The sequence below is a fragment of the Streptomyces sp. NPDC059875 genome (genome assembly GCF_042731085.1).
Classification (GTDB): Bacteria; Actinomycetota; Actinomycetes; order Streptomycetales; family Streptomycetaceae; genus Streptomyces.
This window is the reverse complement of the sequence record NZ_JBHWJZ010000030.1, coordinates 57672-105447: the sequence shown is the minus strand read 5'-3', so window position 1 is coordinate 105447 and position 47776 is coordinate 57672. Positions and strand designations below refer to the sequence as shown.

The 47776-nt window shown below is 72.1% G+C and carries 27 protein-coding genes and 4 pseudogenes (1 of these 31 running past the window's edge); 15 read left to right on the top strand and 16 right to left on the bottom strand.

Annotated elements, in window-relative coordinates; all coding sequences use genetic code 11:
• Nucleotides 1-56: 56 nt before the first annotated feature.
• Nucleotides 57-881, bottom strand: coding sequence for a class I SAM-dependent methyltransferase (locus ACFV9D_RS30185; RefSeq protein ID WP_385153095.1), 825 nt, complete (start codon nt 879-881; stop codon nt 57-59).
• A gap of 204 nt (nt 882-1085) precedes the next feature.
• Between ACFV9D_RS30185 and ACFV9D_RS30180 the strand changes: the two genes are divergently transcribed.
• A complete protein-coding gene (locus ACFV9D_RS30180; RefSeq protein ID WP_385153092.1) occupies nt 1086-2498 on the top strand; it encodes a restriction endonuclease in 1413 nt (470 codons plus the stop codon).
• 158 nt (nt 2499-2656) lie between these two features.
• Nucleotides 2657-2997: pseudogene (locus tag ACFV9D_RS30175) on the top strand (transposase); the annotation flags it as partial.
• Here the strand turns inward: ACFV9D_RS30175 and ACFV9D_RS30170 are convergent.
• Nucleotides 2990-3484, bottom strand: a pseudogene (locus tag ACFV9D_RS30170) (transposase); the annotation flags it as partial. The pseudogenes ACFV9D_RS30175 and ACFV9D_RS30170 overlap by 8 nt on opposite strands.
• A gap of 106 nt (nt 3485-3590) precedes the next feature.
• On the opposite strand from ACFV9D_RS30170, the pseudogene ACFV9D_RS30165 reads away from it, so the two are divergent.
• Both ACFV9D_RS30165 and ACFV9D_RS30160 read left to right on the top strand, forming a co-directional pair.
• A pseudogene (locus ACFV9D_RS30165) lies at nt 3591-4556 on the top strand (IS481 family transposase); the annotation flags it as partial.
• Between the two features lie 29 nt (nt 4557-4585).
• The gene (locus tag ACFV9D_RS30160; RefSeq protein WP_385153089.1) at nt 4586-7459 is read left to right on the top strand and encodes a hypothetical protein; all 2874 of its coding nucleotides are present in this window, start codon (nt 4586-4588) and stop codon (nt 7457-7459) included.
• Nucleotides 7460-7832: 373 nt separating this feature from the next.
• Here ACFV9D_RS30160 and ACFV9D_RS30155 read toward each other — a convergent pair.
• Nucleotides 7833-9156: pseudogene (locus ACFV9D_RS30155) on the bottom strand (iron chelate uptake ABC transporter family permease subunit); the annotation flags it as partial.
• Between ACFV9D_RS30155 and ACFV9D_RS30150 the strand changes: the two are divergent.
• The 7 genes from ACFV9D_RS30150 (at nt 9125) to ACFV9D_RS30120 (ending at nt 16594) form a co-directional block, all read left to right on the top strand.
• Nucleotides 9125-10396, top strand: coding sequence for an MFS transporter (locus ACFV9D_RS30150; protein ID WP_385153119.1), 1272 nt, complete (start codon nt 9125-9127; stop codon nt 10394-10396). The pseudogene ACFV9D_RS30155 and the gene ACFV9D_RS30150 sit on opposite strands and share 32 nt — an antisense overlap.
• A 117-nt stretch (nt 10397-10513) precedes the next feature.
• A complete protein-coding gene (locus ACFV9D_RS30145; protein WP_385153086.1) occupies nt 10514-11236 on the top strand; it encodes a DUF2470 domain-containing protein in 723 nt (240 codons plus the stop codon).
• A gap of 161 nt (nt 11237-11397) precedes the next feature.
• Complete coding sequence (locus ACFV9D_RS30140) at nt 11398-12066, top strand: isochorismatase family protein (RefSeq protein WP_385153083.1); 669 nt, start codon at nt 11398-11400, stop codon at nt 12064-12066.
• 74 nt (nt 12067-12140) lie between these two features.
• Nucleotides 12141-13184: an N-acetyl-gamma-glutamyl-phosphate reductase gene (gene argC / locus ACFV9D_RS30135; protein ID WP_385153081.1), complete on the top strand. Its 1044-nt coding sequence runs from the start codon at nt 12141-12143 to the stop codon at nt 13182-13184.
• Nucleotides 13185-13302: 118 nt separating this feature from the next.
• Nucleotides 13303-14454 carry a bifunctional glutamate N-acetyltransferase/amino-acid acetyltransferase ArgJ gene (argJ, locus tag ACFV9D_RS30130; protein WP_385153078.1) on the top strand — a complete coding sequence of 384 codons (1152 nt, stop codon included), beginning with the start codon at nt 13303-13305 and terminating at the stop codon, nt 14452-14454.
• 20 nt (nt 14455-14474) lie between these two features.
• The gene (argB, locus tag ACFV9D_RS30125; protein ID WP_385153074.1) at nt 14475-15413 is read left to right on the top strand and encodes an acetylglutamate kinase; all 939 of its coding nucleotides are present in this window, start codon (nt 14475-14477) and stop codon (nt 15411-15413) included.
• The gene (locus ACFV9D_RS30120) at nt 15410-16594 is read left to right on the top strand and encodes an acetylornithine transaminase (RefSeq protein WP_385153071.1); all 1185 of its coding nucleotides are present in this window, start codon (nt 15410-15412) and stop codon (nt 16592-16594) included. The genes argB and ACFV9D_RS30120 overlap by 4 nt, the downstream gene beginning before the upstream one ends.
• A 117-nt stretch (nt 16595-16711) precedes the next feature.
• Here ACFV9D_RS30120 and ACFV9D_RS30115 read toward each other — a convergent pair whose 3' ends face one another.
• The 7 genes from ACFV9D_RS30115 to ACFV9D_RS30085 form a co-directional block, all read right to left on the bottom strand.
• The gene (locus tag ACFV9D_RS30115) at nt 16712-17170 is read right to left on the bottom strand and encodes a GNAT family N-acetyltransferase (RefSeq protein ID WP_385153116.1); all 459 of its coding nucleotides are present in this window, start codon (nt 17168-17170) and stop codon (nt 16712-16714) included.
• 270 nt (nt 17171-17440) lie between these two features.
• A complete protein-coding gene (locus tag ACFV9D_RS30110; RefSeq protein ID WP_385153068.1) occupies nt 17441-18058 on the bottom strand; it encodes a 4'-phosphopantetheinyl transferase family protein in 618 nt (205 codons plus the stop codon).
• A gap of 86 nt (nt 18059-18144) precedes the next feature.
• Nucleotides 18145-18372 (bottom strand): hypothetical protein, encoded by a 228-nt coding sequence (locus tag ACFV9D_RS30105; RefSeq protein ID WP_385153065.1) that lies wholly within the window; start codon nt 18370-18372, stop codon nt 18145-18147.
• Nucleotides 18369-19949, bottom strand: a complete 1581-nt coding sequence (locus tag ACFV9D_RS30100) for an amidohydrolase (protein ID WP_385153113.1) — start codon at nt 19947-19949, stop codon at nt 18369-18371. The genes ACFV9D_RS30105 and ACFV9D_RS30100 overlap by 4 nt, the downstream gene beginning before the upstream one ends.
• Before the next feature lie 25 nt (nt 19950-19974).
• Nucleotides 19975-20865, bottom strand: a complete 891-nt coding sequence (locus tag ACFV9D_RS30095; protein WP_385153063.1) for an ABC transporter ATP-binding protein — start codon at nt 20863-20865, stop codon at nt 19975-19977.
• A complete protein-coding gene (locus ACFV9D_RS30090) occupies nt 20862-21965 on the bottom strand; it encodes a FecCD family ABC transporter permease (protein ID WP_385153060.1) in 1104 nt (367 codons plus the stop codon). Before ACFV9D_RS30090 ends, ACFV9D_RS30095 begins: the two co-directional genes overlap by 4 nt.
• Complete coding sequence (locus ACFV9D_RS30085) at nt 21962-23038, bottom strand: FecCD family ABC transporter permease (RefSeq protein WP_385153057.1); 1077 nt, start codon at nt 23036-23038, stop codon at nt 21962-21964. Before ACFV9D_RS30085 ends, ACFV9D_RS30090 begins: the two co-directional genes overlap by 4 nt.
• Nucleotides 23039-23302: 264 nt before the next feature.
• Between ACFV9D_RS30085 and ACFV9D_RS30080 the strand changes: the two genes are divergently transcribed.
• Nucleotides 23303-25000, top strand: coding sequence for an ABC transporter ATP-binding protein (locus tag ACFV9D_RS30080; RefSeq protein ID WP_385153053.1), 1698 nt, complete (start codon nt 23303-23305; stop codon nt 24998-25000).
• Between the two features lie 86 nt (nt 25001-25086).
• A complete protein-coding gene (locus ACFV9D_RS30075; RefSeq protein ID WP_385153050.1) occupies nt 25087-26877 on the top strand; it encodes an ABC transporter ATP-binding protein in 1791 nt (596 codons plus the stop codon).
• 62 nt (nt 26878-26939) lie between these two features.
• Here ACFV9D_RS30075 and ACFV9D_RS30070 read toward each other — a convergent pair whose 3' ends face one another.
• Both ACFV9D_RS30070 and ACFV9D_RS30065 read right to left on the bottom strand, forming a co-directional pair.
• A complete protein-coding gene (locus ACFV9D_RS30070) occupies nt 26940-28130 on the bottom strand; it encodes a serine hydrolase domain-containing protein (protein WP_385153047.1) in 1191 nt (396 codons plus the stop codon).
• A 58-nt stretch (nt 28131-28188) separates the two neighbouring features.
• Complete coding sequence (locus ACFV9D_RS30065; protein WP_385153044.1) at nt 28189-29085, bottom strand: alpha/beta hydrolase; 897 nt, start codon at nt 29083-29085, stop codon at nt 28189-28191.
• 107 nt (nt 29086-29192) lie between these two features.
• Between ACFV9D_RS30065 and ACFV9D_RS30060 the strand changes: the two genes are divergently transcribed.
• Entirely contained in the window at nt 29193-30227 is a 1035-nt protein-coding gene (locus ACFV9D_RS30060) for a helix-turn-helix domain-containing protein (protein ID WP_385153041.1), read from the top strand.
• Nucleotides 30228-30304: 77 nt separating this feature from the next.
• Here ACFV9D_RS30060 and ACFV9D_RS30055 read toward each other — a convergent pair whose 3' ends face one another.
• The 4 genes from ACFV9D_RS30055 to ACFV9D_RS30040 all read right to left on the bottom strand — a co-directional run bounded on the left by ACFV9D_RS30055 (nt 30305) and on the right by ACFV9D_RS30040 (nt 47393).
• Nucleotides 30305-30514: an MbtH family protein gene (locus tag ACFV9D_RS30055; protein ID WP_385153038.1), complete on the bottom strand. Its 210-nt coding sequence runs from the start codon at nt 30512-30514 to the stop codon at nt 30305-30307.
• 5 nt (nt 30515-30519) lie between these two features.
• Nucleotides 30520-44778: an amino acid adenylation domain-containing protein gene (locus ACFV9D_RS30050; protein WP_385153035.1), complete on the bottom strand. Its 14259-nt coding sequence runs from the start codon at nt 44776-44778 to the stop codon at nt 30520-30522.
• 92 nt (nt 44779-44870) lie between these two features.
• The gene (locus ACFV9D_RS30045) at nt 44871-45917 is read right to left on the bottom strand and encodes an iron-siderophore ABC transporter substrate-binding protein (protein ID WP_385153032.1); all 1047 of its coding nucleotides are present in this window, start codon (nt 45915-45917) and stop codon (nt 44871-44873) included.
• 123 nt (nt 45918-46040) lie between these two features.
• Nucleotides 46041-47393 carry a lysine N(6)-hydroxylase/L-ornithine N(5)-oxygenase family protein gene (locus ACFV9D_RS30040; protein ID WP_385153029.1) on the bottom strand — a complete coding sequence of 451 codons (1353 nt, stop codon included), beginning with the start codon at nt 47391-47393 and terminating at the stop codon, nt 46041-46043.
• A 249-nt stretch (nt 47394-47642) separates the two neighbouring features.
• Here ACFV9D_RS30040 and ACFV9D_RS30035 point away from each other — a divergent pair, with 249 nt between their 5' ends.
• Nucleotides 47643-47776 carry the start of a methionyl-tRNA formyltransferase gene (locus tag ACFV9D_RS30035; protein WP_385153026.1) on the top strand. 814 nt of this gene lie beyond the right edge of the window, so only the first 134 of its 948 coding nucleotides appear in the window; the start codon lies at nt 47643-47645; the stop codon falls past the right edge of the window.

Sequence of the window (47776 nt, the reverse complement as noted above, 5' to 3'; positions counted from 1 at the left end):
CGCTCGACGCGGGGCGGGCGGTCCGGCGTCAGGGCCCTCCCCCTCGGGGGCTGGGCTCACGCCTGTGGGCGGGTGGCGGTGATGACGTAGTAGTCGAGGCTGCCCTCGCGGTAGGCGGTCAGGAAGTTGCGCGGCCAGGTGCCGGGCTTCCAGTGCTCCGACAGCCAGCGGTCCCAGCCCTCCCACACCTCCGGGCCGATGGAATCGGCCCGCGCGCCCGCCAGCCCGGCCCGGGTGAACGCCTCGGTCAGGCGGGTGACGGGGCGGGCGATGTCGAGGCCGTCGGCGTACGAGTCGAGGAGCGACGCGAGCCGCGCGCCGCGGCCGGGTTCGTCGTCCGGGGTGAAGAAACTCGCGACGGCCACCCGTCCGCCGGGCTTCAGGACGCGGGCCGTCTCGCGGGCGAAGGCGCTCAGGTCGTCGAAGTGCTGGGCGGCCTCGACGCTGTAGAGGCAGTCGAAGGCGGCGTCGCCGAACGGCATGTCCTCCGCCGCGCCGCGCGCGAACCGCAGCCTCGGCGCAGCGGTGTCCAGCAGTTCGGCGTTGGCGCGGCGGGCACGGTCCAGCTGCTGCGGGTGGATGTCCATGCCCGTGACGTGCGCAGGGTCGTACTCCCGGAGGGCCAGCGCACAGCCGACGCCGAGCCCGCAGCCGACCTCGAGGAGCCGCCGGCCCGCGAGCGAGCCGGCGCTGTCGAGCACATGCCGGTACATGTCCTGCTGGCTGCGGACACGATCGGGGACCGAGAGCGGCCCGGCGAGGTCGATAGCCCGCCAGTACCCGAAATTGATGAACCCTCCGGCGAACACCGGGACCGAACTGAGGTCGGCCGGCCCGTACGTGTTCCTGACCGTGTCGCGCATTTCCACCGATTCCGCCACCCGCGTCACCTCCGCGATCAGTGTGGCGGGGCCGGCCCGCCCGTGTCGATGGCGCCTGACTCCACTCGGCCCACCGGGGGCGGCCGGCGCACGACGTCCACGAGCACCGCGACTGCGAGCTCACGTGCCCAGACTGCATGAACGGGTGTCAGAACCGCCTCCTACACTCCTCGTGACGTGAAGATCTCTCGGAACGGAGCACAGTTGAGCCTCCCTCCGCTGACGGCCATCGGCATCAATGCCGGTTCCGGTGGGCTAGTCGTCGGCTTACGCAATGCCGGTTTCCGCAGTCTGGAGCTGGTCGAGCCCGACACGTACGCGGCCGAGACGCTCGCGGTGAACTCCCCCAATTCCCGGGTCGTGCGGTGCCGCGTGGCGGAGTACCTCCCCGCCGAGGACTACAGACCTTTTGAGCTCGATCTTCTCCACGCCCGTGCCGACCGCCCGCATCGCGAGACCGAACGCGACGACATTCCCCGCATCCTGGAGATGGTGGATGCGCTGAGACCCAAGGCGCTCCTGCTGGAGACACCTCCCGCTCTGCTCGACGCCCGGTTCGATGCCTACCGCGTCTTCGTGCGGGAGCGGCTGCAGCACGCCGGGTACGAACTCTGCGTCTGGACCGTGTACGACGCCCTCCAGTTCGGAGGACCCAGCCCGTGGAGCGTCGCCGTCCTGGTGGCCCTGCGCTCCGATACGGCACCGTTCTTCACACCACCCTCTCCTTTCTACGGAGTCGAGCCGCCGGACGTCTTCACACTCCTCGCGGCGAGCATGAAGCAGCGCTTCACCTCGGCCGCGCACCCGGACGCGGACTTCGCCTACCAGCGTTGGGCAGCCAGATCGGCGGGGGCTCCCGTACCCGTACTGGTGGACCTCCCCGAGGACACCGACGAGGACCGCTACCGCAACGACGTCTACGCGTGGCGCGCCTGCGGCATCGAGATCCGGCGCATCATGTCCGATCCGCAGGACGGTCTACGGGGGCCCGACGGCCCCTGCCTCACGGTGGACCAGGCCGCGCTCGTCCGCGGCTTTCCCAGCGACTGGACGTTCTACGGGCCTCAGCGGGAAGTGCGACGGCAGATCGCCACGGCGTCGTCCCCCCTGGTGGCGCGTGCGCTGGGCGATGCCATCGCCGAGGCGTTGCGGCGGGCACAGGAACCCGGCGCACCGATCGTGCGCACCCCGCCTCAACGGGTACCGGGCTGGTCGGCGGCCAGGATCGACGCCCTTCATCACGACGACTTCGAACAGTTCGTGGCCGGTCTCCTGATCCAGGACGGCTATCGGGTCGAGAAGGCCGGTGGAGGAAGTGGAGACGGTGGCATAGACGTCCTGGCGTACGACGCCCTGGGCTACCCGGTCATCGTGCAGTGCAAGCATTTCCGGGCCGGGATCAAGAAGGGCGTCTCCGTGCCCGTGGCCCGGGAGTTGTTCGGTGCCGCTCAGGCCATGCGCCCCCACGCCCGGGCTCTTCTGGTCACCAACGGACGCTTCACCGCCGACTGCCGCGTGTGGGCCACGGCGGAGGACCGCATCCGCCTCATCGACGGCTATGCGCTGCGGCAATGGGCGGCAGACGGAGCACAACTGAGCGATGTCGTCCGAGCCTGACGACGGGCCACCTCCTCGGCGATCTTTCGACATGGCTCCGGTCTCACCACCCCGGCAGCTCGCGTCGCATTCCGGAGACGTCGGCAGAGCCCTGAGCCCGCGGTACCCGGTGTCGAGGACGGCGGGCCCTGTCCATGCCCCTGGGGGTGCTGCCCTAGTCCAGAGCCGGTCTGACCAGCAAGATTCACCTGGCCTGTGACGGGCGGGGCCGTCCGCTGGCTTTCGTCGTGACGGGCGGCAACACCAACGACGGCACCCGGTTCACCACCGTGATGGAAGCGATTCGGGTCCCCCGGATCGGACCCGGGCGGCCCCGCACCCGGCCCGATCACGTCTTGGGCGACAAGGGCTACCGCTCGAAAGCGATCCGCACCTGGCTCCACCGCCGGGCATACCGCACACGATCCCCGAGCGTGCCGACCAGGTTCGCAACCGGGCCAGGCGCGGCAGCCGCGGAGGCCGCCCGCCGGCCGTCGATCTCGAGGCATACAGACGACGTTGCGGCGCCGGTAGGCGGCCTTGTCGAACCCGCAGGGCCGTTCACGGCGCCGTTTGCGGCCAGCGAGCTGGTCGATGCGTTCGGGGATCGTGGTCTTGATCCCGCGGTGGCGGAGATGGGCACGGAACGTGCGGGCGGAGTAGCCCTTGCACGCGGATGCGGCCGATCACGGCTTCGGCCTGGGTGCAGTCGTTGCGGTTGCCGCCGGTGACCAGGAAGGACAGCGGCCGGCCCTGGCCGTCGCAGGCCAGGTGGAGTTTGCTGGTCAGCCCGCCGCGGGAGAATCGTCCGTGGACGGTCTGCCAGGGGCCGAACCGCTCGATCAGGTCCCTCCTGGGCAGCCCGGTGCGGGGCTTGAACACGATGCCCTCAAGGACCTGACGGTGATCCACCGGCCACGAGCACGGCCCACAGGCGGCAGCGACGGCTCAATCACCGCCCACGCAGCCTCAGAAATCTCCCCATCCCTCACCACAGGACCAGCGATCCGATGATCGGAACGACACCCGCTAGGTATAAAACTGCCGGACGTTGTTGACACTTGGGGTCTCCGACCACTACGGAGATCTGTCATGCCCCCTTCGCTGTAACAGCAACAGGACCGCCAGGCCCAGCACCGCCTGGCGGTCCTGCGGCACGCCGAGGAAGTCACCGGGAACGTCTCGCTGACGTGCCGGTACTACGGGATCAGCCGCGCCTGCTTCTACAAGTGGCAGCGCCGCTATCAGGAAGAAGGCGTGGAGGGCCTGCGGGACCGTTCCAGCAAGCCGCACCACTGCCCCCACGCCACCGAGGCCGACGTCGTCAACAAGATCGTCTACCTGCGGCGGAACTACCACTTCGGCCCGATGAAGATCAAGATGTATCTCAAGCGGTACCACGACATCGACATCGCCGGCTCAGCGGTCTACCGCATCCTGAAGAAGCTCGGGATGAACCGGCTGCCCGCCTCCCAGCGCTACAAACGACACGACAAGCGTTACACCCGCTACGAGAAGCAGCTGCCTGGCAACCGGGTCCAGATCGACGTCAAGTTCATCGAACCGATTGGGCTCCCAGAGCAGGCCCCAGCTGCGGCGCCGGTAACCGGGACCCCTCCGAAGCGGCGGCGGCGAGCGAAGTACCACCAGTTCACCGCCATCGATGACTGCACCCGGCTGCGGGTGCTGCGGATCTACCCGCGGTGCGACCAGAAGACCGCCATCCAGTTCCTCGACTACGTCCTGGAGCGGCTGCCGTTCCGCGTCGAGGTGATCCAGACCGACAACGGCGCGGAGTTCCAGTCCGCCTTCCACTGGAACGTGCTCGACAAGGGCATCGCCCACACCTACATCAAGCCGGCATCGCCACACCTCAACGGCAAGGTCGAACGCTCCCACCGGATCGACGCCGAGGAGTTCTACCGCATGCTCGCCGGCGTCGTCATCGACGACACCGGCGTCTTCAACGACAAACTCCGCGAGTGGGAGGACTACTACAACTACCATCGCCCCCACGGCGCCCTGGGCGGCCAAACCCCCTACGAACGCCTCAAGCAGAAGACCCAGGCCCCGGTGTAACCAAGCTCCGGCAGATGCACACCTAGGGCGTGGCCCGTGAGGGGCTTCGTGATGCCTCGGCGTCGGCCCCGGTGATCGGGGACGACGAGCAGCGCGGAAATCCGGCCACTAGAATGAATGCGGCTCTCCGGAGAAGTCCGACCGGAGCAGGGTTGAGCATTTCCGTTACGGATCGTCCCGATGAAGGCGTTCGTATGCTCCCCCACGACTACCCATACATCCGCGATGTCGTGAAGATCAATCAACGGCTGCTGGCTTTCTGCAACAGGCCGGGGGACAGTCCCGTCTTTCTGCTGGGGCGGAGGGTCGAGCACGAACCCGGGGTCGATCTGCGGATCACGACCGGGAGGCCGCTGATCATCGTCGCCGACGTCTACGACGGCACGAACGGAAAGATCGACGCTCGCGGACTCGACGGTGTCGGCGGCGGAGCGCGCGGAGCGGACGGCGTCTATCCGTGGCCGGACTCCGAGCTCGACGCTTCGGGCGAAGACCTCCCGGTGGGACCGGGCGGCAGCGGGCAGCCCGGTGGCGACGGGGTCCCCGGCGCCAACGGCGGGTCGGTCACGGTGATGTGCCGACGGTCGGTCAACGCCCATGTCACCGTCGCCGGCGGCAACGGAACGGGAGGCGGCCCGGGCGGCAACGGCACGCAAGGGGTGAACGGGCACGTCGTTCTGGACCGTGTGGTCTTCGTCGAGGACGTGCCGGGTGCGATACCTCCGGTAGGACACGAAGAGACGATTCCCGGCAGGACGATCCTCGGAACTCCGGGCGGTCATGGCGGCTCGGGGGGCAACGGCGGCAACGGCGGCAATGGCGGCACCATCACGTTCATCAGCATCGTCGACGAGACGTGGCCCCTCCTGGAGGCCGGCGGCGGCTGGGGCCCGCCCGGCGGGCCGGGGGGAATCCCCGGCCCTGACGGCAATCTCAGCGAGGCAACGGCCTCCGAGGGGCCGCCCGGAACGGACGGCGCCCCGGGCGCCGACGGGCAGATCACCCACACCAACGTCCCCGAAGCCGACTACGTGGCCGGTCTGCGGCCGCTGCTCGACAGCACGGGGCCGTCCTACGCGAACCACTGGGCTCCGTTCCGGATCGTCACCGGCAACTACTACTACCACCGGTACAACCCGAACGTGCCGGACCGCGTCGAATTCGCCCGGCGCGCCGCCGTCGAGTTCGAGCGCGCGCTCGAACTCCAGCCCGACAACACGGAGGCACTCCGTCTCCAGCGGCAGCTCGTGGGCTTCCCGCCGAGCGCGGGCGAGGTGTGGGTGGCCGGGGGAAACAACGCGTTGGGGCTTCCGTACGACCTGGACGTGCTGCCCAGCTTCGACGAGTACATCCGCTCGTTCACGACCTTCAGCGCGCTGGTGCTCGATTTCCTCAAACTGGGCGTCGATCGGATCATGGAGAGCAAATCCATCGGCGATCTGGCCGAGGTCGTGGAACTGGAGCGCCAGGAGGCGGCCGCGGCCCGCGACAACAACGGCGACGACGTCGAGATCGCCAGGGCCGAGAAGAAACTGGCCGGTGACGAGGCCGAGTTCGCGAAGCTGCAGCTCGACCACACGACGAACGAGATCCGCAAGACCCTGCGGGAGATGGAGCTGGCGGCGATCGACCCCGGTGTCACCTTCGGCGACGTCTTCGGGCCGATCGCAGCGGTGGGAGTCGCGGTGTTGAGCGTCGCCGCGGCGATCCCGACCGCCGGCGCCAGCGTCGTGGCTCTGGCGCCCGCCATGGTGGCGCTGGCGAACACGGTCGTCGACAACATGGAGCCGATCGGCAAGGCCTTCTTCGCCGGTGGAGAGGCCGACATCAAGGCGGTGGAAGACGCCTACGAGAAGGTCGACAAGCGTGCGTCGGCGGTCGTCGGGGCCGGCAAGGCGATCGTCAACTTCATCGATCTGGTGCAGAAGCTCAACAGCGCCAGGACCACCGAGAACGCGCTGCCCCTCGCCCTGATCCAACGCGGTGTGGAACGCGCACACCAGCTGATGATCGCCCGGAACCGCGTCATGCTCCCCCAGCAACGGGTGGAAGCGATGGAAGCGCGCCTGGCCCGCGCGGAGGGCGTCGTAAGAGAGGCGGACCATCTGCGCGACGGGCTCATCATGTCCCACGAAGCCGTGAAGCGCGCGGGCCTGCTGGCGATCACCGCCGCGGAGGCGAAGGCCGGCGCCCTGATGGAATTCGCCTTCCGGGCCAAGCGATCGGCGGAGATCTACACGCTGGGCCGCGAGGAACGGCACCTCTTCCTCGACACCGGCCTGATCAGCCCCGATGACGCGCGTGACTACTTCGAGGACGACAAGGACGAAGGCGAACTCGTCGAAGCACTCACCACGTCCTGGGAACAGATACTCGGTGCGACGGACATCCAGAGGGACTACACGACGTTCTTCGCGCGACCGCACGACCAGGACACGCTCCGGCTCTCCTTCAAGGCCGCCGATCCGCAGTCGGCCGAGCTCAGGACGCACCATCGGTGCGCGTTCCGGATCGACGCGTCCAAGCTGCCGGCCGGTCACTTCGAAGCGAAGGTCAAGGGCGTGCGGCTCGCTCTCGTAGGGGCGGCACACCCGGACGGTGAGATCTCGTGCGAGGTCTCCCACGGCGGCGCCTACGAGCAGCGGCGGCACGGCGCGAGCATCGTGACCCAACTGCTCAAGCCGCGCGTCAGCACCCGGCCCGCCAAGACCACCCCGCTCAACCCAGACGAGGGCCTCGGCGGCGACGAACCCCTCACGGCACCCAGGTCTCTCGCGTTCTGGGGTCGCGGCATGGGCGGCGAATGGCAGGTGACGGTCCCCCCGGGACAGTTCGAATCGGGCCTGGACCTGAGCGGGCTGACGCAGATCCAGGTCTGGATCAGCTATCAGTTCGTCCGTTGAGCAGTCGCTGCCGTGGGTGGCCGCACAGGCGTGATCGCCGTCGCCGCTAGGTTCTGTCGTCAACTGTCACGCCCACATCAGGACGAGTGGCGATTCCGCGCAACTGCTTCAGACGGTTGAAGCACCGTTCCACGACGTTGCTGATCCGGCCGGATGCGGGCCCGTCCCGGTCCGATCCGGGCACCCGGATCGCTTCCATCACCACGGCGAACCGAGTGCAGTCGTTGGTGTTGCCGCCCGTCGTCCAGGCTGGGGAGGAACGAAGTCCAGGTGCCGCGGTTGCTCGCGCACGAAATCACGAAGGGGCGAACTCTCCTCCCTGTGGGGGAGATGTCACCGACGACGGCCACGCCCATCCAGTTGAATACGCCGCCTAGCGGCGGGTGCGTACGAGGAGGTGGAGGAAGTACGGCGTGCCGATCACCGCGGTCATCAGGCCGGCTCCGAGCTGGGCCGGTGCGATCACCGTACGGCCCAACAGGTCGGCTGTGCAGACGAGTACGGCGCCGATGAGGACCGCCACCGGTACCACGCGGGCGTGCTGCCTGCCCACCAGGGCGCGGGCCGCGTGCGGGGCGACGAGGCCCACGAAGCCGATCGTGCCCGCGGCCGCGACGGCCGTGGCGCTGAGCAGGACGCTCAGGACGAGGATGCCGAGGCGTCCCCGCTCCAGGCTGAGGCCCAGGAGCCGTGGGGTGTCCTCGTCGAGCGACAGGAGGTCGAGCTCCGTGCGCCGCAGGACCGCGACGACCGCGCCCACCGCGAACACGGCCGCGAGCGGCACCACGTCGGGCAGGGTCCGCCCGTACGTGGAACCGGACAGCCAGGTGAGGGCCTTGGTCGCGTTGAACGGGTCGGTGAGCACGATGAGCAGGCTGATCACGGCGGACGTCCCGGTGGCGACCCCGAACCCGACGAGGACGAGCCGGTTCTGCTGGAATCCGCCGCGTGCGGCGAGTCCGAAGACGATGAGGGAACTGACCGCGGCGCCCAGGAGCGCCGCACCGGCCACGCTCCACGACGCGGCCAGCGGCACCGTCGTGACCAGGAGCACGGCACCGACCGCGGCATCGCCCGAGACGCCCAGGGTGGCGGGCTCGGCGAGCGGATTGCGGGTCACGGCCTGGATGAGCGTTCCCGCAAGCGCGAGTGCCGCGCCGGCGAGCAGCGCCGCGAGGACGCGGGGTATCCGGGTGTCGAGGACGAAGGTGAGCGACCGGCTCGCTCTGCCCTGCGCCCAGTTCATGACGTCGCCGAGGAGCAGCTTGCTGTCGCCCAACAGGACGGCCGCGATCGTCACGCCGACGAGCCCGATCGCCAGGACGGCCAGGGTCGTCAGGAAGACGGCGCCGACCAGGCTGGTGACGACGCCCGTCGGCACCGCGACCGCCGTGTCCGATGGCACGACGGCGCGCAGCAGCACGTCCGAGCCCAGCACCAGCGCCGCACCGGCGAGACCCGCGACCGGAAGGCTCGCCCGGGCCCGGGAGAAGGCACGGAACCGGCGGACGAGGGGGCGGACGAGGGCGGGGGCGCACAGGCCGACGAAGCCGATGGGTCCCGCGCACACCGAGGCCGCGGGCGGCGTCGTCGCCGAGGGCCAGGGCGTCGACCCGGCGTGCGACGAGCAGCAGCCCGACGAGGCAGAGGAGTCCGATCGGCGCCATCTGCAGCACACCGTCGAACCCGTTCTGGGCATTCGGGTGGCTGCGGGCCGCGTATGCCGTCAGCGCGTACGGCACGTCGTTCGGTTTCGGTGCGTTTTCCCTGATCGCGGTCCTCGTACTGGACTCCGGGCCGGCCCAGGTGGCGGCGCTGGCCGCCGTGGGGCGGGCCGTGGGGGCCCTGGCGGCGGTGCCGCTCGGTCCATGGGTGGAGTTCCGCCGCAAGCGGCCGATCATGGTGGCGATGGACCTGACCCGCTTCGCGGCCTTGATGAGCATCCCCGCCGCGTTCGCGCTCGGATGGATCGGCTTCGCCCAACTCCTCGTCGTGGCCGTCGTCGTCGCCGCGGCCGACATCGCCTTCAAGGCGGCCGGCGGCGCGTATCTGAAGGCGCTCGTGCCATCGGAGGACCTGCTCGTCGCGAACGGCCGCTTCGAGTCCACGACGTGGACGGCGACCATGGTCGGACCACCGCTCGGAGGGGCCGTGATCGGGTGGTTCGGCCCGGTGACGACCGTGATAGTCAACGCGGTCAGCCATCTGCTCTCGGCGCTGGGCATCCGCGCCATCGGCGGGCCGGAGCCACGCCCCGTCCGGACCAGTGCACCGCGGCTGCGAGCGCGCGATCTGCTCGAAGGCCGGCGTCACACCCTCAGCCACCCCGCGCTGCGCCCGCTGTTCCTCAACACGATCGCGGTCAACGGCCTGATCATGGCCTCCGAACCGATGCTCGCCGTCCTCCTGCTGCGCGATCTCGGGTTCGCACCCTGGCAGTACGGTCTCGTCTTCGCGGCCCCTTGCATCGGCGGCCTCGTCGGGTCACGCCTCGCGCGCCCGCTCGTGGCACGGTTCGGGCAGCACACCGTGCTCCTCACCGCCGGAACGCTGCGCGCGTGCTGGCCCCTCGGGCTGGCGTTCGTCCAGCCCGGCATCCCCGGGATCGTCCTCGTCATCACCGTCCAACTCGGCCTGGTGACCTGCTGCGGCCTGTTCAACCCGGTGCTTGCCACTTACCGGCTCCAGCACACCGACCCCGACCGGGTCGCCCGCACCCTTGCCGCCTGGTCGGTCAGCGCCGGCTCCACCATCGCGGCCCTGACCGCCGCATGGGGTCTACTGGCCGCCTTCACCGGCCCCCGCACCGCGATCGCAGCCGCCGGAGCCCTCTTCCTGGCCACCCCACTGCTGCTCCCGCGCCGCGAGAACACTCCCCCGGCGCCCCCGCACACAGACGCCTCGGGCGCGGCGAGGGCCGGACACGTCGAGACCTGACGGGGGCTGGACACGACATCGCATGTTGACTTAGGTTAGCCTTACCTTATCCAGAGACCTACGCTCTCGCCGCCGACCTGAGGCACCCCAATTCCCACCGCCCCGCGAGGAGTTCCCTTGAGCGCCGCCACAGACACCGCACCGTCCGAGCAGGCCGCGGCGGAACGAGTCCGCTCCGTGCTGGCCGGGGCGGTCTCCCTGTCCCTCACCACGGACAGGCAGTGCTACGACCTCATCGGCATGCACTCCATCGGACGGAACGGGCGCATCACCCTCGCCGCCCAGCCGGACAGCCCCTTGACCGCCCAGGTCGCCGCCGCCCCGCGGGGCAGCCTCGCCGCCCTGCTGGAGTTCACCGACATCGCGCCGACGGCCCTCCGCGACCGGGTGCGCGCCAGGGTGACGATCTCGGGGTGGCTGGCCGCCGCCGGCCCGGAGGACGAGGACGGACTCCGCCTCGACCTCGCGCGCGTGACGCTGCGGACCTCGGCCGGGATCCAGGACATCGGTCTCGACGCGTTCACCCTCGCCCAGCCCGACCCGCTCGCCGTGGAGGAGGCCGCGATGCTCACGCATCTCGCCGATGCCCACGAGGACATGGTGGCGGACCTGGTCGTCCTCGCCGGGGCACGACTGCCCTACGGAGTGGTACGGGCCCTGCCGCTCGCCGTGGACCGGCACGGCATCACCTTGCGCTGCGAGTACCGCGAAGGCCACTGCGATCTGCGCCTCCCGTTCCCCACGGAGGCCCGGAACGCGGCCGAGGCGGGAGAGCAGGTCCGGCGACTGCTCACGACGCCCCGGTGCTCGCACCACCGGCACCCTTCCGCGCGACCCTGATCAACTCGGCACCACCGAGGCGCAGTTGTGCGCCCCCGCAGCGCCGACCAGCCATCCGCTTCCGGCACTTACGCACCGTCAAACTTAGGTTAGGCTAAGCTAAACCGCATTCGAGAGGTGGTGGCGCGCCGACACGCGCCCGCCATCAGGGGGGAATCTCCATGGGCCTGCCGGCCGTCGGCTCCTATCCCATGCCGGACCGCTCCGCCCTGCCCCGGTCCTGCGCCTCCTGGACCATCGACCCCCGCCGCGCCGCGCTGCTGGTCCATGACATGCAGAACCACTTCGTCGAGGCATTCCCGGCCGGGCAGAGCCCGGTCGTGGAACTCGTCGACAACATCGCGGCCCTGCGGGAACTCGCCGGGACCCTCGGCATACCGGTCGTCTTCAGCGCCGAGCCGGGCGCCCAGCGGCCCGGTCAGCGCGGTCTCGTCGCCGACATCTGGGGCCCCGGCATCGGCGACGAACCGGAGGCGGCCGCGATCATCGCGCCGCTCACCCCCCGCACGGGCGAACATCTGCTCGCCAACGTGCGCCAGAACGCCTTCCTCCGCAGCCATCTGGGGAGACTCCTGCGTTCGGAGTGCCGTGACCAGCTGATCATCTGCGGGGTGTACGCCCACCTCGGCGTCCTCCTGACGGCGGCGGACGCCTTCATGAACGACATCCAGCCATTCGTCGTCGCCGACGCCGTAGCGGACTTCTCCCCCGAGGAACACGCCATGGCACTGCGCTGGGCCGCCCGCAGTGGGGTGGTGTGCACGACCGCCGCCCTGCTGCGCGATCTCCTGCTCAACAGGGCGCCATCAGACGTTCGCCGGGACGCATGACCAGGTTTCCGTGCGGCGACCCTGCGGCGCCCACCCTGTGACCGCACGCCTCACAACCGAGAGAGACGACGAAGATGACCGTACGGGTCGCGGTGGCTGGTGCCAGCGGCTACGCGGGCGGGGAGATCCTCCGCCTCCTGGTGTCCCATCCTTCCGTGGAGATCGGCGCGGTCACCGCGCACAGCAGCGCAGGCCGACCGATGGGGTCCGTACAGCCGCACCTGGGCGCACTCGCGGACCGCGTCCTGGTGGACACCACGGCGGATTCCCTGCGCGGCCACGACGTGGTCTTCCTGGCCCTGCCGCACGGACAGTCGGCCGCCCTCGCGCGGCAGCTGGACCCGGGCACGCTGATCGTGGACTGCGGCGCGGACTTCCGGCTGCGTGACCCGGCGGCCTGGGAGCGGTTCTACGGCTCCGCCCACGCCGGGACGTGGCCTTACGGACTCCCCGAACTTCCCGGAGCCCGGGACGAGTTGAAGGAGGCGCGGCGGATCGCGGTCCCGGGCTGCTTCCCCACGGCCGTCACGGTGGCGTTGTTCCCCGCGTACGCGGCCCGCCTGATCGAGCCGGAGGCCGTGATCGTCGCGGCCAGCGGCACCTCCGGCGCCGGGCGGGCGCTCAAGCCGCACCTGCTCGGCGCCGAGGTGATGGGTTCCATGACCCCGTACGGAGTGGGGGGCGGCCACCGGCACACCCCCGAGCTGACCCAGAACCTCTCCCGGGTGGCGGGCGAGCACGTGACGGTCTCCTTCACCCCGACCCTGGCCCCCATGCCCCGCGGCATCCTCGCCACCTGCTCCGCCCGCCTGCGCACGGCAGGGGCAGCGGCCGGGAAGCGCGAGGACGAGGTGCGCTCCGTGTACGAAGCCGCATACGCCGACGAGCCGTTCGTACGGCTGCTGCCGCCCGGGCGGTGGCCTTCGACCGCTTCCGTACTCGGCTCCAACACCGTCCAGGTGCAGATCGCCGTCGACCCGGACTCCGGCCGGCTGATCTGCGTGAGCGCCATCGACAACCTGACGAAGGGCACCGCGGGTGGCGCGGTGCAGAGCATGAATGTCGCCCTCGGCCTGCCGGAACGGCTGGGCCTGCCCACGAATGGAGTGGCTCCGTGAGCGACGCGCGCGCAGCCACCGGTCCGAAGTCGACGACGATGCCCACACCTCAGAGCCGCGCGGGCGGAGATGGGGGTACCTCCCAGGCGTCAGCTCTGGGGGAGAACGGAGAAGCACAGTGAGCGTGACCGCTGCCCGTGGATTCCTTGCGAGCGGTGTAGCCGCCGGCATCAAGGAATCCGGTGATCGTGATCTGGCCCTGGTGGTGAACCGAGGGCCGTCGCGCGCCGCGGCCGGTGTCTTCACCTCCAACCGCGTGCAGGCCGCGCCCGTACGCTGGTCCCGACGCGTCCTGGAGGACGGTCGCATATCGGCCGTCGTCCTCAACTCCGGTGGCGCCAACGCCTGTACGGGACAGGCGGGCGCCGTCGACGCGCTGCTGACGGCCGAGCGTACGGCGGGTGTCCTGGACGTCGACCCGCACGAGGTCGCGGTGTGCTCCACCGGCCTCATCGGCGTCCGGCTCCCGATGGACCGGGTCACGGTGGGTATCGACATCGCCGCGCACCGGCTGTCGGCCGAAGGCGGTACGGACGCGGCCGTGGCGATCAGGACGACGGACTCGGTGCACAAGACCGCCGTGGTGTCCCGGGAGGACTGGACGGTGGGCGGGATGGCCAAGGGAGCGGGCATGCTCGCACCCGGTCTGGCCACCATGCTGGTCGTCCTCACCACGGACGCCGACGTCAGCGCGGCCGTTCTCGACTCGACGCTCCGCGCGGCGGTGCGCACCACCTTCGACCGGGTGGACTCCGACGGCTGCATGTCGACCAACGACACCGTGCTGCTGCTCGCTTCGGGCGCTTCGGGCGTCGCGCCCGAGGCGGCGGACTTCGCGGAGGCCGTGCACGCGGTGTGCCTGGATCTGGCCCGACAGCTGGTCGCGGACGCCGAGGGCGCGTCCAAGGAGATCGAGGTGGCGGTCGTCGGCGCGGCCTCGGAGGAGGACGCCGTCCAGGTCGGCAGGTCCGTGGCACGGAACAACCTCCTCAAGTGCGCGCTGCACGGGGAGGACCCGAACTGGGGCCGGGTGCTGTCCGCGATCGGTACCACGGCGGCGGTCTTCGATCCCGACCGGCTGGACGTGGCGATCAACGACGTCTGGGTGTGCCGGAACGGCGCGGCGGGCGAGTCCCGGGACAAGGTCGACCTGTCGGGCCGCCGGATCACGATCACGGTGGATCTGTGCTCCGGCGACTCCTCGGCGGTGATCTGGACCAACGACCTCACCGCCGAGTACGTCCACGAGAACAGCGCGTACAGCTCATGAGCGGACAGGGGACGACACCGATGACATCGCTCTCCCCCGACGGACTCGACGCCACGACCCGCCCGCCGGCCGGTCCGCCCGCCGGCCTGACTGCGACCGATCTGCCCTGGCTGGAGGAGCTCCAGGGCCGCACGGTGGTCGTCAAGTTCGGCGGCAACGCCATGGTGGACCCCGCGCTGTACCGGACGTTCGCCCAGGACGTCGTGGAGCTGTGGCACGCGGGGCTGCGCCCGGTCGTCGTGCACGGCGGCGGACCGCAGATCAGCGCGATGCTCGACCGCCTCGATCTGGAGGTCCGTTTCGAGGCGGGGCTGCGGGTGACCACGCCCGAGGCGATGGACGTGGTCCGCATGGTGCTGACCGGCCGGGTCCAGCGGGATCTCGTCGGCGCGCTCAACGCCCACGGGCCCTTCGCCGTGGGCATGTCGGGCGAGGACGCGCACACCATGACGGCCGAACGACGCCCGGCGTGGGTGGACGGACGGCCGGTGGACATCGGTCTCGTCGGCGAGGTCGTGGCCGTGGAACCCGGCACGTTGAAGGCACTGCTCGACCAGGGCCGCATCCCCGTGGTCTCCCCCGTCGCGCGGGGGGTCGACGGGGAGATCTACAACGTCAACGCCGATCTCGCGGCGTCGGCGATCGCCGGCGCCCTCGGCGCGGAACGGCTGGTGATGCTGACCGATGTGGAAGGGCTGTACGCGGACTGGCCGCACAGCACCGAGGTGATCGGCCGCCTCACGGCCGGTGAGCTGGCCGCGCTGCTGCCGGGGCTCGCGAGCGGCATGCTCCCGAAGATGGAGGGCTGTCTGCGCGCGGTACGCGCGGGTGTCCGCAGGGCGCATGTACTGGACGGCCGGGTGCCGCACGCCCTGCTGCACGGCGTCTTCGCCGAGGAGGGCCCGGGTACGACGGTCGTCCCGGACGAGGAACCCGAGACCAAGGAGGACCGCAGGTGACCGCCGACGCCGGTGCCACTCCCCTCGCGCGCCGCTGGAGCGCGGTCATGATGGACACGTACGGCACTCCCCCGCTGGCGCTGGTCCGGGGTGAGGGCAGCACGGTGTGGGACGAATCGGGCCGCTCGTACACGGACTTCACCGGCGGGATCGCGGTCAACACGCTCGGGCACGCCCACCCCGCCGTCGTCTCGGCGGTGCGGGACCAGATCGGCCGACTGGCGCACGTCTCCAATCTGTTCGTCTCCGAGCCGCCCGTCGCGCTGGCCGAGCGCCTGCTCGGCCTGCTGGGCGGGCGGCCGGGCCGGGTGTTCTTCGCGAACTCGGGTACGGAGGCGGTCGAGGCCGCGTTCAAGATCGCCCGCCGGACGGGGCGGCCGCACCTGGTCGCCACGGAGGGCGGGTTCCACGGGCGCACGATGGGGGCACTGGCGCTCACCGGTCAGCCGGCGAAGCGTACGCCCTTCCTGCCGCTGCCCGGAGAGGTGACGCACGTTCCCTTCGGGGACGCCGCGGCGCTGCGCGAGGCCGTGACGGAGGACACCGCGGCGGTCGTCCTCGAACCGGTCCAGGGCGAGGCCGGCGTCGTCCCGGCACCCGACGGGTATCTGCGAGCCGCCCGCGAGATCACGCGGGCCACGGGAAGCCTGCTCGTCCTCGACGAGGTGCAGACCGGGATCGGCCGCACGGGTCACTGGTTCGCGCATCAGGCGGCCGACGGCGTGGAGCCCGATGTGATCACGCTCGCCAAGGGCCTGGGCGGCGGACTGCCGATCGGCGCGACGGTGGCCTTCGGTCCGGCGGCAGAGCTGCTGGGCCCGGGGGAGCATGGCTCCACCTTCGGCGGCAACCCGGTCGCGTGCGCGGCCGGTCTCGCCGTGCTGGACACCATCGAGGCCGAGGGGCTGCTCGCCCGGGTCGTACGGGTGGGTCGGCGGCTGCGCCACGGCATCGAGGGGCGGGCGCATCCACGGGTCGCCGAGGTGCGGGGAGCGGGCCTTCTTCTGGGCGTCGTCCTCACCGAACCGATCGCCGCTGCCGTCCAACGGGCCGCGCAGGACGCCGGGTTCCTGGTCAACGCGGCGGGGCCGGGAACCGTGCGACTGGCTCCCGCCCTGACGGTGACGGAGCAGGAGGTCGACGAACTGGTGAAGGTCCTCCCGGAACTTCTCGACGCCTGAGGACGACCGCGGACGCTTGAAGCCGACTGACGTCGCCCGAAGCACCGCTCGGCCTCCCGAACGAGGGCGGGCCCGGAGCCGTAACCGGCACCGGGCCCGCCCTTCGCGTTCCTCGACCTACAAACTCCGTGCCAGGATCCGTGCGTTGCGTCCGGGGTCCAGGGACTGCGCCCAGGCCGCCGGGGCCAGGCTCGCGCAGGCCGGTGCGAAGCCGTTCCGGAGGAAGAGGTGACCGCTGCCGGTCGTCGCCGTGAACAGCGTGCGCAGGGATCCCTTCCGTGCCTTCGCCAGCGCGGCCTGCAGCAGCCGGGCCCCCATGCCGCACCCCTGCCGGCGCCCGGCCACGCAGAAGTTGTAGAGGACGCCCGCCGCGGGTCGGCCGGCCGTCGGGTCCGCGGGGTGGGCGCGCAGCCCGAGGCAGCCTTCGAGCGTCCCCTCGGGGGCCTCCGCGACGAGGAAGTCCGCGGCTTGGGCGATGTAAAGAGAGAGCGGGCGCTCGCGGAGCGCTCCCGAGCGCACGAACGGCCGGGAGAGGGCGGCGAGCGCGGCGGCGTCCCCCGGGCGCGCGGGCCGCACGGAGAGCGCGGGGAGGGCCGGGAGCGCCGGAAGCGCGGGGAGGGCCGGGAGCGCGGGAAGCGCGGGGTGGGCCGGGAGCGCGGGAAGCGCGGGGTGGCCGGGAGAGTCGAGTACGCGAGGCGACAGCGGGGCCTGGCGCGGCGGGGCCGTGGTCAAGGCTTTCCTTCCTCGGTTCCACCGGCGTGCGCGAAGGGGCGGTCGGATCGCCGCGTGACCCGGTGGAACGGTCCAACTAAGGTTAGCCTTCGCTTAGTTGATGACCAAGTCGACTCATCGGCCGACCGTACGAGTGGCACAAGCCGCCGTGTAACCCGGAAGGACCGGCACGTCGATCACCGACCAACCGGGAACGGCTGCCGGAGTGGTCCCCGTCCCCACGTAGGTGACGGACGGGTCCTCACCGAGTCCGATCCCCAGGCCCTTGAGGTACGCCTCCTTGCGGGCCCAGCAGCGTCCCGTGGCAGCGGGGCGGGCCGACGGCGGCAGGGCCGCCAGCTCGGCGCGCTCGTCCCGGTGGAGCACGTCACCCACTTCGGCGGCCGCCTCCGGGGTGGGCCACTCCTCGATGTCGACGCCCACCTCGCTGTCCGCGAAGCCGAAGAGGACGGCGTCGCCGGAGTGCGAGAGGGAGAAATGGAGCGGCACGGGCCCGCTCGCGGCCACGGCAGGGCGGCCGTGCGGGCCGCCGCACCCGGGGCACGGCTCGCGGACCAGACGCACGTCCGCCGGGTCCTGTTCCAGATACGCGCCGAGCAGTTGCCGGAGCGCGACATGGGCGACCCGGTAGCGGTCGCGGTCGACGGCCTGGACGAAGCCGCCGAGGCGGGCCCGTTCACCGTCGTCGAGCACCGCGTGCAGCTCTTCGGCCCGGGGCACGTACTCGCTCACGCGCACGACCCACAGGCGGGGTGCGTGGCCGCCCCGCCAGGGCCCCGGCAGCGGGTCCCCACCCAGGCGGGCCGGGGTCGACCCCGTCAGCACGGCCGGCCGGGGTAGTCGTCGCTCTCGGGCGCCCCCGCCTCCCGCATGCGGCGGACGACCTCCTCCAGGGCCGCGCCGCCCACGTCGACGGGGATGTTGAACTCCCGGTCGAACACGACGACCTCGCCCTCGCTCGCGCGCCAGACGACCCAGCGCGGCGGAACCGCGGGAGCCTGCCACAGGGCGGAGAGATGGTCCAGGGGGTCCGTCGGCCCACTCACAGCTTCCGTCCCTCCGTCGCCTCACGTCCGTCCACGAAGGTCGCGACGACCTCGATGTCGCCGATCGTGGACGGATCCACGCGACGCGGGTCGTCGCCCAGGACGACGAAGTCGGCGCGCTTGCCCGGGGTCAGGCTACCCGCGCTGCCGTCCCAGCGGCACGCGTACGCCCCGGCGACCGTGTAGGCGCGCAGCGCCTCGTCGACGGTGATCGCCTCGTCGGGCCCGATGAGCTGCCCCGAGAGGGAGGCCCGTTCGACCATGAACTGGACGGCCCGCAGCGGCGATCCGTCGGCGACGGGCCGGTCGGAGCTGCCGACGAGCGTGACGCCGTGGTCGAGGAAGGCCCGGCCTCGGTACATCCAGGGCGCGCGCTCCGTTCCCATGATCGTCGCGTAGTCGTCACCGAAGTAGCGGAGGAAGTTGGGCTGGATCACGGCGCTCAGGCCGAGCCGGGCGAGGCGGGGCAGCTGGTCGGGCCGGATCAGCCCGGCGTGTTCGATGCGGTGGCGCGCGTCGGTGCGGGGCCGCAGCCTGTGGGCCTTCTCCAGGGCGTCGAGGGCGAGGTCCGCGGCCCGGTCGCCGATCGCGTGGACGGCGAGCTGCCAGCCGGCCAGGTGGCCGTCGACGATGAGGGAGGTGAGCCGCTCGGGGTCGTCCTGGAGCTGGCCCGTGTGGTCCATGCCCTCGTACGGGGCCGTGAGGGCGGCCGTACGGGCCATCATGCCGCCGTCGGTGTAGATCTTGAGCGCGCCGACGGACAGCCAGTCGTCACCGAACCCCGTGCGCAGGCCGAGGTCGAGCGCGCGCGGGATGCCGTCGTGCTCGTGCGCGCCGATCGGCCGCAGGGTGTCGCCGCCCGGCATGAGCTGGATCCGCAGGGGCAGGCGGCCCTGGTCGCGCAGGAGTTGGTAGGCGCCGAGCTCGACCGGGCTGTGGCCCAGCAGGCCTCCGCCGATGCCGGCCTCCGCGCAGGCCGTGACGCCTTCCGCGAGGCACTCACGTGCCGCGTACTCGATGGCGTCGGCGAGCTCCTCCTGCGCGTACGGCAGGCGCAGGCGCCGTACGGCTCCCATCGCGCTCTCCACGAGGACGCCGTCCTCGTGCGGGACGTCGGCCGGCAGCAGCTCGAGCACAGCGCTGTTGACCACGCAGGCGTGGCCGGACTGGTGCATCACGAACACCCGGCGGCCGTTGCTGACCCGGTCGAGTTCGGTGGCGGTCAGGTGCCGGCCGAGGGCCCGCTGGTCGTAGCCGCCGATGCTCACCCAGGCGCCGGGGGCGCTCCTGCGGGAGGCGGCCGCCTCCACGGTGGCGAGGACGTCCTCGACACGATCGAGTCCGGCGATGCTCGGGGAGCTCGCCTTGAGCCCGGTCCACGCCAGGTGGACGTGGCTGTCGATGAACCCGGGCAGGACGGTGGCGCCCTGGAGGTCGATGACCTCGCGGGCGGGCAGCGAGGTCACTGCCTCGTCCAGGCCCACGATCCTCCCCCGCCAGATGCCCAGGTCGTGGGCGACGGGGTGGTCCGGATCCATGGTGAGGATGCGCGCGTTCGTCAGCCTCGTGCACAGCATCATGGGCAGTCCGTCCTAGGGGGTTTCAGGAGGTTTCGGCCAGCACGGCGTCGTCGGTCTCGCCCACACAGGCCGTCGCGTCCGTCGGGTGGGCCGCGTCCGGCTCGAACCGCCTCGGCGCGGCCGGAACCATCAGCGGGGTGCCGGTCTCGGGGTCGTCGATGATCCGGCAGGGCAGGCCGAACACGTCCTCGACGAGTTCGGCGGTCATGACGGTGGCCGGGTCGCCCTGGGCGGCGATGACTCCGCCGGGCCGCATCACGATGAGGTGGCTGGCGTAGCGGCAGGCCTGGTTGAGGTCGTGCAGGACCGCCACCACGGTGTGGCCCTTGCGGGCGTGCAGCTCGGCGCACAGGTCGAGCACCTCGACCTGGTGGGCGATGTCGAGGAAGGTGGTCGGCTCGTCGAGCAGCAGGATGGAGGTCTGCTGGGCCAGCACCATGGAGAGCCAGACGCGCTGCCGCTGGCCGCCGGAGAGGTCGTCCACGGGCCTGTCGGCGAGTTCCAGTACGCCGGTCTGCCGCATCGCCTCGACGACGGCGGTCTCGTCCTCGGCGGACCACTGCTTGAGCAACCGCTGGTGCGGGTACCGGCCGCGCGCCACGAGGTCGCCGACCGTGATGCCGCCGGGCGCGCTGGAGGACTGCGGGAGCAGGCCCAGCCGGCGGGCGACCTCACGGGAGCGGTACGAGGCGATGGCCGCGCCGTCGAGGTAGACCTGCCCGGCCTTGGGCCTGAGCATCCGGGCGAGCGCCGTGAGCAGGGTCGACTTGCCGCAGGCGTTCGGCCCGATGATCACCGTGAAGGAGTGGTCGGGGATGTCGACGCTCAGGGACGTGGCCACCGTCCGCTGGTCGTAGGCCAGGGTGAGGTCCTCGGCGCGCAGCCGGGGCTGAGGGGCGTTCGTTCCAGTCATGCGCGGCTCTTTCGCGACTCGGTGATCAGCAGCCAGATGAGGTACAGCCCGCCGATGGCGCCGGTCGCCGTGCCCACCGGGAGGAGCGCGGGTGCGAAGACCCGCTGCACGACGAGGTCGCTGAGGGCGAGCAGGAGGGCGCCCATGAGGGCGGACGGCAGGAGCGCGGGCCCGGAGGACCCGGTGAGTCTGCGGACCACCTGAGGGGCGGCCAGGGCGATGAACCAGATGGGGCCGGTGACGGCGGTGGCGAACGCGGCCAGGGCGACGCTGATGACGAGGAGCACGGTGCGGGTGCGCGTGACGTCGACGCCGAGCGCCATGGCGGTGATGTCGCCCATCTCCACCATGGCGAGCCGCCGGGAGAGGAGCAACGCCGGCGGCAGCAGGACGGCGACGGCGAGACCGATGGCGTTGGCGTGCATCCACAGCCGGTTCCCGAGACTGCCGATCAGCCACGCCTGGGCCTCCTGGGCCTCCTGGAAGGTCGCCCGGGTGATCAGGTACGAGTTGGCGGCCAGCAGCAGGGAGCTGACGCCGATGCCGATGACGACCAGCCGGAAGCCCTGCAACCCCCGGCCGATCATGAGGAGGTGGATGACGAGGGCCGTGGCGAGGCCGCCGATCAGCGCGCCGAGCGCGATCCGGGTCATGCTGCCGTGCAGCACGATGATGACGAAGAGCGCGCCCACGGCCGAGCCGTTGGTGAAGCCGATGACGTCGGGGCTGCCGAGGGAGTTGCGGGTGAGGCTCTGCAGGATCGCCCCGCTCACGGCGAGAGCCGCGCCGACGAACACCGCGGTCAGGATGCGCGGCATGCGCAGGGTGTTGACGACGAAGTCGGCGGCACCGGAGTCGTTTCCGGTCAGGGCCGAGAGGACCTCGCCGACGGTGAGCGGGAAGTCCCCGGTGGTCAGGGTGATGCCCATGACGACGACGAGCGAGACGAGCAGCAGGGCGGTCACGGCGACGGTGCGGCCCTGCACGCGCAGCGAGACACCGCCCTTTCCGGCGCGGACGACCCGGCCGCTGACGACCCGAGGGTCGCGGTGGGGCGTGGAACCGGGCACGGAGGTCTTGTCCTCCCGTACGGCGCTCACAGCATGACCAGCTTTCGACGGCGGCACAGCGCGATGAACAAGGGCGCGCCGATGACGGCGGTGACGATGCCGACCTGCACCTCGCCCGGAGCGCCGAGCACACGGCCCAGGACGTCCGAGCCGATGAGCAGGACCGGTGCGAGCAGCATCGAGTACGCGAACACCCAGCGCTGGTCCGCTCCGGAGACGAACCGGGCGACGTGCGGAACGGCCAGGCCGACGAAGCTGATCGGACCGGCGGCGGCGGTGGCCGCTCCGCACAGCAGCATCACGGCGAGGGCCGCCAGGACGCGGGTCCGGCCGACGTTGACGCCGAGGGAGCGCCCCATCTGGTCGCCCATGGCCAGGGCGTTGAGCGAGGGGGCCAGCAGGAACGCCACGATCAGACCGACGACGACGAACGGCAGGACGAGGAGCACGATGTCGTAGTACCGGCCCGCGAGCGAGCCCACGGTCCAGTAGCGGAACTGGTCGAACGCCTCCGGATCGAACAGCAGCACACCCCAGTTGAAGGCGTACAGCACGGCGGTCACGGCCGCTCCCGCGACGACGAGCCGGTCGGGGGTGGCCAGTTTCCGCCCGGAGGAGCCGAGGAGATAGACGCCCACCGACGCGGCGGCGGCCCCGGCGAGGGCGAACCACACATAGCCGAGCGGGGCTGCCACGCCCAGGAAGGCGATGGCGACGACGACGCCCGCCGATGCCCCCAGGTTCACGCCGAGCAGTCCGGGGTCGGCGAGCGGATTGCGGGTGAGGGCCTGCATCAGGGCGCCGGACAGTCCGAGGGCCATCCCGACGAGCAGGCCGAGGAGGGTACGGGGGATGCGGTAGTCGTGGACGATGATCGAGGCTTCCGAGCCGTCAGGTGCCCACAGGAGGTGCCATGTCGAGGCGAACGGGATTCCTCTGGTGCCCACCCAGACGCTGACCAGCGAGACGAGGACCAGCGCGCACAGCGTCACGAGAAGTCCGAGGCCACGCAGCGCCACCGCGGCCGGACGTGCCGCGGGCACGACGGGCTCGGCGGGGCCACTGGTCTCGCTTCCGGACGCCGCCTGGGTTTCGACGGACAACGACCACTCCCCCTGGCGGCGGTTCGAGCGCCCCGCGAGGAGCGCGAGGCGTGGAACACGGGTGTACAGCGAGCGACTTGACGCACACACGTTGAAACTTAGGTGAGCCTAACCGCAGCGCCGAGCAGAGGTCAACGCGGGTGCGCGGCACACGTCGACACCCCCGAGCCGGAAGGGAGGGAGGGACCGCGCACACCCTTGGCGCCAACTGTGTTTAAGGTAGCCTTACCTAACTATCCAGCCCTGTTCTTGTGGAGGCGCCGCATGCCCGCTGGAGGACCAACGGGGGGCCTTGTCCTCCGGAGAGCGCTCGCCGATCAACGCCGCCGTATCACCGTGGCTTCCGTCCTCGGCATGGCGCACCAGGCGTGCGAGGCTCTCGTCCCGGTCGTCATCGGACTGGTCATCGACGAGGCGGTGGCGACCGGTTCCTCCGGCGCCCTGTTGCGGTGGCTGCTGGTGCTCGCGGGCCTCTTCCTCGTGCTGTCCACGTGCTACCGGAACTCCGCACGGCTCACCGAGGGGGCCGCCGAAAGCGCCGCGCACCGGATCCGGCAGGACCTCGCCGCCCGGGTGCTCGACCCGCGCGGCGGCGCCGACGCGGGACGGCTGCCCGGCGCGCTGACCGCCGTCGCGACCGGCGACGCCCGACGCGTCGGATCGGTCGCCTCCGCACTGCCGTACGCGCTCTCCGCGGTCGCCGGCCTGGCGATCAGCGCGGTCGCCCTGCTCCGGATCTCCGTACCGCTCGGCCTGCTCGTCCTCCTCGGCGTCCCGCCCCTGCTGTGGCTCGGCCATGTCATCAGCCGCCCGCTCGAACGGCGCAGCGAGGCCGAGCAGGAGCACGCCGCACACGCGTCCGGAGTCGCCGCCGACCTCGTCGCGGGCCTGCGGGTGCTGAAGGGCATCGGCGCCGAGGCGGCGGCGGTCTCCCGGTACCGTGAGACGAGCCGGAGCTCGCTGGCCTCCGCCCTGCGGGCCGCGGCCAGCCGGGCCTGGCACGACGGCGCGATCCTCGCCCTGACGGGCATCTTCATCGCGGCCATCGGGCTCGTGGGCGCCCACCTGGCGATGCGCGGCAGCATCAGCGCGGGTGAGCTGGTCGCGGCGGTCGGCCTCGCCCAGTACCTCCTCGGCCCGTTCCAGCTCCTCACCTACGTCAACGGCGAGTTCGCCCAGGGGCGTGCCTCGGCCGACCGGATCGCCGAGGTCCTCGCCTCGCCTCCCGCCGTCGCGGCCGGCACGGCGACGCTTCCCGACCCGGTCGTCGGGCGGCTGCGGCTCCGGGGCGTCACCCAGGGCGCGCTGCGCGGTGTCGATCTCGACATCGCCCCCGGCAGCCTCGTCGGTGTCGTCGCCCGCGACGTGGGCGCCGCGAACGACCTGCTGCTGTGCCTGGGCCGCGAACTCGACCCCGCCGAAGGCACCGTCGAGCTCGACGGCGTACCGCTCACCGAGCTCGCCCCCGGCGACTCCCGCCGCGCGATCCTGGTCGCCCACCACGACGCCGACCTGTTCGAGGACAGCCTCCTCGCCAACGTACGGGCAGGCGCGGACGCCGACGGGGCGGACGTGGCTCCGGCGCTGGCCGCCTCGGCCGCGGACGATGTCGCCCAGGCCCTGCCGGAGGGGGTGGACACCGTCCTCACCGAACGGGGCCGGTCGCTCTCCGGCGGCCAGCGCCAGCGCGTGGCCCTCGCCCGGGCCCTGGCCGCCGATCCGCCGGTCCTCGTCGTGCACGACCCGACCACGGCCGTCGACACGGTCACCGAGGCCCGCATCGCCGCCCGGCTGCGCGACCTTCGCCGGGGCCGCACTACGGTCCTGGTCACCACCAGCCCCGCCCTGCTCGCCGGGACCGACGTCGTGGTCATGCTCGACGACGGCCGTGTGACCGCCGAGGGCAGCCACCCGGAGCTGGCCGCCGCCCACGAGGCGTACCGCTCGGCGGTGCTGGCATGACGAGCGGTCAGGACAGAGACCCGCAGGGCCCGGACGCGCAGGGCCCGACCCCGCAGGACCGAGACGCGAAGGACGAAGGACGGACGATGAGCGCACCCGCCGCGCCCGAACGCGAGCTCCTGCCCACCGCCACGGGCGCCCAGACCCTCACCGTCGTCCGAGGGCTGCTGCGCCGTCACCGGCTGCTCGCGGTGGCCGCGGTGACCGTTCTGGTCGTCGGTACGGCCATCGGGCTGCTGACCGCGCCACTGCTCGGCCGCATCGTGGACCTGGTCGTGGACAGGGCCGGCGCCGGCGCGCTGACCGTGCCCATGCTGCTCCTCCTGGCGGTGGCCGTCGCCCGGGGCGTCGCGACCGCCATAGGCAAGTCCCTCGTGGCCCGGCTCGGCGAGACGGTCCTCGCGGACCTGAGGGAGCGGTTCATCGCGCGGGCGCTGCGGCTGCCGCTCGAACGCGTCGAGCAGGCCGGTTCGGGCGACCTGACCTCGCGGGTGACGGGTGACGTCACCCTGATCGCGAAGGCGGTACGGCAGGCCCTTCCCGAGTTCGCCGGCGCCTTCCTCACCATCGTGCTGACGCTGGCGGGTCTCACCGTCCTCGACTGGCGCTTCCTGCCCGCCGTGCTGGTGGCCGTCCCGGTCCACGTCCTCACGGTCCGCTGGTACATCCCGCGAGCGGCGAGCATCTACGCCGAACACCGCGTGGCGACCGGCGCCCTGCAGCACCAGCTGCTCGACAGCGTCGGCGGCGTCCGTACGGTCCGGGCGTTCCGTCTGGGCGGCCGGCACACGGAGCTGGTCGAGCAGCGGTCGCAGACGGCCGCGGACCTGGCGGCGCGTGGCATGCGCCTCATCTCGGGCTTCTTCTCCCGCCTGAACATCGCCGAGTTCATCGGCATGACGTCGATCCTCCTCACCGGATTCCTGCTGGTCGACAACGGTTCGGTGAGCATCGGTACGGCGACCGCGGCCGCGCTCTACTTCCACGGCCTGTTCAACCCGATCAACGCCGCGCTCTTCCTCATCGACGACGCCCAGTCCGCCGGGGCGAGCCTCGCCCGTCTCGTCGGCGTGTCGAGCCTCCCGGCCGAACGGGAGTCCGACGGGCGGGCCGTCGCACCGGTGGACGGCTCCGTCAAGGTGTCGGACCTCGGCCACGCGTACGTGGACGGCCACCCGGTGCTCTCCGCGGTGGACCTGGAGGTGCGGGACGGCGAACGGGTCGCCCTGGTCGGCGCCAGCGGCGCGGGCAAGACCACCCTGGCGAAGCTCATCGCGGGCGTCCACGAGGCGACGACCGGGGCGATCTCCCTGGGCGGTGTGGACTCCCGAGAGCTGGGCCCGGCGGGAGTCCGGCAGGCGGTCACCCTCATCAGCCAGGAGGTCCACGTCTTCGCCGGCCCGCTGTCCGAGGACCTGCGACTGGCCCGCCCCGAGGCGACCGACGAGGAGCTGCGCGCGGCGCTGGCCCATGTCGACGCCCTGGCCTGGGTCGACGCGCTGCCCGACGGCCTGGCCACGGTCGTGGGCGAGGGCGGCCATCGCCTCACGGTGACCCAGGCCCAGCACCTGGCCCTCGCCCGGCTCGTCCTCACCGACCCGCCGATCGCGATCCTCGACGAGGCCACCGCCGACGCCGGCAGCGCGGGCGCGCGCGTGCTGGAGACGGCCGCCCTGCGCGCCCTGGAGGGTCGTACGGGCCTGATGGTCGCCCACCGCCTCCCCCAGGCGGCGACCGCGGACCGCATCGTCGTCCTAGACCGGGGCCGCGTCGTCGAGACGGGCACCCACGACGAACTCGTCGCGGCGGGCGGCCGCTACGCCGCACTCTGGTCGGCGTGGTCCGACAGCCGCCGGGAACCGTCCGTGCCGGCGTAACACCGGCTACGAAGAGCAGGTCGACCGGGCCCCCGACCATCTGGCGGGGGCCCGTTCGACGCTCAACTGCCGCACATCGCTCGCCGGTACAGCGTCGTCAGCGCGTCGTCGATGGGGTGGTGCTGCGGATTCCCCGCGGAGTCCGGCCTGTTCCACCTCTGGAGGTTGACCGCGACCGACATCCGGCGCCGGCCGTCGGCCCGGGTCAGGGACATCGTTCCGGCTCCCCAGGCCGATCCGTCGTGGCCCCAGAAGGTGCCGCAACCCTCCATGTCGACCCTGTGCAGACCGAGGCCGTACTCGATCGTCGATCCGTCCAGGGCGCGGACCGGGACCGTGCGCTGCATCTGCGCCAGCGACGACCCGTCGACGATCTCGCCGGCGAGCAGCTTGCCGTAGAAGCGGTTGAGGTCCTCCATGGTCGACACGAGAGCGGCCCCCGGCCCCACCCAGGACATGTTGTAGACGCTGTAGTCGCGCGGCGGGTCGATCACACCGTGCAGCGCCTCGTACATCCGCGCGTGCGGTCCCTTGATGTACGGCCCGTCCGGGAACCCGGTGTGCCGAAGTCCGGCGCGCTCGATGACGTTCCGGGTGATGTACCGCTCGGCCGTGGTCCCGGTCACGTGCTCCAGGAGTTGGCCGAGGAGGAGGGTGTTGGTGTTGGAGTACACCCCCGGTACGGCTCCGGGCTCGGCGGCGGGCGGTGCCGCGAGGCCCAGCTCGATCAGCTCGGCCGGGCGGAACTGCCTGAACCGGTTGTCGTCCAGGCTCTTGGGCGAGTCCGGCAGGGAAGGGAACGCGTAGCGGATGTAATCGGGGATGCCGCTGGTGTGGTTGAGCAGCATCCGGACCGTGATCTTCCTGCCGCGCTCTCCGGGCACCGTTCGCGGCAGATAGTCGCCTATCGGCGCGTCGAGCCGGATCCGGCCCTGCTCGACCTGCTGCATGATCGCGGCGGCGGTGAAGGTCTTGGTGATGCTGCCGACGCGGTGCCGCATGTCGGGCGTGACGGGGCGGCCGGTCGTGACGTCGGCGACCCCGGAAGCGCCGCGCCAGGTCCGGCCGGCATCGCGCACCTCGGCGTACACCCCCGGTATCCCCGCGCGGTGGACACCGTCCAGGGCGGACTTCAAGTCCGCGGGATCGAATCCGGCAGCCGGGCTGGTGCCGGCGGCCGGCACCACGGCCCTTGCCCCGTCGGGCACGGGAACCGCCGCCACCGTGCCCGCACCGACACTCAGCGCGGCCACGCTTCCACACACCATCAGTCGGAACTTCAACGCGTTCGTCCTTTCGTGATCCATGAGTTCAGTCGCTCAGGGCGCGGCGCAGGGCGGTGGTGAGGCCGGCGATCTGCCGCTGCGAGACGTCGGCGGAGAGGATCGCCTGCGATCCGTGGAAGGTGCCGGCCCACTGGTGCAGCTCGACGGACACGCCCGCCTGGAGCAGCCGCAGCGCGTAGGTGATGTCCTCGTCGCGGTTCGGGCAGAACTCGGCGGTGGCGATGTAGGCGGGAGGCAGACCGGACAGATCGGTGGCCCGGGCCGGGGCGGCGTACGCAGTGGCGGGCCGGGAACCCAGGTAGTGCCGCCACGATGCGGCGATCGTGTCGCGGGTCATCCAGGGCGTGTCGGTGAAGTTCCGTGCCGACCACGTCTCCTGCCGGTCGTCGAGCCCGGGCTCGTTGAGCAGCTGGAAGCAGATCGGCGGCCCCTGCTGGTCACGCGCCCGCAGCGCCGTCGCGGCCGCGATCCCCGCGCCGGCGCTGTGGCCGCCGACCGCGATCCGGTCCGGGTCGACGCCGAGTTCGGCCGCGTGCTCGGCCGTCCACTCCAGTACGGCGTAGGCGTCGTCGAACGCGGCCGGGAACGGGTGCTCGGGCGCCAGGCGGTAGCCCACCGAGATCACCACCGCCCCGGAGAGGTCCGCGATCCGGGTGGCCCACGGGTGTTCGGTGTCCAGGTCACCGAAGACGCCCGCGCCACCGTGCATCCAGACGATGGCGCCCTGTGCCTGGTGCGGGCGGTAGATCCGCACCGGCACGTCCGGATCGGCGGGCACCGTGCGGTCCTCGACCTCCATGGCCGAGGTGTCCGGTGTCGGCACCGCGGCGGCGCGCTCGGCGATCATCTTGCGCGCGGTGACCGGGTCGTTCAGGTCGAGGGACGGGAGGAACGGGATGAATGCTTCGAGTTCGGGATCCATGACGACCATCCTCACGGTCGTCGCCCGAGGGGTCAGCCGCCATCCGTCGCGCATCCCGCCCCGATCACGCACCCATCGGCGCGCCCCGGTCCTTCTATCCTTCTGCCATGCAGGCACTGGCGTTACGGCTGTCGGGACTGGATCCGTACGTGGACGGCGCGATCCGCATCGTGGCGTTCTACGACACGTTGATGCGCCGGCGGGTGGATCTCCCGGCGCTCGCCCGGGCGTCGGCGGGCCTGGCCGAGTGCGTGGCCGGGATCCGGCTCCACGGCACGGGTCGGGCGACCCGCGTCGCGCCCGACGGCGGGCCGGGGCCCACGCCGCCGTCCCCCGCGTCCACCACGGTGCCGATCACCCTCGACGACGAGGAGATCGGCACGGTGTGGCTGGAGCGGCAGGGCCCGCCGATTCCGCTCGACGACGTCCTCCTCGAACGGCTCGCCCTGGCCACCGCGGCGACCGTCGAGCGGTACGGTCCGGCCCGCACCACCATGGCCGATCCCGCTCTCGTCGAACTGGCGATCAGCGCCGACAGCGACGAGGCGGCCAGAGCACGGGCGTTACGGCTCCTGGGGTTCGCCGCCGACCTTCCGGTCCACGTCGCCGCCGTCCGCTCGCGGCTCCCGCTCGACCGGATCGGCGGCCTGGTCTGCCCGGCCCGCCCGGTGAAGGCGGCACCGCTCGCCGACATGGGCGTCATCCTGGCCACCACCATGGACCCGGCCCTGTTCCCGGCAGGCGTACGCGCGGGCATCGGCGCTGCCGGAGGCCCCGAGCTCTCCTGGCGGCAGGCCCGCACCGCCCTCCGCTTCACCACCCGGCGCGAACCCGTCGTCCGCTTCACCGACCTGGGCGCACTCGCACTCCTGGCCGAGATCCCTCAGGACGCCGCACGCGCCAACCCCGACGTGGCCGCCGTCGCCCGCATCGCCGGCAACCCCGACGATCTGGAGACCCTGGACGCCTACTGCGCCACCGGCTCCCTGCGCCGGGCGGCCGACCTCCTCCATCTGCACCACAGCAGCATCGCCCGCCGACTCGAACAGATCGCGAAGGCCCTGGACATCGAGCTCACCGAACCCACCGGACTGACCCGGGCCAGGCTCGCCCTCACCGCATGGCGGCTGCTCGACGACTGAGGGATCCGCCCCGCCACACCGACGCCGCCGCCCGTGGAGGGTTCCCTCCACGGGCGGCGGCGTCTCGGACCGGGGTGTCAGGCCTGCTGGGCGACGAGGCTCGCGGGGCGCAGGTCCGTCCAGTGCTCCTCGACGTACGCGAGGCACGCCTCGCGCGTGTCCGCGCCGAAGGCGGTCTGCCAGCCGGCGGGGACCTCGGCGAAGGACGGCCACAGCGAATGCTGGTTCTCGTCGTTGAGCAGGACCAGGAAGCTGCCCTGCGGGTCCTCGAACGGGTTGGTGCTCATAGGTGTCACTTCCTTGTCGACGGTTCGGTCATGGCGGTGAACAGCTCCGAGAGCGGCTGTTCCGGGTCGGCTGCCACGGTGCGCAGCAGCCTCTGGAGTTCGTCGGCGAGCCGCCGTGCCTTGGCGGCGCCGAACAGGTCGGTGGCGTGGATGAGACCGCAGTGGACGGGTCCGTCGCCCTGCGGCTCGTAGAAGCTGAGGGTCAGCTGCGCCCGGGTCGATCCGGTCGGTACGGCGTCGAGGGAGCCGATGCCGCCCTCCAGCTGCTCCAGGTCCGCCTGTTCGTGGTGGATCACCATGACCTGCGGGCCCTCCGGGGGCAGTCCGGTCGCCCGGACGACCTCCTCGAACGGGACGTCCTGCCGGTCGAGGGCGCTGAGGGTGGTCTCCCGTACGCGGGACAGCAGCTCCGCGAAGGTCGGGTCCCCCGCCGTGTCGGTGCGCAGCACGACCGTGTTGAAGAAGCAGCCCACCAGGTCGGCGAGTTGGTCGTCCGTCCGCCCGGCGACCATCGTGCCGATGGGGAGGTCCGTGCCCGCGCCGTGGGCGGTGAGGAGTGCGGCCAGGGCGGAGTGCAGCACCATGAACATGCTGGTGCCGGTCGCCCGGGCCAGGTCGTCCACGGCCGCGTGCAGCTCCTCGTCGAGGACGAAACCGACGTGGTCCGCGCCGGGCGAGGACGAGCGCGGGCCGTCCGCCGGGAGCGCGAGCCTGCGCGGCAGGCCCTGCAACACCTGTCCCCAGTAGGCGAGTTGGCGGCCGCCCAGGCTGTCCGGGTCGCGCAGGTCGCCGAGGACCTCACGGGCCCAACGGGCGTAGTCCGGGTACGAGACCGGCAGCGGCAGCCACCGCGGCTCCCGGCCCTCCGTACGGGCCTGGTAGGCCGCCGTGAGGTCACGGAAGAGCGGCACGACCGACCATTCGTCGACCGCCAGATAGTGCATGGTCAGCAGCAGCGCCTGCTCCCCCGTGTCCGCCGTCAGCAAGTGGGCCCGGAGCGGCGCCTCCTGATCGGGGTGCGGCGCCCCGGCCGCCAGTTCGGCGAGGCGGGCCTCCAGGTCGTCGCACGTCTCGGTCCTCAGGACCGCGGGCTTGGCGTGCCGTTGGTACAGCGTGCCGTCCTGGACGACGAACCGCGTGCGCAGCGGCTGGTGGCGGTCGGCCACGTCGGCGAGCGCGGCGGACAGCGCGGCGGCGTCCAGACCGCCGGGCGAGCGCAGCACGAGCGCGTGGTCGAAGGCCGCCCGGCGGCGGTGGGCGTCCCACTGCCAGCGCTGCACCGGCGCCGCTTCGATGGGCTCGGGGCTGTACGGCGCCGGCCGCAGGGCCGGGCGGGCCGTCGCCGCGCCCTTCAGCTTGCCCTCGATACCGGCGACGGTCAGCGCGTCGAAGACGTCCCGGATGCTCAGCTCGACGCCGAACTCGGCGCGGATCCGGCCCAGGAGCCGCATCGACGCCATGGAGTGGCCGCCGAGCGCGAAGAAGTTGTCGTGGACGCCGACCTTCTCCAGCTTGAGGATCTCGCAGAACAGCTCCGCGAGATGGGCCTGCGTCGCGTTGGCGGGCCGCGCGTCGCCGGTCATCGCCGCCCAGTCCGGAGCGGGCAGCGCCTTGCGGTCCAGCTTGCCGTTGGGCGTCAGCGGCAGCGGCCCGTCGAGCGGCACGACGAGCGCGGGGACCATGTACTCGGGCAGCAGCCCCGCCACATGGGCGCGCAGCTCCTGCGGGTCAATGTCCAGCGACTCCCCCGCCTCCGGTACGGCGTAGCCGACCAGGCGGACGATGTCGCCGTCGCGGTCGGGCACCACGGCGGCCTGGGCGACCGACGGGTGTCCGGCGAGGGCGGCCTCGATCTCGCCCAGTTCGATGCGGAAGCCGCGGACCTTCACCTGGGTGTCGACGCGCCCGAGGAAGTCGAGGTTGCCGTCGGCGCGCCAGCGGGCGCGGTCACCGGTGCGGTACATGCGGCTGCCGGGCGGGCCGTACGGGTCGGCGACGAACCGCTCGGAGGTCAGCGGCGCCTTGCCGAGGTAGCCGCGCGCGAGGCCGCGGCCGGCCACGTACAGCTCGCCGACGACACCGGGCGGGACGGGCCGCAGGTGGTCGTCCAGGACGTAGCAGCGGGTGTTGGGGTCGGGCCGGCCGATGGGCACCCGGCCGGACGGGCGGCCACCGTGCTCGCGCGAGGGCCACAGTGTGGAGTTGACCGTGGCCTCGGTGAGCCCGTAGGCGCAGATCAGGTGGGCCGTGGCGCCGAACCGCTCGAACACGTCCGGCGGCACCGTCTCCGTACCGACGAGGACGGTCGACCCCTCGGGAAGTTCGCAGCCGGGCGGCAGTGCGGAGACGAGGGACGGCGGCAGGATCATGTGGGTGATCCGCTGCTCCGCGAGGAAGTCGGTGAGCGCCGGGCCCGCGACTCGCGCCTCGTCCGTGATGAGCACGAGCCGGCCGCCGTGGCAGAGCGCCATCGCCAGCTCGAACGCGAAGACGTCGAAGCCGATCGACGCGAACTGCAGGACGTGGCTGTCGTGTTCAAGACCCATCCGGTCGACGGCGGTGGCGACCAGGCTCGAGATGCCCTCGTGCGGGACGACGACGCCCTTGGGGCGGCCGGTCGAACCGGAGGTGTAGATGACGTACGCGGCCTGGTCCTGGTGGACCGGCGCGGCCTCGACCGGAGTCTTCGGCAGGGTCTCCAGCTCGGCGGCGACCGACGGCTCGTCGAGCAGCACCACCGGTACGCCCGCCACTTCCGGGATCTTCCCCGCGACCGGCTCGGTGCCGACCACGAGCGCCGCCCGCGAGTCCTCGATCATGTACGTGAGGCGGTCGGCCGGGTGGACCAGGTCCAGCGGCAGGAACGCGGCGCCCAGCTTCAGCGCGGCGAGGACCGTGGCGACCATGTCCACCGAGCGGGGTACGGCCACGCCGACCACGCTCTCGGCACCGACTCCGCGCGCGGCGAGGAGCTGCGCGAGGCGGTTGGCACGGGCGTCGAGCTCCGCGTACGTGACGGACCGGGCGCGGTCGACGACGGCCACCGCGTCGGGGTGCTCGGCGAGCCGCGCCCCGAACAGGGCCGGGAAGGTCTCCTCGTCGACCTCGCGGGAGGTGGCGTTGAAGCCCTCCAGGACCAGGTGCCGTTCGTCGTCGGCCAGGATCTCCGCCTGGGAGACGGGCTGTTCGGGCGCGGCGACGAGGGCCGCGACGAGCGCCCGGAGGCGGTCGCCGACGCGTACGGCGGTCTCGTGGTCGAACAGCTCCGTGGCGAACTCCAGCCGGCAGCCGAGAGAGCCCGCGCCGCCGTCGGCCGGAGTGTGCTCGGTGAAGCTGAAGACGAGGTCGAACTTGGCCGAGCGGATCCGGAACGGCACGTAGTCGGCGCTGAGGCCGGACAGTTCGAGGCCGTCGCCCGTGCGGGCGTGGTAGCCGACCATCACCTGGAACAGCGGGTTCCGGGACAGCGAGCGGGTCGGGTTCAGCTTCTCCACGACCGACTCGAACGGCACGTCCGCGTGCGAGAACGCGGCCAGGTCGGTCTCCCGGACCCGGGCGAGCAGTTCGGTGAAGGTGGGGTCGCCGCTCAGATCGGTGCGCAGCACCAGCGTGTTGACGAAGAAGCCGACCAGGTCGTCGAGGGCTTCGTCGCCGCGCCCCGCGATGGGCGAGCCGAGCGGGATGTCAGTACCGGCGCCCATGCGGTGCAGCAGGGCGGCCACGGCCGCGTGGACGACCATGAACATGCTCGCGCCGGTCTCGCGGGCGAGCCGCTTCAGCCCCTCGTGGACATCGGCGTCGAAGGCGATGTCCAGTTCGGCGCCGGAGAACGCCGGGCGGGCGGGCCGGGGCCGGTCCGTGGGCAGTTCCAGCTCCTCGGGGGCCCCGTCCAAGGTGGTGTGCCAGTAGTCGAGCTGCCGGGCGGCCAGGCTGTCGGCGTCCGCCGGGTCGCCGAGGAGGCGCTGTTGCCACAGCGCGTAGTCGGCGTACTGGACGGGCAGCGGCTCCCAGCTCGGTGCCGTGCCCGTGGTGCGGGCCGCGTAGGCGGTGGCCAGGTCGCGGAGGAACGGGCGGTCCGACCATTCGTCGGTGGTGATGTGGTGCAGCAGCAGGACGACGACGTGGTCCTCCGGTGCCAGCTCCACGACGGTGGCGCGCAGGGGCAGTTCGGCGGCGAGGTCGAACGGCCGGTTGACCAGGGCCTCCACGAGGTCGGGCACCTCGTCCTCGGTGGCGTTCACCCGCCCCACCACGGGCCGTGCCTCATCGGCGGGCAGCACCCGCTGGAGGGCCTGGCCGTCGCGCTCCACGAAGACCGTGCGCAGGGCTTCGTGCCGGGCGGTCACATCGGCGAGCGCCCTGGCCCACGCGTCGACGTCCAGGGCCCCGCGCAACCGCATGACCAGCGGGAAGTTGTACGCGGCGGAGGTGCACTCGATCTGCTGGATGACCCACAGCCGCTGCTGGGCGTGCGAGAGCGGCAGTTCGTCGGGCCGTTCCCCGGCGGTCAGGGCCGGCCGGGCGGCGCCGTCGGCGCGGTCCGCCCGCTCGATCAGCTCGGCGACGGTGGGCGCCTCGAACAGGTCACGGATGGCGAGTTCGGTGTCGAGGGCGGTGCGGGCGCGGCTGACGAGGCGGGTGGCGAGCAGCGAGTGGCCGCCCAGCTCGAAGAAGTCGCTGTCGATGCCGATGCTGCCCTCCGGCAGGCCGAGGACCTCGGCGAAGAGGGCGCAGAGCGTCTCCTCGCGCGGGGTGCGGGGCGCGCGGCTGGTGCCGGAGCCGGCGAAGTCCGGGGCGGGCAGGGCCCGTACGTCCAGCTTGCCGTTGACGGTGAGCGGCAGGGTGTCCACGGGGACGAGCGCGGACGGGACCATGTAGTCGGGCAGTCCGGCCTTCAGGTGGTCGCGCAGCCGCTGGAGCAGCTCCTCCGCCGGCTCCGTGCCGTCCTCGGGCGCGAAGTAGCCGACGAGCCGCTTGGTCCCGGTGCTCTCGTTGACGACGACGGCCGCGTGGGCGACCTCGGGGTGCGAGGACAGGGCGGTGGAGATCTCGCCGAGTTCGATCCGGTAGCCCCGGATCTTCACCTGGTCGTCGGTACGGCCCAGGAAGTCGAGCAGGCCGTCGCGCCGCTGCCGTACGAGGTCGCCGGTGCGGTACATGCGCTCCCCGGGCTCCCCGAAGGGGTCCGCGACGAAGCGTTCGGCGGTGAGGCCGGGTCGGTCGTGGTAGCCGCGGGCGAGGCCGGTGCCGGCGATGTACAGCTCGCCGGGGCAGCCCGGTGGGACCGGGCGCAGCATCGCGTCCAGGACGTAGGCGCGGGTGTTGCGGATGGGCATGCCGACCGTGGGGGTCGCGCTGTCGGTCGTCGAGCCGCCGAGGGTGTTGATGGTGTATTCGGTCGGCCCGTACAGGTTGTAGCCGTAGGTGCCCGGCGTGCGGCGCAGCTTCGTCCACACCGTGTCGGACACGGCCTCGCCACCGAGCAGCACCAGCGCGGGGCGGTGCTTCCCGGCCACCCACTCGTCGTCCTCGAGGAGCCCTTCCTCGATGAGCAGTTGGGCGTACGTGGGGGTCACGTTGACCACGTCGACGCGGTGCCGGTCGCAGTAGGCGACCAGCGCCTCGGCGTCGCGGCGCAGCTCCTCGTCGCAGACGTGGACCTCGTGGCCCTCGACGAGCCAGAGCAGCTCCTCCCAGGACATGTCGAAGGCGAAGGACACGGTGTGCGCGATGCGCAGCCGCCGTCCGCCGGCCGAGGCGATGGCCGGGTCGAAGATCTCCTTCTGGTGGTTGAGCTGCATGTTCGTCAGACCCCGGTAGGGGGTGACGACGCCCTTGGGGCGGCCGGTCGAGCCGGAGGTGTAGATGACGTACGCCGGGTACTCGAGCCGGTCCGTGACGTCGTGGGCGAAGGCGGGCCGCTCGGCGTCGGTGATCTCGTCGCCGGGCAGGGCGGCCAGCTCGGCGGCCACGGCCGCGTCGTCCAGGAGGAGTTCGGGGGCGACGGGGCCCTCGGGTCCGCGCAGGGTCGGGGCGACGGCGGTGGTGGACATGAGGCACAGCGGCCCGGTGTCCTCGACCATCAGCCGCAGCCGGTCGGCCGGGTGGTCCAGGTCGAGCGGCAGGTACGCGGCGCCGGTCCGCAGGACGGCGAACAGGGCGGCGACCATGTCGATGGACCGGGGCAGCGCGAGCGCCACGACCTTCTCCGGTCCCGCGCCCCGGGCGAGGAGCAGCCGGGCGATCCGGTTGATGTGCGCGTCGAGTTCGGCGTACGTGAGGGAGCGCTCGCCGAAGACCAGCGCCACCGCGTGCGGGGTATGGGCGACCTGGGCCGTCAGCATGTCGGCGATGGTCTCGTTCGGCACGGGCTCCCGGCTGCCGGACCACTCGGTGGTCAGCGCGGCGCGCTCCGTCGGCAGCAGCAGGTCCACGCCGACGGTCCGGGCGGTGACGGCGTCCGGGGCGGCGAGGAGCTCCCCGAGCCGCTCCAGGACGGTCGTGAACCGGCTGAGGATGGTGGCGGCCGCCTCCACGTCGAAGAGGTCGGGCCGGGCCGCCAGGGTGACCCGCAGGTGGGTCTCGGGGGTGACGATCAGGGTGAGCGGGAAGTGCGTGCCGTCGACGTTCGACACGTCGGTGATGCCGTGCCGCTGCCGGAGGGCGGCGGCGCGGTCCTCGCCGTCCGCGGAGCGGAGCACGAAGAGGGTGTCGAACAGGCGGCGGTGGCCGGTCTCCTGCTGGAGGGTGCCGAGGCCGACGTACTCGTACGGCATGACGGCGGCGCGCTCGGACTGCATCCGACGCAGCAGGTCGAGCAGCGGCTCGTCCGGGGCGAACGCGACCCGGGCGGGGATGGTGTTGAGGAACATGCCGATGATGCCGGCGACTTCTCGCACCTCGGCGGGCCGTCCGGCGACCGCCGTGCCGAAGGCGACGTCGCCGCGGCCGGTCATCGCGGAGAGAACCAGGCCCCAGGCGGCGTTGAGCACCGTGTTGAGGGTGAGGCCGTGCCGGCGCGCGAGGGCGCGCAGCCGGTCGCTGGTCTCCCGGTCCAGTACGGCGTGGTGGTCGACCGGGATGACCGGGCCCTCGTCGCGGCCCGTCGGGGCGACGAGCGTCGGCTCGGCGAAACCGGCGAGCGCCTCGCGCCAGGCGTCGACGGCCCGGGTCGTGTCCTGCTCGTCCAGCCAGGCCAGGTAGTCGCGGTACGAGCCGGGGGCGGGCAGTCCGGTGGTGTCGCCGGCCCGCTCGTACAGCGTGAACAGCTCCTCCAGGAACAGCCACGCGGACCAGCCGTCCCACAGGATGAGGTGGTGGGTGACGACGAGCCGGTCGCGGCCGTCGCCGAGCCGGATCAGCTGGAGGCGGCAGAGCGGCGGTGAGGAGAGGTCGAAGCGCTGCCGGCGGTCGGCGGCAAGGAGCTCGTCCAGGCGGACGCTCCGTTCCTCGGCGGGCAGCCCGGAGAGGTCGATCTCCGTCAGCGGGATCTCGGCGCCGTCGGCGATGAACTGGACGGGCCGGGACAGGCCGTCGCTGATGAACCCGGCGCGCAGGCTCGCGTTGCGCTCCAGGAGCGCCCGGCACGCGGCGCGCAGCCGGTCGGCGTCGAGGCGGTGGTCGAAGTCCAGGGTCTCCTGCGACAGGTAGACGTCGAGGGCGTCCCCCACGTCGTAGGTGGCGTGGAAGTACATGCCCTCCTGGAGCGGGGAGAGCGGCCAGATGTCGGCGACCGGGAGCCCGGCGACGGCCTCGACGCGGGCGGTCTCCTCCGGGGACAGCTCGAGTCCGCCCAGCGGTGCGGGGGCCGGGGGCTCCGCCGGGGCGCCGGCGGTCAGCTGGTCGAGCAGCGCCTTCAGGGCCGGGTCGACCGCCCCGCCGGACAGCTGCTGCGCGGCGATCATCGCCTGGAGGGCGGCGGCGGCCTGCCCGGCGTCGGCGGCGGACACGGTCACACCGGCGGCGGGCGCTTCAGGAGCGGCTTCGGCGGCCGGCTCGTCCGGCACGCTCGCAGCCGTCGCGGCGAGCGCGGCGGGCGTGCGGTGCTCGAACACATCGCGCGGGCTGATGGTCAGTCCCCTTTCACGGGCCCGGGTGGCGACGGAGATGGAGCTGAGGCTGTCGCCGCCGAGCATGAAGAAGTCGTCGTCGGCACCGACCCCAGGCAGGCCCAGGACGTCGGTGAAGATCGCGCACAGGGCGCGTTCCCGCTCGTCGCGGGGCGCGCGTCCACCGGCGCGGGGCGCGACGGACGGCGAGGGCAGGGCGTTCTGGTCGAGCTTGCCGCTGGGCGACAGCGGCAGCTCGTCGAGGACCGTGACGGCCGTCGGCACCATCGCGGCGGGCAGCGCCTCGGTGAGCGCCGCCAGGAGCGCCTCGGCGTCCGGTGCGGCACCGGGCGCCGGCACCGCATAGCCGAGGAGCGCGCCGTCGCGGACGATGACGGCGGCGCGGGCGACACCGGGGAGCGCGGCCAACGCGGCCTCGATCTCGCCCAGTTCGATCCGGTTGCCGCGCACCTTGACCTGACGGTCGGTGCGGCCGAGGTACTCGACGGCGCCGTCGGCGCGCCGGGCGACGAGGTCGCCGGTGCGGTACATGCGGGTACCGGGCTCGCCGAACGGGTCGGCGACGAACCGCTCGGCGGTCAGGCCGTGCCGGTCGTGGTAGCCGCGGGCCAGCTGGACGCCGGCGAGGTACAGCTCGCCCGGCACGCCGTCCGGGACGGGCCGCAGGAAGGCGTCGAGCACGTAGAGGCGGGTGTTCCAGACGGGCCGGCCGATCGGGACGGCCAGCTCGGTGCCGCCCTCGTACGGGAAGTAGGTCACGTCCACGGCGGCCTCGGTGGGGCCGTACAGATTGTGCAGCGGGACGGGGCCGTTGCCGTGACGGGACGTCAGCTCCCACCAGCGGCGGGCGTCCGGGCCGGTCAGTGCCTCGCCGCTGCAGAACACCCGGCGCAGGCTCGCCGCCCACTCCGGAGCGCCGGGGGCACCGCCCTCACCGGCCTCCATGACCTGGACGAACGCGGCCAGCATCGAGGGCACGAAGTGCGTGGTCGTGATGCGCTCGGTACGGATCAGCTCGGCCAGATACGCCGGGTCGCGGTGGCCGTCGGGCCGGGCGAGGACGACGGTGGCGCCCTCGACGAGGGCCCAGAAGAACTCCCAGACGGACACGTCGAAGCTGGACGGCGTCTTCTGGAGCACCCGGTCGTCGGCGTCGAGTCCGTACTCCCCCTGCATCCAGGCGAGTCGGTTGACGATCGCCCGGTGGGTGACGGCGACGCCCTTGGGGCGCCCGGTCGAGCCGGAGGTGTAGATCAGGTACGCGGGGTGGTCGGGCCTGGCCTGGACGGCCTCGGTGTCGGGGGTCTCCTCGTCCCGGTCGACCAGGAGGTGTTCGAGGTCCGGTACATCGGGCAGCCGGCCGGCCGCGTCGGCGGTGGTCACGACCGTACGGGCCCCGGAGTCGGCGAGCATGAACGCCACCCGGTCGGCGGGGTAGTCGAGGTCGACGGGCAGGTAGGCGGCGCCCGCCTTGTGCACGCCGAGCAGCGCGACCATCAGCTCCGCCGAGCGGGGCACGGCGACGGCGACGAATCGCTCCGGGCCCGCGCCGCGCGCCCGCAGCCGGCGGGCCAGGGCCTCGGCGCGCCGGTCGAGTTCGGCGTAGGACAGGGTGGTGCCCTCGCAGACGACGGCGGGGGCGTCGGGGGTCCGGGCCACCTGCGCGGCGAAGAGGGAGGCGAGGGTGGCGTCCGCGTCCGGCAGCGGGTGGGTGGTGGCGTTCAGCGCGGTGAGGCGCTCGGCCTCCCGTTCGGAGAGCAGCCCGACGCGGGCGACCGGCCGGGAAGGGTCGGCCACGAGGGTCCGCAGCAGCGCCTCGAAGCGGTGGGCGATCACGGCCACGGCGAGCTGGTCGAGCCGGGCCGCGTCGTACTTGAAGCGCAGCGCGAGCCCGCCGCTGCCCTGCTCGACGATGAGCGCGAGCGGGTAGTGCACGGCGTCGAAGACCTCGGCGCCGGTGAGGCGCAGCGCCTCCTGGTCCGCGTCGGTGGCCAGGTCGCCGGACGGGTAGTTCTCGAACACGACGAGGGTGTCGAAGAGTTCACCGCCGCCCGCGATCCGCTGGATCTCGGCGAGGCCGAGGTGCTGGTGGTCCAGGAGGGCCGCGTGCTCGTCCTGGACACGCTGGAGCAGCTCGGCGAGCGACTCGTCGCCGTGCAGGGTGACCCGGGCCGGCACGGTGTTGATGAACAGGCCGACGGCCGAGTCCAGGCCCTCGACCTCGGTGGTGCGGCCGGAGACGGTGGTGCCGAACACGACGTCCTGGCTGCCGGTGAGACCGCCGAGGAGCAGCGCCCAGGCGCCGTTGACGACGGTCGAGAGGGTCAGGCCGTTGCTGCGGGCGCGGGCGGTGAGGTCGGCGGTGAGCGACTCGGGGAGCCGGACGTCCACGTGCTCGGGACTGGCGACGGGCGCGTCCTGCTGATCGCCCGTGGCGAGGGCGGGCAGTCGGGTCGGGCCGTCCAGACCGGCCAGGGCGTGCTGCCACGCCTCGCGGGCCGCGTCGAGGTCCCGGCCCGCGAGCCAGGCCAGGTACGGCTGGGGGGCGGGCGGTTCGGGCAGGGTCTCGCCCCGGTGGGCGGCGGTCAGTTCGCGCAGCAGGACGGAGACCGACCAGCCGTCGGCGATGATGTGGTGCAGGGTGAGCAGCAGCCGGTGGCGCTCGCCGTCCCGGATCAGGGTGGCCCGCATCAGCGGTGGCCGCGCGAGGTCGAAGCGCTCGGCGCGGTCCTGCCGCAGTACGTCCTCCAGCGGAGTGACGGTGGTGTCGGCCTCGCGCCACGGAAGGGTCGTGTCGTCGGCGATGCGCTGGACGACCTCGCCGCCGGGCAGCTGGCGGAACGCGGCGCGCAGCAGCGGGTGCCGGTCGAGGAGCAGGTGGAGCGACTCACGCAGCCGGTCCGGGTCGACGGTGCCCGCGAGGTCGAGGAGTTCCTGGACCACGTACAGGTCGCCGGCGTCCTGGTCGAACTCCGCGTGGAAGAAGAAACCTTCCTGGAGCGGGGAGACGGGCAGGGCGTTCTCGTCGAGCTCGACGGTCCGGGTCGCCGGCGGGGTGGTGTCGACCGCGGCCTGACCGGCCGTCCGGGCGAGCGCCGCGACGGTCCGCTGCCGGAACACGTCACGCGGGGTGATCACGAGCCCGGCCTCGCGGGCGCGGTTGACGAGCTGGATGGCGACGATGCTGTCGCCGCCGAGCTCGAAGAAGCTGTCGTGGACGCCGACCGCGGGCAGTCGGAGCACCTCGGCGAAGAGCGCGGCGAGCGCGGTCTCGGCGGGGGTGGTGGGCGCGTCCGAGCCGGCCGTCGCGGTCCACCGGGGCTCGGGCAGGGCGCGGGCGTCGAGCTTTCCGTTGGGTGTCAGCGGCAGGGGCCCGTCGAGGCGTACGACGGCGGAGGGGACCATGTGGTCGGGCAGCGCCGCGGCGATCCGGGCGCGCGCCTCGGCGACGGCGGCCTCGGTGTCCGTACCGGCCTCGGCCACGAGGTAGGCGACGAGCCGTTTGGCGCTGCGGTGGTCCTCGCGGACGAGGACGGCGGCCTGGGCGATGCCCGGGCAGGCCATGAAGGCGCTCTCGATCTCGCCGGGCTCGATGCGGTGGCCGCGGATCTTGATCTGGCCGTCGGCGCGGCCCAGGAACTCCAGGTTGCCGTCGGCGGCCCAGCGGACGCGGTCGCCCGTGCGGTACATCCGGGCGCCCGGCTCGGCGGCGTACGGGTCGGCGACGAAGCGCTCGGAGGTGAGCCCGGGCCTGCCCAGATAGCCGCGGGCGAGGCCGCGTCCGGCGACGTACAGCTCGCCCTCGGCGCCGACCGGCACGGGGCGGAGCGCCGCGTCGAGCACATAGGCGCGGGTGTTGGGGTCGGGCTCGCCGATGGGCGCGGGGCCGGGCCGGTCGGGGGTGGCGACCCACAGGGTGGAGTTGACGGTCGCCTCGGTGAGGCCGTAGGCGACGACGACCTGGAGCCGTCCGGCCCAGCGGGCGATCAGTTCGCCGGGTACCGCCTCGGTGCCGACGACGAGCACGGCGCCGTCGGGCAGGTCGCACTCCTGCGGCAGGGCCGAGACGAGGGACGGCGGCAGGATCATGTGGGTGGCGCGGTGGCGTGCGATGTACTCCGTGAGCGCGGGCCCGGCGACGCGTCGCTCGGTGGGGACGACGATGATCCGGCCGCCCACGCACAGCGACATGATCAGGTCCCAGACCGTGACGTCGAAGCCGACGGACGCGAACTGGACCACCCGGCTGTCGGCGGTGATGCCGATGCGGTCGGTGGCCGTGGCGATCAGGCTGCCGACGCCGTCGTGCGAGACGACGACGCCCTTGGGCCGGCCGGTGGAGCCCGAGGTGTAGATGACGTACGCGGCCTGCCCCAGGGCGATGGGCAGGTTCGGGTCCGAGGCGTCGAGGGCGGCGCACTCGGCCGTCAGGGACGGTTCGTCGAGCAGCAGGTGAGTGACGCCGGGGGTGTCCGGCAGCGCGTCGGACAGCTCGTGGGTGGTGAGGACGGTGCGCGCGCCGGCGTCGGCGAGCATGTAGGCGATACGGTCCTGCGGGTGGTCGGCGTCCAGCGGCAGGTACGCGGCTCCGGCCTTCATCACCGCGAGCAGCGACACGACGAGTTCGGGAGAGCGCGGCACGGCCACGGCGACGACGTCCTCGGCGCCGACTCCGCGCGCCGCGAGCAGACGGGCCAACCGGTTGGCGGCCGCGTTCAGTTCGGCGTACGTCATCTCCCGGTCCTCGCAGACGAGGGCGACGGCGTCCGGGGTGCGGCGTACCTGGTGCTCGAAGGCGGCGGGCCAGGAGAGCTCCGCCGTCTCGCGCGGGGCCACGCCGAACTCGTCGAGGAGCCGGGACCGTTCGGCGGGGGAGGTCAGCTCGATGTGCCCGACCGGGCGGTCGAGGTCCTCGGCGAAGGCGTCGAGGACGGCGAGGAAACGGCGCTCGTGGTCGCGCAGCGTCGCCTCGTCGCAGACCTCGGCGTCGGCGTCGAGGTGGACGCGGATGCCGCTCCCCCCGCGGCACTCCGAGAAGCTCACGGCCAGGTCGCTGACCGGGCCGAGCCAGACCGGTTCGAGTTCGGTCTCGTGGTCGGCGAACCGCAGGTCCTCGGGGCGGGGCAGGACGTTGACCGTGGGGCCGACGAGTTCGTTCACGCCGTCGGCGAGGCCCAGCTCCCTGGCCAGGTCCTCGGCGCGGTAGCGCCCGTGGGCGACCGCCGCGCCGATCGCCGTCCGTACGTCGGCCAGGAGTGCGGTGCCGGTGGTGCCGGGGCGGACGGACAGCCGCAGCGGCACGATATTGGACACCATGCCGGGGATGTCGCCCGCCACGGCGTCCTGACGGGCGGGTATCGGCAGGCCGAGGACGAGGTCCTGCTCACCGCTGACCCGGTGGAGGTAGGCGGCCACGGCCGCGATCAGCAGCCGGGACGCCCGGGTGCCGGCGCGCTCGGCGGCCTCGTTCAGCCGCTGGGTCCGGGCGGCGGTCAGTTCCGACGTGCGGCGCAGCCGCCGCGTCATGGGCACGGGGGCGCGCTCGACGAGGCGTACGGGCTCGGGCCGGTCGGCCATGCGGGTCAGCCAGTAGGCGCGGTCCTCCTGGTGCCGCTCGGAGGCTCGGTAGGCCAGATCGGCGTCCACCAGGCGGGACAGCGCCCAGTCGCGCGGGGCCGGGGCCTCGTCGCCGCCGGTGTAGAGCTCACCGGCCCGTCGGGTGATGAGCGCGACGCCCATGCCGTCGGTGACGATGTGGTGGTAGCGCTGGTACCAGGCCACGTGGTCGTCGGCCAGGCGCAGCAACGCATGGGCGAAGAGGGGCCCACGGGCGAGATCGGCCGGGCGGTCCCGTTCGGCGTCCATCCACTCGGCGGCTGCCCGCTCGGGGTCGGCGGCGCCGCGCAGGTCCACGACGGGGACGTCGAACGCGACGGCGACGGGGGTCTGCCGGGGTGCGCCGTCCGCCGTGCCGTCCGCGCCGACACGGACGTGCAGGCTCTCGGCTTCCTCGACGGCCTGCCGTACGGAGGCGGTGAGGCGTTCGAGGTCGACGTCACCTCGCAGGTCCAGGGCGAACACGATGTTGTAGGCGGAGCTGTCGGGGTCGATCTGCTGGGCGAGCCAGATGCCGGTCTGCCCGCCCGTGACGGGTGTGCCGGAAGCGGACGTCCGGTCCGACGCGACGTCAAACATCGTTCGAATGGGCCTTTCCCTGGTGGTGCGTCAGTGAGGCCCGCCCGTCCGCGGCACGGCCGGCGGACGGGCGGGTTGCCGGCGAGCGGCGCTTACTTGATGGCCGCGATCAGCGGCTCGACCTCGTCGATGGCGTACGGGATCGACAGGACGGTGTTGAAGGAGAACGCCGCGCCGATGTCCGGGTCCTGGTAGGGCACGAACAGGTCGCGCTTCTCCTGGTGGACCTTCAGCTTCTTGTAGAGCGCCTCGGCCTTGATGCGGTCGTTGGCCTCGGTGCTGGAGGTGACCCAGACCAGACGGTCGACGTCGAGCACGTTCAGCTTCTCGGCGCTCAGCTCGGCGACGTTCCAGCCCGGCTTCGCCAGGGTGTCGATCTCGGGCTTCAGCTTGAAGCCGAGCTCGGAGAAGAAGATCGCCTTCGGGTCGGTCTTGGTGAAGGCCGAGTACTTGCCGGCCTCGAAGCTGTCGGCGACGGCGAGGGTCTTCGTGGCGAACTCGGGGTGCTTGTCACGGACGGCCTTGAAGCGGGCGTCGATGTCCGTGATCAGCTTCTCGGTCTCGGCGTCCTTGCCGAGGGACTTGCCGATCTGCCGGGTCATCACCTGCCAGGACGCCCCGTAGTCGGGCAGGCCCTTGGGCTGTGCGACGACCTTGGTGAACTTCGAGAGCGTGTCGTACTGCTCCTTCTTCATGCCCGAGTACTGGGCGATGACGAGGTCCGGCTTCAGCGCCGCGATCTTCTCGATGTTGTACTCGTCGCGCTCACCGACGATCTCCGGCTTGGTGGACCCCCACTTGTCCTTCGTCCACGGCCACTTGCCGTACGGCTGCTCCTTGAACCAGTCCACCGATCCGACCGGCTTGACGCCGAGCGCCAGCACCGCGTCCTGGTCCGACAGGCCGAGGGTGACGACCTTCTTCGGCTCCGCGTCGATCGTCGTGCTGCCGTACTTGTGCTCCACCGTCACGGGGAAGGCCGCGGACGTGGAGGCCGACGCCTCGCCCGAGGGCTTGGACTCCGTCTTCTCGCTCCCGCTCCCACAGGCGGACAGAGCGAGTGCGGCGACGGTGGCGACGGCCACCCGGGGGACGTATCTGACGAGCCGCGTCAGAGCGGGGCGCGTACCAGTGGACACGGATGTTCCTTTCACGGGGGTTTCACGGTGCGTGCCACGCCCACCGCGTACGACGGCGCTACGGGGCGGGCGGGGCGAGTGTGGGGGGGGCGTTGCCAGGGAGACCCTGGGGACGGGGAGGCTCTAGCGGACCGAGCCGATGCCGTCGGCGACCGGCCGGGACTCGCCCTGGACGGGCTCCGGAGCGCGGTCGACGATCGAGTCCAGGATCTCGCCGACCCTGATCGCGGTGTTGGAGAGCAGCGACGACGTGATGCCGTGGGTGTGCTCGGTACCGCCCTGGAGGTAGATGCCGCAGCGCAGTTCGGGGTCGGTCGTGATGCGGTAGTCCCGCTCGACCCGGACACGGCCCTGCTCGTCCAGGTGGCAGCTGTCCGCGACCGTGCCGAGGAGGCCGATGGGGTCCGCCTGGCTGTAGCCGGTGGCGAGGACCACGACGTCGGCGTCGAGCACGTTCTCCTCACCGGTGACCAGGGAGGTGACGGTGGCGCGGACGGCGTCCTGCGTCTCCTCCACGCCCGTGAGCCGCGAGATGTTGAGGAAGCGCAGCCGCTCGGTGCCGAGCACCTTCTCCTGGTACGCCTGGCGGTACAGGTCGTCGATCAGGTCGATGTCGACCACGGAGTAGTTGGTGTTCCCGTGATAGTCCATCAGCCGGCGCTTGATGTCGTCGGGAGCGGTGAAGTACTCGTCGACCGCCTCGGGGTCGAAGATGCGGTTGGCGAAGCTGCTGTCGTCCGCCGGGCTGTAGCCGTAGCGGGAGAAGACGGCGCAGATCTCGGCCTCGGGGAACCGGCGGTGCAGGTACGCCACGTTCTCGGCGGCGCTCTGGCCGGCACCGACCACGATGAAGCGGCTGGGGTCGGTGCCCTCCAGGCCGTCCACCTTGGCGAGCAGGTCGGAGTTGTGCCAGACGCGGTCGGTCCGCTCGACGCCCTCCGGCATGACGGGTCGCAGCCCGGTGCCGATGACGAGGTTGCGGGCACGGTGGACCACGGTCTCCGACCCCGAACGGGCCGTCACGTCGAGGTACTCCACCACTCCGTCGCGTACGACGGGCTCGACGGAGACGACCTCGTGGCCGTAGGAGACCATGTCGTCGACCTTCGCCGCGGCCCACTCGAAGTAGTCGTGGAACTCGACGCGGAGCGGGAAGAGGTTCTTGTGGTTGACGAAGTCGATCAGCCGACCCTTGCTCTGCAGGTAGCGCAGGAAGGTGTACTCGCTGGACGGGTTACGGAGCGTCACCAGGTCCTTGAGGAAGGACACTTGCATCGTGGCGTCGTCGATCAGCATGCCGCGGTGCCAGCCGAAGCTCGCCTGGCGCTCGAAGAAGTGAGCAGTGACCGCCTCCTGCCTTCCGACGCGCGCGTTGTGCTCGCTGAGCGCGATCGCCATGGCCACATTGGACGGCCCGAAGCCGATGCCTATGAGGTCGTGGATCAGAGGTGCGTCGCCAGGAAGAACCTGTGACATGTCACTCCCATCGTGCGGGACAGTCGCTTGTCAGGCGCGGATGAAAAGAACGAGACGCCGAGCCCGCGGTTCACGCAGGCCAGCCGAACTTAGGTAAAGCTAACCTGACTTGAACCGAGCTGTCGACCGGACGAATCGGACAAGCGTCAGGCCATGGCCCTGAACAGGCCTGAAAACGTGGCCCGTTGCATCCTTAGGTAAGCCTTGCTTTACTTGGCGCGGTCATTCGCTCAGCTGAGGAGGAACCCCATGCGGGTCGTCATGTTCGGTTACCAGACCTGGGGGCATCGCACCCTGCAAGCACTCCTGGACTCCGAACACGACGTCGTGATGGTCGTGACGCATCCCAAGAGCGAGCACGCCTACGAGAAGATCTGGAGCGA

Coding starts and splice junctions, on each gene's coding strand:
- ACFV9D_RS30140 (WP_385153083.1), top strand. CDS start 11,398: ATGGGCCTGCCGGCCGTCGGCTCCTATCCCATGCCGGACCGCTCCGCC.
- argC (WP_385153081.1), top strand. CDS start 12,141: ATGACCGTACGGGTCGCGGTGGCTGGTGCCAGCGGCTACGCGGGCGGG.
- argB (WP_385153074.1), top strand. CDS start 14,475: ATGACATCGCTCTCCCCCGACGGACTCGACGCCACGACCCGCCCGCCG.
- ACFV9D_RS30100 (WP_385153113.1), bottom strand. CDS start 19,949: ATGCTGTGCACGAGGCTGACGAACGCGCGCATCCTCACCATGGATCCG.
- ACFV9D_RS30095 (WP_385153063.1), bottom strand. CDS start 20,865: ATGACTGGAACGAACGCCCCTCAGCCCCGGCTGCGCGCCGAGGACCTC.
- ACFV9D_RS30080 (WP_385153053.1), top strand. CDS start 23,303: ATGCCCGCTGGAGGACCAACGGGGGGCCTTGTCCTCCGGAGAGCGCTC.
- ACFV9D_RS30075 (WP_385153050.1), top strand. CDS start 25,087: ATGAGCGCACCCGCCGCGCCCGAACGCGAGCTCCTGCCCACCGCCACG.
- ACFV9D_RS30065 (WP_385153044.1), bottom strand. CDS start 29,085: ATGGATCCCGAACTCGAAGCATTCATCCCGTTCCTCCCGTCCCTCGAC.
- ACFV9D_RS30060 (WP_385153041.1), top strand. CDS start 29,193: ATGCAGGCACTGGCGTTACGGCTGTCGGGACTGGATCCGTACGTGGAC.
- ACFV9D_RS30055 (WP_385153038.1), bottom strand. CDS start 30,514: ATGAGCACCAACCCGTTCGAGGACCCGCAGGGCAGCTTCCTGGTCCTG.
- ACFV9D_RS30050 (WP_385153035.1), bottom strand. CDS start 44,778: ATGTTTGACGTCGCGTCGGACCGGACGTCCGCTTCCGGCACACCCGTC.
- ACFV9D_RS30040 (WP_385153029.1), bottom strand. CDS start 47,393: ATGTCACAGGTTCTTCCTGGCGACGCACCTCTGATCCACGACCTCATA.